This is a genomic window from Azospirillum sp. NS33, from assembly GCF_059703765.1.
In genome coordinates this window covers 1-55,573 of record NZ_BAAKJB010000018.1, presented here as the reverse complement: position 1 = coordinate 55,573, position 55,573 = coordinate 1, and the positions used below count along the sequence as shown (strand labels likewise).

Sequence of the window (55,573 nt, the reverse complement as noted above, 5' to 3'; positions counted from 1 at the left end):
CCGACGAAGTCGTTGTTGTAGCCGAACTGCTTGGTCTGGGCCTCGGCGGTCTGCTGCATCGGGTCGAAGTCCGGCGCGCCCGGCAGCACGGGGTCGCCCCAGCGGATCAGCACGTCGGCGTCGTAGCCCGGCGCGACGTGGTGGGTCTCGTCGACACCGTGCTCGATCTCGGTGAAGGCGAACAGCGGCTTGCCGGCGGCGGCCGAGGCCTCGCGGCTGACCGCCAGAAGGGTCGGGCCCATCAGGGCGCTTGCCGCCGCGGTCGCCAGCATGCCGCGCATCACGTCGCGGCGGCCGAAGCGCGCGTTGATCACGTCGCCCAGCGTGGGGTTGCTCGTCGGGTTGGTCCCGTTGTCCTCGGTGGCCTCGAAGGTGAGGTACTTCGTGCCCCTGGGGGCTGAATCCCGCGTGTCCATGATCTCGCCTCGCCGTGCAATCGCCAATGGGAAGGGGCCCCGCCCCGCAAGGGGGCCGGACGCGCCGGACATTAGCGGCCGCTTATGACGCTTCCGTTGCGGCGCGGTGACGGCGAGGTGAATTCGGGCGGCCAGGTTCACGCTGGCGCGCTGCGCCGCAGCGTACTAGATACAGGTCAGAATCGCTGACGGAGTGGACGATGGACGCCGGGACCGCCGTCGAGAAGCACCGCTTGTACGAGGACGTCGCCGCGGTGCTCGTCGGCACCCTGGTGGTGTCGCTGGGGCTCGCCCTCTACACCAAGACGGTGCTGGTCACCAACGGCGTCGCCGGGCTGTCGCTGCTGCTGCACCACGCCACGGGGACGGCCTTCGGCGTCCTCTTCTTCCTGCTCAACCTGCCCTTCTACTGGCTGGCGGTGCGCCGCATGGGGTGGACGATGGCGCTGCGCACCTTCGTCGCGGTGGCGCTGGTGTCCCTGTTCAGCCGCCTCACCCCGGACTGGGTCGGCTTCACCCACCTCCACCCGCTCTACGCCGCGGTGGTCGGAGGCGGGCTGATGGGGCTGGGGTTGCTGATCCTGTTCCGTCACCGCACGGGGCTGGGCGGCACCAACATCCTGGCGCTCTACCTGCAGGAGCGTTTCGGGATCCGCGCCGGCTGGTTCCAGCTCGCGGTCGACACGCTGATCGTCCTGGGCGCCTGCTTCGTCGTGCCATGGGACAAGGTGGCGCTGTCGCTGCTCGGCGCCACCGTCCTCAACCTCATCATCGCCGTCAACCACAAGCCCGGGCGCTACACCGCGGTGAGCTGAGCGGGCCTCGTCACAGCGCCGCCTGCAGGCCCTTGACGAACGGCGACAGCCCGACCTGGCGGCGCCGCTTCAGGCGCTCCGCGCGCAAGATCGCCTGCACCGACAGCACGCTCTCCTCCACGTCGGTGTTGACGATGACGTAGTCGTACTCGGCCCAGTGGCTCATCTCGTCCGAGGCCTTGGCCATGCGGTGGGCGATCACCTCGGCGGAATCCTGGGCGCGGCTGTGCAGGCGCCGCTCCAGCTCGGCGGCCGAGGGCGGCAGGACGAAGACGCTGACCAGGTCGTCGCGGGCGTTCTCGGCGAGCTGCTGGGTGCCCTGCCAGTCGATGTCGAACAGCACGTCGCGGCCGGCCCGCAGGGCGTCCTCCACGGCGCCGCGCGGGGTGCCGTAGCAGTTGCCGAACACCCGCGCGTGTTCGAGGAGCTGGCCGCCGGCCGCCATCTCCTCGAACGCGGGCGAGTCGATGAAGTGATAGTCGATGCCGTCGCGCTCGCCGGGCCGCATCGGCCGGGTGGTGACCGACACGGACATGGCGATGCCGGGGTCGCGCTCCAGCAGGCGGCGCGAGATCGTCGTCTTGCCCGCACCCGAGGGCGAGGACAGCACCAGCATCACGCCACGGCGGTGGATGTCCCTGGGGCTGGGTCCGGTGCCGGCGGCGGGGTCGATGGAGATGGGGGGCATGGTCGCGACGCGTCCCGTCATTCGATGTTCTGGACCTGCTCGCGGAGCTGCTCGATCGACGCCTTCAGCGACAGACCGATGCGGGTCAGCTCGACGTCGGCCGATTTGGAGCAGAGCGTGTTGGCTTCGCGGTTGAATTCCTGGCACAGGAAGTCGAAGCGCCGCCCGATCGCCGCACCCCCGGCCAGCAGGTCGCGGGCCGCCTGGATGTGGGCGCGCAGGCGGTCCAGCTCCTCGCGCACGTCGGCCTTGGCGATCAGCAGCGCCGCCTCCTGGGCCAGCCGTTCCTCGGGCAGGGCGGGGGCGGCGTCGAGCAGGGCGGCGACCTGCGCCTTCAGCTTGTCGCGCAGGGCCTGGGGCTGCAGCGACGCCGTCGCCGCCGCCGCCTCGACCAGGCGGGCGATCGCGTCGAGGTGGCCGGTCAGCACGCCGACCAGCCGTGTTCCCTCCTCGGCGCGCGCCGCGGCCAGGCGGCCGATCAGGGTCGCGAGGTCGGCCTGCAGGCCCGTCTCGATGCGCGCGCGGGTGTCCGTCTCGTCCTCCTCGACCGGTTCGAGGATGCCGCGCACCGCCAGCAGCGCGTCGAGGCGGGGCGGCGCCGCCCCCTCGCCCTCGATCTCGCGGGCCAGTGCCAGAACCTGGGTCAGCAGGTCCCGGTTGATGCGGACCTGCGACACCGCGGCGGTGCGGGTGAGCGTCAGGGTCAGGTTGACCGAGCCACGGGCGAGGCGCTTGGGGATCTCGGCCCGGGCCAGCGCCTCGATCTGGTCGAACCCGGACGGCAGGCGGCAGCGCAGGTCCAGGCCGCGGCCGTTGACGCTCTTGGCCTCGAAGGTCCAGGAGACCCCGTCGGCGTGGCCGTCGACCCGCGCGAAACCGGTCATGCTGGCGACGACGGGGGTTTTGGCGGTCAAGGGCGGCCTCGAGTGGTATGGATGGGCGGGTCGGGCCGAGTTATAGCCCGCCTGTCCCACACCAACAAGCGGCGAGGCCCCCCACCATGCGCGACCCCCGCACCATCGTCGTCACCGGGGCGTCCAGCGGCATCGGCGAGGCGCTGGCCCTGGCATACGCCGCACCCGGCGTCAGTCTCGGCCTCACCGGGCGCGACCCCGGGCGGGTCGCCGCGGTCGCCGACCGCTGCCGCGCCGCCGGCGCGGCGGTTGAGGCGGCGGTGCTGGACACCACCGACGCCCCGGCCATGGCGGCCTGGCTCACCGCCCTCGACGCGCGGCACCCGGTCGACCTGGTGGTCGCCAACGCCGGCGTCTCCGCCGGCACGGGGCGCGGCGGCGAGAGCGAGGAGCAGGCCCGGCGGATCTTCGCCGTCAACCTCGACGGGGTCCTGAACACGGTGTTCCCGCTGCTGCCGGCGATGCGGGCCCGGCGCCGGGGGCAGGTCGCGCTGATGGCCTCGCTGGCCGGCTTCCGCGGCTTTCCCGGCGCCCCCGCCTATTGCGCCAGCAAGGCCGCGGTGCGGGTGTGGGGCGAGGCGCTGCGCGGCGACCTCGCCGGCGACGGGGTCGGCGTCTCGGTGATCTGTCCCGGCTTCGTGCGCAGCCGGATGACGGCGCGCAACCCCTTCCCGATGCCGTTCCTGATGGACGCGGACCGGGCGGCGGCGGTGATCCGGCGCGGCCTCGCCCGCAACCGGCCGCGCATCGCCTTTCCCCTGCCGATGGCCGCCGGGGCGTGGCTGGTCGCCGCGCTGCCGGCGCGCTGGAGCGATCGGCTGCTGCGCGGGGCGCCGAGGAAACCCTGAGCCGGGCACCCCGGCTCAGACGTTCACGCAGGCGCCGACATGGGTGAAGGTGAAGCGCGCGTCGATGGCGACCTCGGGGAAGGGGACGCCATGGCCGGGATGGGCGCTGTCGTGGACCAGGCAGCGCCCGGCGATCAGCGGCCAGACCCGGCGGGCCAGGAAGCGCTGGTCACGCAGCCGCCCGCCCTCGGCCGCCGCCGCCTCCGCCGCGATCCAGGGGGCGAGCGGCGGCAGCACGCCGGCCCGCCCGCCCCACATGCCGGCGAGCATCAGCTCGGTGTGCAGCGGATGGTCGCGCATGACATGGAAGGGAAGGCCGGAGGCGATCCAGGCGTCGACCGCCGCGCGCTCGCGGCGGTTCACCCGGGCGTCGGCGTCGCGGCACAGGAAGCGCTCGACCGTCGGATCGTCGGCCGCCAGGAAGCGCCAGTAGAGCCCCTCCGCCGGCCCGCTGCCGGGTGCCATCGCCACCGTCTCGGCGCCGGCGGCGGCCAGTTCGGCCAGCACCGGGGCGGGCACGGAATCGTCATGGTAGATCCGGCAGGTCCAGCCGGGATAGACCGCCGCGGCGAGGTGCACGTTCTCTAGCGCGCCGCGGGTGTAGAGCGGCGCCGTGCCCCACAGGCTGAAGGCGATCACCCGGCGCGTGCGGGCCGCGCCGGCGTCGTCGTTGTAGTCGTCGTTGTAGTCGTCGTCGTCGTCGTCGGCGGCGGCGGCGGCGGCGGCGGCGGGCGGCGGTTCCGCACGGCCGGCCGCGTCCGCCTTGCGGGCCAGCAGGGCGCCGCCGGCGGCGCAGGCCTCGGCGGTCCGGCCGGCGTGGAACAGCGCCACGGCGTGGAACTCGGCGCTGTCGAGGTGACCGGGGGCCAGGGCGGCGGCGTGGCGGAAGCCGACGGCCGCCTGGGCCAGATGCCCGGCGTTGAAGGCGGCCACGGCGGCGCCGTAGACCATGCGGTGGGACTCCGGGGCGAGGACCAGGGCGGCGCGGTGCGCGGCGATGGCGGCGTCCCAGTCCCGCAGGTCGAAGAGGGCGTCGGCCAGGGCGCCGGCGAGCTGGGCGTCGGTCGGCCGCAGCCGCAGGGCCTCGCGCAGGGGCGCCGCGGCGCCGGCGGCGTCACCCTGTTCGAGGGCGTTGCGGGCGGTCGCCGCCAGCGTGTCGGCCAGGGCATCGGCGGCCGCCGCGGCCCCGAGGGCGAAGGCGCGGCGGTAGGCCGCCGCCGCCGCCTCGGCCCGGCCGGCGGCGCGCAGCAGGTTGCCCATGTTGGCGTGCATCTCCGCGGCGTCGGGGCGCAGCGCGACGGCGCGGGCGATCCGCGCCAGCCCGGCCTCGACCCGCCCGGTCTGGCCCAGCAGGATGCCGGACAGGTGCAGGGCGTCGGGCTGCGCGGGGTCGGCGTCGAGGACGCGCCGGTACAGCGTCTCCGCCTCCTCCACCCGGCCGGCGGAGTGCAGGTCGAACGCCAGCAGGGTCGCTTCGGCGATGGTGGCCATGTCCGGTGTCTGGTGGATGAGGGCCGACGGACCGCTTCCTGTCGGCCGGCCATGCTGGCCTTCGAAGGCGAGACCCGTCAAGTCACTCCCGCCGGGGCGCCCGCGCCCGGGCTCCCGGGGATCACCGCGCGCCGGCCGCCAGCGGGCTGGCCCGCACCTCGTGCACGTAGGCTTCCAGCTCGGCGGCGCGCCGGGACCCGGTGTGGGCCGCCAGCACGCGCCGCCGCGCCGCCTGTCCCATCGCCCGGGCCCGCGCCGGGGGGGTGTCGCGCAGCCAGCGCATCACCTGCTCGGTCCCCCGGTCGCCGTCGTCGGCGACGAGGATCTCCTCGTCCGGCGTGAACAGGGCGTCCAGGCCCTCCCAGCGGTCGCTGACGATGGGCGTGCCGCAGGCCGCCGCCTCGAACAGCCGCACGCTGGGCGACCACCCCGCGGCGATCATGTCGGTGCGGGTGACGTTCAGGGTGAAGCGCTGGGCGTTGTAGAAGCGGCGGTGCGCCGCCGGCGCCAGGTGGGCGATCCGCTCCACCGCGGCCGGCCAGGCGATGGCGTCGGGGTATTGCGGTCCGGCGACGACGAAGGCCCCCTCGCCCCAGCGCCGCGCCGGTTCCACCAGGAGGCGGTCGAGGGTGGGCTGGCGGTCGGGGCTGTAGGTGCCGAGATAGCCGAGGTCCCAGCGCGCCGGCCCCGGCTCCGGGTGGTACGCCTCGGGGTCGACCGAGCAGTGCAGCACGCGCGCCCGCGGCGCCCCGTGGACGCGCTCCAGCCGGTCGAGGGTCGGCCCGCCGGTGAACGAGAGGTAGAGGTCGAAGCCGGGGATCAGCTCCGGCGTCAGGTACTCGCACTCGCCGCGCTCCAGCCGGGCCATGGTGACCGGCGTGTCGATGTCGTAGAAGGCGCGCACCCCCTCGGCGGTCTCCTGCACCCAGGCCGCGACCGCCACGCCGTCGGGCACGTAGGAGCCGACCACCACCAGGTCGGCGCCGCGCACCGCCGCGGTGTGGCGCCCGGCCAGCTCGTCCAGGCTGTCGTAGAGGGCGACCCGGCAGTAGCCCGGCCGCGGCAGGTCGCGGTTGTCGGCGTACCACGGCTTGTCGCGCTCCAGGAACAGCACGTCGTGGCCGCGCGCCGCCAGGCCCTTGAGGAGGGCGCGGAAGGTGGTGGCGTGGCCGTTGCCCCACGAGGAGGTGATCGACAGGCCGAGAACGACGACGGAGAGCGCGCGCGCCGCCATCACATCCCCTCCGCCAGGCCGAGCGAGGCCACGGTGGCGCCCGACAGCAGCGCCTCCACCAGCACGGCGCGGTGGGCGTAGGTGTGATGGGCCAGCACCCGCCGGCGCGCCGCCGCGCCGATGCGCCGCGCCCGCTCCGGCGACAGGGCGGCCAGATGGGCGGCGACGGCGGCACCGTCCTCGGCCACCAGGATCTCGTCGCCCGGCTGCAGGAAGCGATCGATGCCGACCCAGGCGTCGGTGATCAGGCAGGCGCCGGCCGCGGCGGCCTCGAACACCCGGGTGGCCGGGCTGTAGCCCATGTCGGCCATGCTGGAGCGGCTGATGTTGAGGACCGCCTTGGCCGAGCAGTTCAGGGCGTTGTGGTCGGCCGTGTAGACGTGGCCCAGCGCGCCGACGTTGGCCGGCATCGGCTTGTCGTGCCAGCCGTTGCCGCCCAGCAGGAAGCGCTGGCCGGGCAGCCGGGTGGCGGCGTCGAGGAAGAACCGCTCGACCCGCTCCTCGCGGTCGGGCAGGCGGTTGCCGAGGAAGGTCAGGTCCGCGGCGAACCGGGGGTCGGCGGCCACGGGGTGGTGCGTCTCGGGGTCGTGGGCGTTGTAGACGGGGACGCAGACCTGGGCGCCCAGGGCGGTGAACGCGCGCACCACCGGGGGGCCGCCGCCGTAGGTGAACACCAGGTCGTACATGGGCAGCAGCGGGCGCAGCCGGTCCATCGGGTTGGCGTTGATGGCCGCCAGGGTGGCGGGGGCGTCGACGTCCCAGTAGACCGCCAGCCCGTCGGGCCGGCGGATGTCCAGCACGCCGGCGGCCAGCTCGTCGTCGAACACGCCGACGCCGCTGGCCTTGACCACCACGTCGGCGTCGCGCGCCGCCTCCAGCGCCCGCTGCACGCCGTCCTCGGTGGCGGGATAGACGACGACCCGGGCCCAGGGCGGGTCGGCCATGTCGCGGTGCTTCTGCCGCTCGTAGGCGTCGGGCTCGTAGAAGGTGATCCGGTGGCCGCGGCCGGCGAGCGCGCGGATGATGCCGCGGTAGTAGGTGGCGGCCCCGTTCCAGTAGGCGGAGACGAGGCTGGAGCCGAAGAAGGCGATGTCGAGACCGGCCATCAGGCGATGTCCTCACGTTCGGGTGTGGCGGCCGGCTCGGGGCGGCCGAGTGCGGCGCACACCGCCAGCAGCTCGTCGACCCGGTGGCCGCAGGTGTGGCGGGCCAGCACGGTGTCCAGCCCGTGGCGGGCCAGGGACGCCGCGAGCGCCGGGTCGTGCAGCACGCCGCCCAGGGTGTCGGCCATGGCCCGCCCTGTGCGGGCGACGAGGTAGTCGGTGCCCGGGCGGAACAACCCCTCGGCGTCCTCCCACGGCGCGCAGACCAGGGGGATGCCGCAGGCCAGCGCCTCGAACACGCGGATGGTGGGGATGCCGGGCAGGAGGGTGACGTACGGGCGCCGCGGCACGTGGACGGTCACGGCGTGGCGTGCGAACACCGCCGGCGCCCGGTGGTTGGGCAGCCAACCGGCGTAGGCGATGCCGGCCTCGCGCAGCGCCGCCAGGGCGGCGACGGGGTAGCGCACGCCGTGCACCCGCGCCGCCAGCCGCAGCGTCCGCACCGGCTCCAGCAGGAACTCGTGCAGTTCGGCGGTGCGCTCGTCGTCGCCCCAGTTGCCGATCCACACCAGATCGCCCGCCGCGGGCTGGTCGGGCAGGGGGTGGAACAGGGCGGTGTCCGCCGCCTCGTGCCAGGTCCAGACCCGGCGCCCCCAGCCGAGGGCACGGTAGCGTTCGCTCAGCACCTCGCCGAAGGCGAGCACCCCATCGTAGGCGGCGAGGTCGAGGCGGGCCATTGCCGCGGGCTGCGAGACCACGCGGTGGTGGGTGTCGTGGAACAGCAGGCGGAACCGCCCGCCCGCCGCGCGGCGCCGGCCGACGGCGGCGACCACCGCCGGGTCCGTCCATTCGTGCACCAGCACCACGTCGGCGTCCTCCAGCGCCGCTTCGACCGCGCCGGGCAGGGCGCCGGCGGCATCCGCCGCGGTGGCGTCGTAGAGCGTCGAGTCGAGGCCGGGGAAGGCGTGGTGGAAGGCGGTCAGCGCCGCCGGCCCGGCGTCGGCCAGCAGGTTGGCGCGGCTCCACCCGCCCGCCGGCTCGAACACCTGGACCGCATGGCCGCGGGACAGCAGCTCGCGCACCACCCCGCGCAGGAAGTGGGCGTTGCCGTGGTTCCAGTCCGAGACCAGGGAGTGGTAGAGGAGGACGAAGCGCATCGGCTCCCGCTGCTTTGGGTTGCCAAGGGGGTGTTCCCCACTGTGGGGATCGACAAGGGGCTTGCGAAGACTGGAAAGAGCGGTACGCCGCGCGTCCGATGGCACGCGGCTCGTCGACCTAGGACCCCGGCCGGGGGGCCTAGACGGTCGCCGTGACGGCGCTCCGCCCGGCGATCGCAAGGACCGGCGGCACGCCGCCCAGCAGCGCGCCGTATGCATCGAGATAGCCCCGGGTCATCCGGGCTGCGGTGTAGCCAAGGGCGCGGCGCCGGGCGAGGGCGCCCTGCGCCCGCCGCCGGCCGGGATCACCGGCCAGCGTCTCCAGCGCCCGGGCGAGGGCGCGGTGGTCGTCCGGCTCGACGAACAGCGCCGCCCCGTCCCACAGCTCGCGCAGGCTCGGGATGTCGCCCAGCACCAGCGCGCAGCCCGACAGCGCCGCTTCCAGCGCCGCCAGCCCGAACGGCTCGTAGCGTGCCGGAAGGGCGAACACGGCGGCCTCGCCGTAGCGCGCCGCCAGGGCGTCCGGCGCCAGCCGGCCGAGTGGGCGGACGTGGCGGGGACGGCGCGGCGCCCCGTCCGGCCCGCGCAGGTCGCCCGCCACCAGGACCGGCCAGGGCAGGCGCGGCGCCACGGCGTCGAGCGCGGCGATGTTCTTGGCGTCGTCCCACACCCGGCCGGCGCTGATCACCCACGGCCGCTTGCGGCGCGGCCGGAAGCGCGTGGGGTCGCGGCCGTTGTGGACGGCGCGCGCCCGCGCCAGCGGCCCGTAGTGCTGGCGCAGGGCGTCGAGCATCGCCGTGGTCGGGGCGACCACCAGGCCGGCGGCGCCCAGGCCCTCGGCGACACGGGCGGCGTAGGCCGCCCAGCCGCCGGCCGGCGCGTCGGCCCGGTGCACCGCCCGCCACCACGACAGGACGCAGGAGTGGCCGGCGCACAGCACCGGGGCCCGGAAGGGCAGCGCCGCCTGTGCGTAGCCGTTGACGTGGACGAGGTCGGGGCGCAGCCGGCGCTCCAGGGCGAGCAGCCAGTCGCCGGCCCGGCCGAGATCCTCCTCCGGGTCGGCCATCCATTCCAGGCGGAACGGCGCGTGCTCGATGGCGAGGCCCGGCACCTGGCGGGCCGCCGCCCGGCGCTCCCGGTCCGGCGCCGGACCCATCACCGCCAGGGTGGTCGCCACGCCGTGCCGTGCCATGCCGTGGGCCAGTTGCAGCGCGTAGTCCCAGACCCCGCCCACGGCGTCGGCGGTCATCAGCACCCGGGCGGGCGGGCGGGCCGGCGCGCCCACCCTAGCGCGCGCCGCCGCCGCTGGCGCCACCGCCGAGCGCGCCCTCAAGCTCCGGGATGGGCAGCGGCCGCTCCTCCTGCAGGTCGCAGAAGGCGGCGTGGTTGGTCAGGTAGTGGTCCACCGCGCGTTCCCACGCCGTGTCGTCGGGCAGTCCCCAGCGCTGCCGGTATTCCGGGGACCCGGGGTAGGGGAACAGCGGCACCGGGTCGTTCGACCACACCCCGTGGTCCCGCATGCGCGCCCGCCACGCGGTGATCTCCGCCGGGTCGTCGCTGGTCGAGCGGATCAGATTGGCCTGCACGAAGGGCACCACCGCCTTGGCGAGGATCAGGCGTTCGCTCAGCGCGTCGGTGTCCATGCGGCATTTCTTGGCCAGGGCGGCGCGGCCCTCCACCGTCAGACTCTCGACCCCGGCCTCGATGGACACGCACCCGGCGTGCCCCAACAGCGCGATCATCGGCGGCTGCCACAGGTCCAGCCGGGTCTGGATGCCGAACGACACCGGCCGCGCGGCCAGGGCCTCCAGCAGGGGTTGGTTGGGCAGGAAGATCTCGTCGATGAAGTAGACGTATGTCACGCCCTGGGCGATCAGCCCGTCCAGCTCGGCCAGGACGGTCTCCAGCGGCCGTTTGCGGTAGCCGTCGCGGAAATTCTCCTTGGCGCAGAAGGTGCACGCGTACGGGCAGCCGCGCGAGGTCTCCATCTCGGCGCCGGGGCCGCGCGGCGGCGCGTCGAAGCGGTGGTGGTGGTGGTGGTGCCGGGTCACCCAGGCGTCCGGCCAGCGCAGCGCCGGCAGGTCGGTGAAGCTGGCCGCGGCGGGCCCGCCGTTGACCCGGACGCCGGCGCCGTCGGGCACGCAGACATGCGGCACCATGCGCCAGTCCGACGCCTCGGCGAGACCGACCAGCACCTCCTCGCACTCCCCCATCACCACGGCGTCGGCGCCCAGCTTGGCCAGTGCGGCGCGCGGCGTGGTCGAGCCGTGCGGGCCGACGGCGACCAGGCGGCCGCCGACGCCGCGCAGCGCCTCCACCGTGCGCAGGGGAACGCGCAGCTCGGGCGGGGCGCAGCGCCAGAACAGGTAGCTCGGCGCCGTCGTGACCACGGTGACGTCGGGACGGAGCGCCGCGACGCGTGCGGCCACCCCCTCCAGGTCGAGGTCGAGGAGCTGGGCGTCGACGATCTCGGCGCTGTGGCCGGCGCGTTCCAGCAGCGCCTTGGCGTAGCCGTACTCCAGCGGCAGATGGGGCTCGCGGCAGCCGAAATAGATGCTGCCGTCGAAGCTCCAGGGCGGGTTGACGAGCGCGAAACGCAAGGGGTCCCTTCCTTCCTCAGGAGGCGATGCGGTGGGCCGGCGCGGCCGCGCCGGCCACCAGCCAGCGGGCCAGCCGGGTCAGCCCCTCGTCGACGGCGACGCGGGGCCGCCAGCCGGTGCGGGCCGCGAAGCGCTGGGTGTCGGAGACGTACCAGGGCTGGTCGCCGGGCCGCCAGGCGTCGTAGCGCAGCACCGGCTTGCGGCCGATCAGCCGCGGCATCCGCTCCAGCAGCTCGTGCAGGCTGATGGCGTTGGCCGGGCCGCCACCGATGTTGAAGGCCTCGCCCTGCAGGGCGGCGATCCGCTCCTCGGCCAGCAGGACGGCATCGACCAGGTCGTCGACGAACAGCACGTCGCGCACCTGGCGGCCGTCGCCGTAGAGGGTGATCGGCTCGCCGGCCAGCACGCGCTTGAGGAAATGGGCGACCCAGCCCTGGTCCTCCGTGCCGAACTGGTGCGGCCCGAAGATGCAGCTCATGCGGAAGACGGTGGCCGGCAGGCCGAAGGTGCGGGCGTAGTCCAGCACGTACTGGTCCGCCGCCCCCTTCGAGCAGCCATAGGGGCTGATGAAGTCGAGCGGCTGGCGCTCGTCGACGCCCCGCGCGGCCAGCAGGGCGTCGCGCGGGGCGTGGCGCTCGCCCTCGGTGACGAAGGCGACGTCGGCCAGCTTGCCGTACACCTTGTTGGTCGAGGTGAAGACCAGCGGCGGCCGCACGCTGCGGGCCCGGATCGCCTCCAGCAGGGTCAGGGTGCCCGCGGCGTTGACGGTGAAGTCCGCCACCGGGTCGTCCAGGCTGGTGGTCACCGCCACCTGGGCCGCCAGATGGAACACCGCGCCGGCGCGGGCCACGCACGCCGCCACCGCCGGGCGGTCGCGCAGGTCGGCGATCACCGCCTCGACGCGGTCGCCGTGGGTCGCCTGCAGCCACGCCAGGTTGCGCTCCACGCCCGGGCGCGCCAGGCTGTCGAGGATCACCACGTGGCGCCCCTGGGAGGCCAGCCGGTGGGCCAGGTTGGAGCCGATGAAGCCGGCCCCGCCGGTCACCAGGACGCTGTCGGGAAACGCACCGCCGTCCTTCATGCCGACAGGCCCCGGCTGGCGAGTTCGCTGTGCATCTCGTCGATGCGGTCCACCGCGATCTGCCGGCTCAGCCATTCGGCAAGCTCGGTCAGGCCGGCGTCCAGCGGCACCCGCGGTTCGTAGCCGAGCACGGTGCGGGCGCGGGTGATGTCGGGGTAGCAGTGGCGGATGTCGCCGACCCGGCAGCGTCCGGTGATCTCCGGCTGGATGTCCTCGCGGCCCACCGCCGTCGCGAGGGCGGACGCGGCCTCGCGCACCGTGCGGCAGACGCCGCTGCCGATGTTGAAGACGCCGCCACCGGCGCCGTCGACGGTGAGGGCGTGGCGGATCGCCTGCACCGCGTCGTCGACGTGGACGAAGTCGCGGCGCTGCAGGCCGTCCTCGAAGATCAGCGGCGGCTTGCCGTTGAGGAGGCGGGTCGCGAAGTTCGCCAGCACGCCCGTGTAGGGGTTGGCCAGGGCCTGGCGGGTGCCGTAGCAGTTCCAGAACCGCAGGGCCACGGCGGGGAAGCCGTAGGTCTCGCCGATCATCAGGCACAGCCGCTCCTGCACGAACTTCGACAGGGCGTACACCGACGCCAGGGTCGGACGCATGTCCTCGTGGGTTGCGGCCGGGCGCACCCCGTGGCGCCCGGCGACCTCGGGCTCCCAGCGCCCGGCGCGCATCTGTTCGACGCGGCGCGGCCCGACCTCGACCGGCCGGCCGGCGTCGTCGACGTAGAGCCCTTCGCCGTAGACGCTCATGCTGGAGGCCACGACCAGGCGTTGCACCGGGCGGTCCGCCAGCGCCTGCATCAGGACCGCCGTGCCGTGGTCGTTGGTGCCGACGTACTCACCGACCTGGAACATGCTCTGGCCGACCCCGACCTTCGCCGCGAGGTGCACCACCATGTCGGCACCGTCCAGCGCCGTGGCCACCGCGTCGGGGTCGCGCACGTCGCCCAGCTGCAGGTCGACGTCGGGCGCCAGGTAGTCGGGCCGCCGGCCGGCGTCGCCATGGACCTGCGGCTCCAGCGAGTCCAGCGCACGCACGCGGTAGCCGGCGGCCAGCAGGCCATCGGCCAGATGCGAGCCGATGAAGCCGGCGCCGCCGGTGATCAGAACGCGGGGCATCATGGGGGGGATCCTCCAGGGCGTCGGAAGGGGACGGGCGGCCGGGCCGCAGGCGGGGGTGCAGGCACTCTGAAGCCGTGAACGCCGCGGCCACGGCTCCGGTTCCCCATGTCTTTCGATGCCTCCGCACGGGCCCGTATGTCGTCCGACGTGGGGTCCGGCGGGCTGCTCGACCGGCGCGGAGGGGGGCGGTCGGCCCCCTGTGGGCGGCTTCGAACCCAGTGTGCCCGATGCAACCGCCATGACGGAAAGGCGAGGGTGGGCTAGACTGTCCGGGGAACGCCGAACCGGCTGGAATACCACGAAGGGAGTGGCGTGCGATGGCGGTCTGGACGGTTCCGGCGGTCGCGGCCTCGACCCTGCCGCGGGCGCGGGCACGGGCACGGGCACCGGCGCTGACGCTGGCCCTTGCCGTGGCGGCGGCCCCCGGCGCGGCGGCGGCCGGTGTCACGGTGACCCTCGCCTGCTTCTCGAGCCCCGGCTTTGCCGAGGCCTGCCGGACCGCGGCGGTGGCGTGGGAACGGCGCACCGGCAACACGGTGCGGCTCCACTACCAGCCCGAGGACACCACCGACGTCCTCGCCGAGGACCTGGCGCTGCTGGAGTCCGGCTCGGCGGAGGTCGACGTGTTCCAGGTGGACGTGATCTGGCCGGGGGTGCTGGGCCGGCACTTCGTCGACCTCGCGCCGTACGTTCCGGCGGAGGATCTGGCCGCCCATTTCCCGCAGATCGTCGCCAACAACACCGTCGACGGGCGCCTGGTCGCCATGCCCTGGTACACCGACGTCGGTGTGCTCTACTACCGCAAGGACCTGCTGGAGCGGTATGGCCGCCCGCCGCCGGCGAGCTGGGACGAGCTGGAGGCGACGGCGCGCGCCGTCGTCGCGGGGGAGCGCAGCCGTGGCGACGGCGATCTCGTCGGCTTCCTGTGGCAGGGGCGTGCCTACGAGGGGCTGACCTGCAACGCCCTGGAATGGATCGACAGCCATGGCGGCGGCACCATCGTCGAAGCCGACGGGCGGGTGTCGGTGGACAGCGCCGGTGCGGTCGCGGCGGTGGACCGCGCGGCCGCCTGGATGGGCACGATCACCCCGTGGGCGGTGCTGTTCTACGGCGAGACGGAATCCCGCGACGCCTTCCGCGACAGCGGGGCGGTGTTCCTGCGGAACTGGCCCTTCGCGTGGTCCCAGCTCAACGCCGCCGGCAGCCCGGTGGCCGGCCGGGTCGGCGTGGCGGCGCTGCCGCGCGGCGGTCCGGAGGGCAAGCCGACCGGCACGCTGGGGGGCTGGCAACTCGCGGTGTCGCGCCACTCCGCCCAGGTGGCGGCGGCCGTCGACCTCGTCCGCTTCATGACCGGCCGGGAGGAGCAGAAGCGCCGCGCCATCCTATGGTCCTACAGCCCGACCATCGCCGACCTCTACGGCGACCCGGAGGTGCTCGCCGCCAGCCCCTTCCTGGGGGTGCTGCGGCGGTCGCTGGAAACCGCGGTGGCGCGCCCGTCCCGCGTCACCGGGCCGGCCTACGCCGCGGTGTCGAGGGCGTTCTGGACGGCCGTCCACGCCACCCTGTCCGGCCGCGGGGGAGCGGCGCGCAGCCTGGGCGGGCTGGCCTCCACGTTGCGCCCGCCCGCGCGGCCGGGGCGGCCGGAGCGGCCGGACTGACCCGCGTCAGGTGCCGCTTCGCCCGCCCGCGTCACCGGGCGACAGCGCCTCGATGATCCGGCAATCGGCGATCCGGCCGCCGCGCAGGCACTGATGGGCGAGCCGGTCGAGCGCGTCGCGCAGGCGCAGCAGCGCACCGATCTTGTCGTCGACCGCGCGCAGCTGGCCGAGCACCAGCGCGTCCACCTCGCCGCAGGGGCGGTCCGGCTGGTCGGCCAGATCGAGCATGGCGCGCACCGTCTCCAGCGGAAAGCCGAGGTCGCGGGCGCGGCGCACGAAGGCCAGCCGCCGCACGTGGCCGGCGTCGTAGATCCGGTAGTTCCCGGCGGTGCGCGCCGGCTTCGGCAGGATGCCGATCTTCTCGTAGAAACGGATGGTCTCGGCCTTCGTCCCCGTGGCCGCCGCCAGCGCGCCGATGGCCAGTCCCGATTTGCTCGACATCGCCCCTTGACCCTGTAGTGGCTCCAAGGTCCACCTTAGGCGGCGAAGGGCCGGAGCGCAGCACCCGATGGCGCGCCCGGCCGTGTCCGCCGGAGAGACCGATGCAGGGGATGTCCGCACCCGCCGCCGCCGTGGCGCCCGGCCTGCGCTACAAGGTGGCGGGCATGGACTGCCCGGCCTGTGCGGCGACGATCGAAACCGCGGTGCGGCGCCTGGCCGGGGCCGACGCGGTCAGCCTCAGCTACCACACCCAGGTCCTCCGGCTGCGGCTGGACGAAGCGGCGACGCCGCGGGCGGTGCTGGAGGGCACGATCCGGGGCCTCGGCTTCGGCGTCGAGGACATGGACCGGGTCGGGATCGTCGGCCCCGGTCCGGGCGACGGCGCGGACGGGGCCGCCGCCCCGGCGGCGTCGCGCTGGTGGTCGGCGCCCAAGCTCCGGCTCACGGCGCTGATCGGCGCGCTGACGGCGCTGGGCGCAGCCCTGTCGTGGCTGGTCCCGGCGCTGGCCGGCCACGCGCTGGTTCCCGCCGCGGCGGTGGGGCTGGCGGTGTTCGGCCGGCGCGCCGTGGCGCGCGCCGGGGCCGGCGCCCCCTTCAGCATGGAGACGCTGATGTCGGTCGCCACCGCGGGCGCCCTGCTGATCGGCGAAACGGCGGAGGCGGCCGTCGTCATCCTGCTGTTCGCGGTGGGCGAATGGCTGGAGGGTCTGGCGGCGGGCGCCGCCCGGTCGGGGATCACCACGCTGGCCGGGCTGGTGCCGCGCACCGCGCTGGTCGTCGACGGCGCGACGGCGCGGGAGGTCCCCGCCTCCCGGCTGGAGATCGGCCAGGTCGTGCTGGTCCGCCCCGGCGACCGGGTCCCCGCCGACGGCACCGTCGTCGACGGCGAGTCCGAGGTCGACGAGTCGCCGGTGACCGGGGAGTCCGTGCCCGTGCCGAAGACGCCCGGCAGCCCGGTGATCGCCGGTGGGATCAACGCGACGGGGGCGCTCAGGGTGCGGGTGACCCGGGCGGCCGCCGACACCACGGTCGCCCGCATCATCCACCTGGTCGAGGAGGCGCAGGCCGCCAAGGCGCCGACCGCCCGCTTCATCGAGCGCTTCAGCGCGCGCTACACCCCGGCGGTCATCGGCGTGGCCGTCCTGACGGCCCTGGTGCCCCCCCTGGCCGCCGGCGGCGACTGGCACACGTGGCTCTACCGCGGGCTGGCGCTGCTGCTGATCGGCTGCCCCTGCGCGCTGGTCCTGTCGACCCCCGCCGCCATCACCGCGGGGATCGCCGCCGGGGCGCGGCGCGGTCTGCTGATCAAGGGCGGCGCCGCGTTGGAGGCGATCGGCCGCGTGCGCGCCATCGCCTTCGACAAGACCGGCACCCTCACCCGGGGGCGGCCGGAGGTCACCGACCTGGTCGCGCTGGCCGGCACCGAACGCTCCCTGCTCGGGCTGGCGGCGGCCGTCGAAGCCGGCGCCGGCCATCCGCTCGGCCGCGCCATCCTGGAGCGGGCGGCGGCCGACGCCGTGCCGCTCCGCCCGGCGCGCGACCACGTGGCGCTCCCCGGCCGGGGGGCGCGGGCGGCCGTCGCCGGCCGGCTGGTCGAGGTGGGTTCGCCCCGCCACGCGGCCGAGCGCTGCGGGCCGTCCACCCTGCCGGGCGATCGCGTCGCCGCCCTGGAGGCGGCGGGCAAGACGGTGGTGGTGGTGATCGCCGACGGCCAGCCCCAGGGGCTGATCGGTCTGCGCGACGAGCCCCGACCGGATGCGGCGGCGGGGCTGGCCGCGCTGCGCCGTCTGGGTCTGCGCACGGTGATGCTGACGGGCGACAACGGCCGCACCGGCGCGGCCATCGGCCGGACGCTTGGCATCGAGGTGCAGGCCGGGCTGCTGCCCGGGGACAAATTGCGGGCGGTCGCGGCGCTGCGGGCCGGGGGGCCGGTGGCGATGGTCGGCGACGGCATCAACGACGGGCCGGCCCTGGCCGCCGCCGACGTCGGCATCGCCATGGGCGGCGGCACCGGCGTGGCGCTGGAGACGGCGGACGCCGCCCTGCTGGGCGACCGGGTCGGCGGCGTCGCCGCGCTGGTCGCGCTGTCGCGGGCGACCATGTCCAACATCCGCCAGAACGTCGCCGTCGCGCTCGGCCTCAAGGCGCTGTTCCTGGTCACCACGGTGACCGGGGCGACGGACCTCTGGCTGGCCATCCTGGCCGACACCGGAGCGACCGTGATCGTGACCCTCAACGCCATGCGCCTGCTGCGCCATGGCCGGTGACCCAGGGAGAGCCGCGCGCACCATGACCAACGACCGAAACCACCGGAGGAGACCCCCGATGACCCGCGCGAGACGCCCCGTGGGGTGGCTGTGGGCGGTGGCCGGCGCGGCCGTCCTGCTGGCCCTGCTCCTGGCGCTGCCCTCGCTTCTGCCGTCCCGCGATGCGGGGCCGGCGGGGGACCGCGGCCAGCCCCTGGCCGACGCCGCGGACTGGACGCTCAGCGACCACCGCGGCCGGCCGTTCACCGCCGCCGACCTCAACGACGGGGGCGGGCCGACCCTGCTGGTGTTCGGCTTCACCCATTGCCCCGACATCTGCCCGACCTCGCTGTCCTACGTGGCCGGCGTGCTGGAGGCGGTCGGGCCGGCGGCGGACGCGGTGCGGCCCCGGTTCATGACCGTCGATCCCGAGCGCGACACGGTGGCCGTGATGGCCGACTACGTCGCCCTCTTCGACGACCGAATCGTCGGCCTGACCGGCAGCCCGGCCGAGCTGGCGAAGGCGGCGAAGGACCTCGGCGTCTACCACCGCAAGGTTCCCCTGGACGGCGGGGACTACAGCATGGACCACTCCGCCAGCATGCTGCTGCTGGACGGGAGCGGGCGCGTGCGCAGCACCCTGGACATCCACGAGGCGCCGGCGGTCGCCGTGGAGAAGGTGCGGCGCCTGCTAGACGGCGCCGGCGCGCCGGTGCGGCAATCCTGACCGGGCGGACCCGGCCTTCATGAGACCCCTTGCGGCGGACCACCATGACCAACGACCCACACCCCACCCATCACGGCCATTCCCATGCCGGCCACTCCCACGGCGGCCACTCCCACGGCGGTCACTCCCACGGCGGTCATGCCCATGGCGCGCATTCCCACGCGCCGACGGTGACCGCCGAGAGCGAGCGCAAGGTCTTCTGGGTGATGCTGCTGACCGGCGGCTTCATGCTGGCGGAGGTGGCCGGCGGGGTGATCTCCGGCTCGCTGGCGCTGCTTGCCGACGCCGGGCACATGCTGACGGATTTCGCCTCGCTGGCGCTGGCGTGGATGGCCTTCCGGCTCGCCCGGCGGCCGGCCGACCGGCTGCGCTCCTATGGCTGGCACCGCTTCGAGGTGCTGGCCGCGTTCGTGAACGGGCTGTCCCTGTTCGTCATCGCCGCCTGGATCGTGGTCGAGGCGGCGCAACGGCTGTTCGCGCCGGTGGAGGTGCTGGGCGGTCCGATGCTGGCGGTCGCCGTCGCCGGGCTTCTCGTGAACGTCGTTGCGTTCTGGGTGCTCAGCCGGGGCGGGGAGGGGAACCTGAACGTGCGCGGTGCGGCGATCCACGTGCTGGGCGATCTCCTGGGGTCGGTCGGGGCGATCGCCGCCGCGCTGATCGTGCTGTGGACGGGATGGACGCCGATCGACCCGATCCTGTCCGTGGTCGTCGCCCTGCTGGTGCTGCGCAGCGCGTGGGCGGTCACCAAGGCGTCCGGCCACATCCTGCTGGAGGGCTCGCCCGACGGGATCGACGCCGACAGCGTGGGGGTGGCTGTGCGCACCGTGGCCGGGGTGGTCGACGTCCACCACGTCCACGCCTGGTCCCTGACCGGCGAGCGCCGCATGGTGACCCTGCACGTGGTGGTGGACGAGGGGGTGGACCAGAACGCCGCGGTGGCCGCCGTCGACCGCGCCCTGAAGGAGCGGCTGGGGGTCGCGCATTCGACGATCCAGCTCGAGCGCGGGGGCTGCATCCACGGCGCGCAGCGGCCGTGAGGCGGTGGCGACCCCGCGTCAGGCCGAACCGGCCATGACGCGGTCGGCGGGCAGGTGGATGGTCACCGCGGTGCCGCGGCCCGGCGCGCTGTCGAGGGCGACGCTGCCACCGTGCAGCTCGGCGAACCGGCGCACGATGGGCAGGCCGAGGCCGATCCCCTCGTGCTGGCGGGCCAGCGTGCGCTCGCCCTGGGTGAACGGGTTGAACAGGCGCCCGACCAGCTCGGCCGGGATGCCCGGCCCGTTGTCGCTGACCCGGATCGCCACCCCGCCGGCATCGGCCGCGGCGCCGACCGCCACGTGCCCGCCGCCGCCGGTGAACTTGATGGCGTTGTCGAGCAGGCTGAGCAGCATCTCGCGCAGGCGGCGCTGGTCGGCGCGCAGCATCAGTGCCGGGCAGGCCTGCGCCGAGACGGTGATGGCCTTGGGCTGGGCCTTGGGCTGCATCAGGTTCACGCAGGTCGCGAGCAGCACCGGCAGGTTGACCTCGGATTCCGCCAGTTCGACCCCGCCGGTGGCGCCGCGGGTGTAGTCGAGGATGTTGTTGACCATGGTGAGCAGCACCTTGCCGCTCTCCTCGATCAGCGCGACGTAGTCCTTGTAGTCGGGGTGGCCCAGCGGACCCAGCGACTGGCTGGCCATCACCTCCGCGAAGCCGATGATGGAGTTGAGGGGCGTGCGCAGCTCGTGGCTCATCACCGACAGGAAGTCGAGCTTGGCGCGGTCGGCCTGGCGGGCCGCCTCCAGGGCCTGCGACAGCGCCGCGGTGCGGTCGACCACGCGGTGCTCCAGCTCCCGGTTCTGGAGGGCGACCCGGCGGTAGAGGGTGCGGATCTCCAGCATGTTGCGCACGCGGTGCAGCAGTTCCCAGGCGATGAACGGCTTGGTGAGGAAGTCGTTGGCGCCCAGCTCCAGCGACTTGCGCCGGGTCTCCTGGTCGGTCTGGGCGGTCAGCACCAGCACCGGCACGTAGTCCCCGGCGTGGATCGCCTTGAGGCGCTCCATCAGCTCGAAGCCGCTCATGTGCGGCATGCGGATGTCGAGCAGCAGCAGGTCGTAGCGCTCGGCCTCGCACAGCGCCGGGACCTCGCGCGGGTCGGTCTCGCCGCGCACCCGCCGGTAACCGTCGTGCTGCAGGATCTCGCGCAGGAGCTCGACGTTGCAGGTGTTGTCGTCGACGACCAGGATCGCGGCATCCTTGACGTCCTGGGTGAGGTTGCGGTCGATGTCGGTGCCCGTCATGGTGCCGCCCGCGGCGCCCCCCGCTGTGTTCCCGGCCAGGGCCAAGGGTCACCGCAAAGGCGGATCAAATGCAATGGCTTTGTCGGTCGGGTGGTGACGCTCAGGCCTTCTTCTCCCAGCCCCCGCGGTCGGTCTGCTGCCAGTAGGTCAGGGCGTGGCCGGCGTCCTTGCAGGCCCGCCAGCGGTCGCGCGCCGCCGCCACCGCCTCGGCGTCGTTGCCGTCGAACAGGTCGCAGACCAGCTCGAAGGCCGCCAGCGCCCCGCTCATCACCCCGTCGACCTGGATCAGCACCGTGGCCCCGTTGGGGTTCTCGTCCTCGGCGGTCAGCCAGATCGGCTGGTCCGGCGCGAACCCGTCGCGCCGGCCGCCATGGGGGAGGAACGAGGCCGGGTCGTACGCCCACAGAAGCTGGTTCAAGGCGTCGGCCCGCTCGGGCGAGCCGGCGAGCACGACCGCCCGCCAGCCCCGCTCGATCACCTTCTCCAGGATCTTCGGCAGCGCCTGGTCGAGCGTGCGCCGCTGCAGATGGTAGAAGCGGACCTCGGTCATTCCCCGTCCCCGCGGCAGCCGTGCGGCCCCGCTCAGCCCTCGTGCCGGTCGGCGACGAAGCGGTCGAGCAGGCGCACGCCGAACCCGGTGCCGCCCTTGGGCACGGTGGCGGCGTCCTTCTTCGACCAGGCGACGCCGGCGATGTCGAGATGGGCCCACGGCACGTCGTTGACGAACCGCTTCAGGAACTGGGCGGCGGTGATCGACCCGGCGCCGCGCCCGGCGCCCACGTTCTTCATGTCGGCGGCGTCGGAGTTGATCTCCTTGTCGTAGGCGTCGCCGAGCGGCAGCCGCCACACCGGCTCGCCGACGGCGCGGCCGGCGGCGGTGAGCGCCTCGGCCAGCCCGTCGTCGGTGGCGAACAGGCCGGCGTGCTCGTTGCCCAGCGCGACGATGACCGCCCCGGTCAGGGTGGCGAGGTCGATCATCAGGCGCGGCTTGAAGGTTTCCTGCGTGTACCACAGGCAGTCGGCCAGGACGAGCCGGCCCTCGGCGTCGGTGTTGATGACCTCGATGGTCTGGCCCGACAGGGAGGTGACGATGTCACCGGGGCGCTGCGCCGTGCCGGACGGCATGTTCTCCACCAGGCCGACCACGCCGACGGCGTTGACCTTCGCCTTGCGGCCGGCCAGCGCCCGCATGGTGCCGATCACCGTGGCGGCACCGCCCATGTCCCACTTCATGTCCTCCATGCCGGCGGCCGGCTTGATGGAGATGCCGCCGGTGTCGAAGGTCACGCCCTTGCCGACGAAGGCGATGGGCCGACGGTCCTCGCCGTCCGGCGCGCCGTCCCAGCGCATCACCACCACGCGCGGCTCGAAGGCGCTGCCCTGGGCCACGCCGATCAGCGCCCCCATGCCCAGCTTCTTCAGCTTCTTCAGGTCCATCACCTCGACCTGGACGCCCAGCTCGGTCAGGTCCTTGCAGCGCTCCGCCAGGCTTTCCGGGTGGAGGATGTTGGCCGGCTCCGACACCAGGTCGCGGGTGTGGCACACGGCGTCGGCGACGGCGTCCAACCGGGCGAACGCCTTCTTGGCGGCGTCCGCGCCCTCGGTGAGGAACGCCACCTTCTTCAGGGACGGCTTGGCGTCCTTCTTCTCGGTGGTGCGGTAGCGGTCGAAGCGGTAGGCGCGCAGGCGGCCGCCATAGGCCATCTCCGCGGCCATCTGGGCGACCGGCAGCTCACACCCCTCCGGCACCTCGACCAGCACCGCGGCGTCGCTCTCGCCCGACTTCTCAAGGGCGGCGACCAGGGCGCCGCCGGCCCGCTGGAAGGTCAGGTCGGTGGCCTCGGCCCCCTTTCCCAGCCCGAGCAGCAGCACCCGGGACGCCTCGATCCCGGTGGGCGCCAGCACGCCCAGCGTCTCCTCCGCCTTGCCGGTGAAGCGGCTGGCGGCCATGGCGCGGGTGAGCGTGCCGCCGGTGGCGCGGTCCACCTCCTGGCCCGCAGGCCCCAGGGTGCGGCCGGCGAGAACGGTCACGACGACGGCGCCGGACTTCGGCAGCCCCGGCTTGGCGAAGGAAAACTTCATCTCTCCCTCATTCTTGCTTGTCCCGACGCGCGGCGGCCATCGCCCGCGTGCGGCCCGATCCCTCGCATAAAGACCCTGCCGCCCGGCCTGTCAAGGCGCAGCCGGCGGCCCCGGCCCCGCCCGGCCATCCCGCCCGGCCATCCCGCCCGGCCATCCGATGCACGCCGCCCCCGGCCTGCGACCCTTTGTCGATCGGGGCGCCAGGACGGTCCGTCGGGGTGGTCCGTCCTGGGAACGCCACCGCCGTGTGTGGTAGCGTTCCGGCATTCCAAGGCGGCCTGGGCGGTTCCGTCATGGCGCGTGACTACTCCGCATTCCTTCCCGGTGCGACGGCCGGCCTGCCGCGCGGCACCCCGTCGGCCTTGGGCGCGCTCGGATGGCATCCCGTCTTCGCGCAGCAGATCGGGGTCGAGGCGCTGGCCGCGACGCCGCCGGTGCGCGTCGTCGCGGTGCATCGCGGCGGGTTGCAGGTCGCCGGCGACGGCATCGACACGCTGGTGCCGCCGCGCGCCGACGCGACGGTGGGCGACTGGCTGCTGCTCGACCGCGCCCAGCCCCGGGCGAGCCGGGTGCTGGCCCGCAAGAGCCTTATCAAGCGCCGCGCCCCGGGCACCGACCGGCAGGTGCAGCTGATCGCCGCCAACATCGACACGGTCTTCATCGTCACCTCGTGCAACCAGGACTTCAACGTCGCGCGGCTGGAGCGCTACGTGGCGCTCGCCTTCGAGGCGGCGATCGAGCCGGTGATCGTGCTCACCAAGACCGACCTCGCCGCCGGCGCGGACGCCGACCCCGGCGTTGGCGCCTACGTAGCGGCCGCCACCGCGGTGTCGGACCGGGTGGCGGTGGTCGCCCTGGATGCGCGCGGCACGGAGCCGGCGGCGAAGCTGGCGGACTGGTGCCGGCCGGGGCGGACGGTGGCCTTCCTCGGCTCGTCGGGGGTGGGGAAGTCGACCCTGGTCAACGCGCTGGCCGGCACCGAGGCCATCGCCACCCAGGGCGTCCGCGAGGACGACGCCAAGGGGCGGCACACCACGACGCGGCGCGAGCTGCACCGGGTGCCCGGCGGCTGCCTGGTGCTCGACACGCCGGGGATGCGCGAGCTTCAGCTCACCGACGCCGCCTCGGGCATCGCCGAGGTGTTCGAGGACATCGAGGCGCTGTCCGCCCAGTGCCGCTTCGCCGATTGCCGGCACGACGGCGAGCCCGGCTGCGCCGTGGCATCGGCCATCGGCGACGGCCGGCTCGACCCGGCGCGGCTGACGCGCTGGCGCAAGCTCCAGGCCGAGGACGCCTTCAACTCCGCCAGCCTCGCCGAACGCCGCAGCAAGGACCGGGCGTTCGGCAAGATGGTCCGCCGGGTGATCGCGGAGACGTCACGCCGGGACCCCTGACCGGTCGGGCCCCGGCGCCGGCGGCCCGGCCGATCAGAGTTCCGCGTCCAGCGCGTCGAACGCGGCCTCCAGCAGCTCCGGAAGGGAGCGTCGGCCGTTCTCCCGGCCGAAGGTCTCGGTGGCGAGGCGCATGGCGCCGACCGCGAGCATGGCGACGAGCCGGAGGCCGGTTTCCCGCGCCGGGTCCGGCCATCGCTCGCGCAGCGCGGCGAACAGGGCCTGCTCCTGCTGGACGTAGTGGGCCTGCTTGCGCGCCTGGACGGCCTCGCTGGCGCGCATCAGGCGGTCGACGACCAGCATGTCCTGGGTGGGCAGCAGCGTGCAGACGGTCAGGACGGCGTGCCGGATCGCGTCCACCGGCCGCAGGCCGGGCGGGGAGGCGCGCAGCGCGTCGACGAGCATGTCGCCCGCACCGCGTTGCAGGGACAGCAGGATCTCGTCCTTCGATTTGAAGTAGTAGAAGAACGTCCGCCGGGAAATGCCGGCGGCGGCGGCGATGTCGTCGAGCGTCGTCGCATCGTACCCCTTGGCAACGAACAGGCGGATGCCGGCGTCCGTGATGCGCTGGAGGGTGTCCCGGCGCTTGCGCGCGCGCAGACCCTCCCGCTGCTCCCCGCGGGGGCGGGGCGGATCGCCATCATGGGTCATGTCCACACCTCTTGAAACTTGCACTCGGTGCAATATTATTTTACACCGAATGCGAAATTTTGAGGAGTCCCGATCATGACGCGTTGGACGCACGCCGACATTCCGCGCCTGAACGGCCGCTCGGCCGTGGTGACGGGCACCGGCGGCCTCGGGTTTGAGACCGCCCTGGCCCTGGCGAAGGCCGGCTGCGACGTCATCATCGCGGGCCGCGCACCGGACAAGGGGGCGGCGGCCGTGGCGGAGATCCGCCGGGTCGCTCCGGGCGCGGCCGTCGGGTTCGAGCGGCTGGATCTTGCCAGTCTGGCGTCCGTCGCGACCTTCGCGGCGCGCCTGCGCGGCCAGCGGGAGCGACTCGATCTGCTGATCAACAACGCGGGCGTGATGATGCCGCCGACGCGGCGGCAGACGGCGGACGGCTTCGAGCTGCAGTTCGGCACCAACCATCTCGGGCATGTCGCGCTGACCGCGCAGCTGATGCCGCTTCTGCGCAAGGGGACCGACGCGCGCGTGGTCGCCGTGTCGAGCGTCGCGGCCCGCAACGGCGCCATCGACTTCGACGATCTGAACGCCGAGGCAGGCTACCGGCCGATGCCGGCCTACAGCCAGTCGAAGCTGGCCTGCCTGATGTTCGCGTTGGAGCTGGAGCGCCGCAGCGCGGCCGCCGGATGGGGCGTTGCCGGCATCGCCGCCCACCCGGGGATCGCCCGCACCGATCTTCTGCGCAACGCGCCGGGCCGCAGGAGCGCCACCGGCCTGACGCGATCCGCCCTCTGGTTCCTGTTCCAGCCGGCGTCCCAGGGGGCGCAGCCGACCCTGTTCGCGGCGACGTCCCCGGACGCCCGCGGCGGCGCCTATTACGGCCCGGACCGGATGGGGGAGGTGCGGGGCCACCCGACCCGGGCGCGGACGCCGCCGCAGGCCCTGGACCCGGTGATGGCCGCCCGTCTGTGGGACGTCTCGCTGCGCCTGACCGGCGTGTCGTTCTGACGGAGGCGCCGGCGCTCACGCAACGGCGGGGTTTGGCCGGCCGGCGGCGACCTGCAGGTGGTCGAGGAACGCGCGCACGGCGGGGTTGGCGCGGCGGCTTTCGGGCCACACGGCGGTGATGGTGTGCCGTTCGACCGCGTGGTCCGCCAGCACCGGGACGAGGGCGCCACGCGCCACGGGGGCGGCCACGGCGAAGCTCGCGGCGAGGCCGATGCCGCCGCCGGCGACCAGGGTGGCGATCAGCGCGTCGCTGGCGTCGACGACGATGCCGGAGGGCGGCGCCAGCTCGATCTCCCGGTCGCCGGCGCGGAAGGGCCAGGGCAGCGTCTGCCCGGTGCTCTGGTAGCGCAGGGTCACCGTCTCGTGACTGTCCAGCGCCTCCGGGCGCGACGGGACGCCCCGCGCCGCCAGATAGGCCGGCGACGCGTAGCAGCCGAGCCGGTACGGGGCCAGCTTGCGCGACAGCAGCCGGGAGTCCGCGAGGTCGCCGATGCGCACGGCGATGTCGATGCCCTCGTCGACGATGTCGACGAAGCGGTCGTTGAGGCGCAGGTCCACCGTCACCCCGGGATGGCGCCGGCGGAACGCCGGCAGGAGCGGGGCGATCAGGTGGATGCCGATCGGCAGCGACGCGGCGATCCGCAAGGGGCCGGACGGCTCGCCGCGCGCCATCGTCGCGATCTGCTCGATCTCCTCCGCCTCGCGCAGCAGCCGCAGGGCGCGCTCGTGCAGCGCGCGCCCCTCCGGCGTGAGCGCCAGCGCCCGGGTCGTGCGGGTGAAGAGGGGGACGCCCAGCCGGTGCTCCAGCCGCTGGATGCTCTTGCTGACCGCCGACGGGGAGATCGCCAGGGATCGCGCCGCCGCGGTGAAGCTGCCCATCGACCCGACCCGGGCGAAGGCGATCAGGCCGGTCAGCCGGTCCAGCGCCATTTGTTCCTTCATGGCATGAGTAAGCGGACATGGGACCGGATTGTCAATCACGGCCCGGTCCGCCACATCCCCACCATCACGGCGAGCGATGGAGAGGACGATGGAAACCATGATGGCCCCGATGATGAAGGCGGTTCGGCTGCACGCGTTCGGCGGGCCGGAGGTGCTGCGCCTGGAGGACGTGCCGCGCCCTGGTGTGGCGGCGGGGGAGGTGCTGGTCGGCGTGCGCGCCGTCGGCCTCAACCCGCCGGACTGGTATCTGCGCGACGGGTACCGGTCGCTGCCCCCCGAATGGCAGCCGCAGGGCGGGTTCCCGCGGGTGCTGGGATCGGACGTGTCGGGCGTGGTCGTGGCGGTGGGCGAGGGCGTCGCGGATCTCCGCGTGGGCGACGAGGTCTACGCGATGGTGCGCTTTCCCGAGACTGCCATGGAGGGCGGCGGGGCCTACGCGGAGTATGTGACCATCCCCGCGGCACAGGTGGCGCGCAAGCCCGCCGGCATCGGCCATGTGGCGGCGGCGGGCGCGCCGATGTCGCTGCTCACCGCCTGGCAGTTCCTGATCGAGCGCGGTCCCGACGCGCCCAACCCCTTCCAGCCGTTCCCGCACCAGCCGGTGCCCCTGGAGGGCCGGACGGTGGTCGTCAACGGTGCGGGCGGCGGGGTCGGCCATCTGGCGGTCCAACTCGCCCGGTGGAAGGGGGCACGGGTCATCGCCGTGGCGTCGGGCCGCCATGAGGAGATGCTGCGCGGCTTCGGCGTCGACCGCTTCATCGACCACACGGCCACCGCGGCGGAGGAGGTGGTGCGCGACGCCGACCTCGTCCTGGACACGGTGGGCGGCCCGCGGAGCGCCCGGTTCCTGCCCACGCTGAAGCGCGGCGGTGCCCTGTTCCCGGTCTTCCCCCTGGGCTTCGTGGCGCACGGGGAGGCGGCGCGGCGCGGTGTCACGGTGTCGTCGACCCAGGTCCGCTCCGACGGCGCCCAGCTGGCCCGGGCCGCCCGCCTGCTGGACGACGGCACCGTCCGCGTCGTCGTCGACAGCGTCTTCCCCCTGGCCGAGGCCGCCCGCGCCCACGAACGCGCCGCCCGCGGCAGCATCCAGGGCAAGATCGTGCTGGAGGTGGGGTGAGGGGGAGGGGGAGGGGGCGTGGCGGCTTGCGGACCGTCGCCTCCGGCCGGTCCGGAAGCCGCACCGCCGTCGACGAGAGCGTAGACCCGCGGGATATGAGTCGGCTCTCCCAACCTCTTGGCGCGAAAGGCGTCGCGTTCACCATCGCAGGCGCCCTAGCCCTCCGAAATCACGGCGAGGGCGAGTAGCCATGGGCGGATTGCGGGCCTTCACCGCTCAGAGCCTGAAGGTCTGCGATGCGGACAAAGCCGACAGCGGCGCTATGGCCCCCTCAGTATCGCGGCGACGATAGCTTCGGGTCTGTCCTCCTGGACGAGATGGCCGGCCCCGGGGATCGGCGTACACTCACTGTCGGATATAAGCGCCGCCAGCTTTCTACCTGTCTCGTATGGAACCCATTCGTCCTGCTGCCCCCAAAGCACGGAGACGGGGCAATCCAAGCGTTGGTAAAGGCCCTCCACCTCGTCGGTGAACGCCAAATCCATCTGAGCGATCTGCCGGTAGAATGCAGGCTGCCCAGCCGCGCCGATCCACGGGGCGCAGTAAATATCCAATACCTCGTCCGAGAGGGGGTTATAGGCAGCGGTCTGGAGGTAAGCGCGCAAAACTGCCTGGTGCATGTAGGCGGGCATCTGCGCGAAAGCGACCTCGTGCTCCCGCACGTGCTGCACCAGTGGCGAGCCCCAGGGACGCATGGCGACCGCATCGAAGATCGTCAGCGCCGAATAGCGTAGCCCGTTGAGATAATAGGCGCGAAGAGCCGTGGCGCCGCCGAAGTCGTGAGCCACGATCTCCGCTCTCTCTAGGCCCCACTCCTCGAACAGGGCCGCCAGAACCTTGTTTTGCACGCCCAGAGAGACATCCTGTCCCTCGCGCATTTCGGACTGACCGTAGCCGGCCAGATCGAAATAGTAGACGGTTCGCCGGTCGGTGAGCTGCGGCACAATCCTGCGCCAAACCTGTGAGGAGAAAGGCGTTCCATGCAGGGCGACGATGGGGGGCCCGGATCCAACTTTGCCCCACTTGATGGCATTGCCTTCGATCATCGACGTGTTGGGAAGCTCCAGCATCTTAATCTCATATTGTTGTTTATCTAAGAAACGATATAATTCGCGTATGGATAGATCAATCCAAATCAAGGCGTTGGCCAGGGAGACCCGTCTGAAGGCACTGAGCTTGTTGGCTGATCCAGGGAGACACTTCAGCCATCAGTGGTCAGCCGACCCCGCTGAGTTCGGGGTGTGTATGAGCTTGATTGCAGGGGCATTGGCAGTCGCGCAGCCAACAGCCAGTCGCCATCTGGAAATACTGAAGAAATCCGGCTTCAGCGTAGTACGTTGACACGACAAAATGGCCCCACCGCGTCCGGGATGATGTTGCCTTGAATGACTACTTGGCTTGGCTAAGAGATGATCTTGCGCTGTGAGCGTGGACAATTCGGGCTTCGAAACGGATTTTCGCTGCCGGAGATACCGAAGTCCGCTTCCGGCCGGACGCGATCATCTCCAGTCTTCAGGTTTACAGGGCTGTGGCGTGGGCGTTCGTCACACCAACTTGGTGGCGTGCGGTGATCGGCGGCAGATAGGCTATTGTACTCGCAATCAGCGGTGTGTGGCGGAGGGAGAGGACACTTCGACAAACTCGCTCGAAGTATGCCCCACATCGCGCCAGCACGCCTTCGTATTCGTAGGTGGATCTTCGCCTCCGCAGTACTTCGCTCTTCATAAGCAGATGCCACTTCGCCCGGTGTTTGGCGCTCCGGTCAGTATTGCCTTGATAGAATTTTCCCTGCACGCCTTCGTCGTGTCGCAGTCAAACTGGCCAGAGCGAAAGGAAGCGGAAATGAAGGAAACTCATTTGAACCAACTTGAACTGGCGGTGCGCTGGAGGATCAGCCATCGCACACTTGAGCGGTGGCGTTGGACCGGTGAGGGGCCGAAGTTCCTCAAGGTGGGCGGCCGGGTGGTCTATCGCCTGTCCGACGTCGAGGAATACGAGCAGTCGATTATCCGCTCCAGCACCTCCGACCCTCGCCAGGCTCAGCCGGGCGGCGCCTGACTCTCCGAGGTGATGATGGCTGGCTGGCTACGGCCGTCATCACCGCCCTCAGGCACCACCCCGACTTCTGGGGCACTAAAGGACTGTCCCGCGTCCGCCGCCCTTCCCTAGACTGGCCCCCGTTCCTTCCCCAAAGCCCGCGGCGAACTCGGCTTGTGAGTTCCTCAATTTTCCACTATTTTCTCGGAATCGCTCCGGGAGGGGGCTTTTGCGCCGATGAGCAATGACATCCTGACCATCCGAGAGGTCGCCGAGTATCTCAAGATCAATGAGAAAACGGCTTACCGTCTTGCGGCAGAGGGCAAGCTCCCCGGCTTCAAGGTCGGTGGCGCCTGGCGCTTCCGGAGGGACGAGATCGAGAAGTTCACCAAGGGCAGCACAATTCAGGACGAAGACGGGAAGAACGCCGAATGACAGCCATCCAGCAAGATCTCATCAATTTCATCTTTGGGATCGCGAACAAGCTGCGTGGCCCCTACCGGCCGCCCCAGTATCGGCGTGTCATGCTGCCGATGACCGTCCTGCGGCGCCTCGACTGCGTCCTGGAACCCACCAAGGACGCCGTGCTCAAGGAGTACGAGAAGCTGAAGGCGCAGGGCCTGCCGGACCGCGCCATCCATGGCAAGCTGGCCAAGATTGCGGCGAAAGACCGGAGCCAGCCTCTCTACAATGTGAGCCCCTTCACGTTCGCCAAGCTGCTCGGGGATCCCGACAATATCGGGCGCAACCTGGTTGCCTACATCAAGAGCTTTTCGCCCAAGGCGCAGGAGATCTTCGACAAGTTCGAGTTCGAGAAAGAGATCGAGAAACTCGACAACGCCAACCGGCTATTCCTGATCGTCAGGGAGTTCGCCGGCGTCGATCTGCACCCCAAGCGGGTCGACAATATGCAGATGGGCTACGTCTTCGAAGAGCTCGTCCGCAAGTTCAACGAGCAGGCCAACGAGGAGGCGGGTGACCACTTCACCCCGCGTGAGGTCATCCGTCTCATGGCTCATCTTCTCTACACGGAGGATGAGGACGTCTACACGCCGAATATCGTGCGGACAATCTACGACCCGACCTGCGGTACGGGCGGCATGCTCTCCGTCTCCGAAGAGTACATCACGCGGGAGGGGCACAATCCGGACGCCCACTTGGAGCTCTTCGGCCAGGAGTACAACGAAGAGTCCTGGGCGATCTGCTGCTCGGACATGCTGATCAAGGACGAGCCCGTCGACAACATCGCCTTCGGCGACACGCTGGGCGACGGCAAGACCTTCGACGGCCACCCGGACAAGAAATTCCACTACATGCTGGCGAACCCGCCCTTTGGCGTGGAGTGGAAGCCGGAGAAGGATGAGGTCGAGAAGGAGTACAACAGTCTCGGCTTCAAGGGCCGCTTCGGTCCGGGGCTGCCTCGCATCAGCGATGGCGCGCTGCTTTTCCTGCTCCACATGATTTCGAAGATGCATCCGTCGCCCGAGGACGGTGGCGAAGGGTCGAAGATTGCGATCGTGTTCAACGGCTCGCCCCTCTTCGCGGGGGAGCCGGGGCCGAGCGAAAGCAACATCCGCCGCTGGATCATCGAGAACGACTGGCTCGACGCCATCGTCGCCTTGCCAGATCAGCTTTTCTACAACACCGGCATCTACACCTACATCTGGCTTGTCTCGAACCGGAAGCCCGCGGCGCGCAAGGGGAAGGTTCATCTCATCGATGCGACCAGGCACTTCCGCAAGATGACCAAGAGCCTCGGCAACAAGCGCAACGAACTCAGCGACGACCACATCGCCGAGATTACGCGCCTCTACGCCAACTTCATGAATGGCGAGACGTCGAAGGTTCAGGTCAACGGCAAGGTGGAAGAGCGGGTCTGCAGCAAGGTCTTCGACAACCGCGAGTTCGGTTTCCTCAAGCTCACCGTCGAACGCCCACTGCGACTGAACTTCCAGGCATCGCCCGACCGCATCGAGCGCCTGAAAGACGAGAGCGCGTTCAGGCAGCTGGCCGAAAGCAAGAAGCGCAAGGACGAGAAGGCGCGCGCGGCGGAGATCGCTGCGGGCGAGGCCGAACAGGCGGCAATCCTCAAGGTCCTCGGCAAGCTGGATCCGGGGCCGCTCTACAAGGATCGGGAGGAGTTCACCGAGGTCGTCAACGGCGCCTTCAAGAAGGCCGGCGTCAAGATCAAGGCGCCCATCCGTAAGGCCATCCTGTCTGCCCTTTCCGAGCGGGATCCGACCGCCAATCCCTGCCTCGACAGCAACGGCGATCCCGAGCCCGATCCGCAGCTGCGGGACACCGAGATCGTACCGCTGCCAGCGGACGCCCCCATGCCGCTGCCCATCGGCTACGACAAGGACGCGGACAATCGCGCGCTCGTGGCGCTCTTCCATGACCATTGCGAAGACTACCTGGCGCGGGAGGTGCTGCCGCACTGGGGCGACGCCTGGATCGACTATTCGAAGACGAAAGTCGGCTACGAGATCCCGATCAACCGCCATTTCTACGTCTACGAGCCTCCGCGGCCGCTGGAGGACATCGAGAGGGACATCAAGACGCTGGAAGGCGAAATCCTTGAGCTTCTCAAGGAGGCCGTCGCGTGACCATGGCCTACGAGGACTACCGGGATGCCAATTCCCGATGGGTCGACCGTATCCCGGCCCACTGGCGCATCGAACGACTGAAATTTGTCGCTCGGCCTCAGGCGAGCAACGTGGACAAGCATAGCAAGGGCGACGAAATCCCGGTCCGTCTGTGCAACTACACTGACGTGTACAACAACGCACAGATCATCGCCGACATGGACTTCATGGAGGCAACGGCCACACAGGCCGAGATCGACAAGTTCGCATTGACAGACGACGAGGTGATTATCACCAAGGACTCAGAATCTTGGCAGGACATCGCCGTTCCCGCGCATGTGCCGAATGCCATCGAGGGCGTTCTCTGTGGATATCACCTCACTCAGATCCGGCCGGATCAGGAGCAGCTTGATGGCCGATATCTTTACTACCAGCTCTGTTCGGCGGCACTAAACAGACAGTTTCAGGTGAAGGCTAATGGCGTCACGCGCTTTGGCCTTCCTGCCTATCATATCGACAATGCGGAAACAGTGATCCCGCCTATTGATGAGCAGCGCAAGATTGCTCGTTTTCTCGATCACAAACTTGGCCAAATTGAAGCGCTGATTGAAAAGAAGACGAAGCTCCTTGAGCAGATGGAGGAGCAGCGCTCCTCTGTTATCACGCGGGCGGTCACTGAAGGGGTAGATCACCCGGACGCATATCAAGAAACAGGATTCGCCTGGCTCCCCAAGGTACCGGCGAGTTGGTCATTCAAGCGCTTGCGCTTCTTGTTGCGTGAACCTTTGATGTACGGAGCTAATGAAGCAGCCGAATTTGAGGAGCCAGATTGGCCGCGATTCATCCGTATTACCGATGTCCACGCAAATGGCACCCTGCGGCCAGAAACCTTTAAGTCATTGCCGCCTGAGGTCGCTACTCCGTACAAGCTTGTAGCAGGAGATATCCTTTTAGCCCGAAGCGGAGCAACTGTCGGAAAGAGCTTCAAGTATGATGACAGCTGGGGAGCTGCAGCTTTTGCAGGATACTTAATTAGAGCAAGATTTGATCCGGAATTTGCGGATTTCTTGACGTGGTATCTTCGATCCCAACCTTACTGGGAATGGGTGAAGGGGAATTTCATCCAAGCCACCATACAAAACATTAGCGCAGAGAAATATTCCAATCTTTGGGTACCGGTTCCACCAAAGGCGGAGCGGGAACATATCGTCGCCCACATTGAAACCGAAATGGAACAAATCGAACGAGTTCGCCAAAGCATAGATAAAGCAATTGTCTGCCTTGCCGAATACAAGGCATCGATCATAACAGCAGCCGTCACAGGCCAGACCAAGGTGGTCTGAAATGACCATCAACGCCCGGGGATATCTCGACCACCTGAAGGTCTACCTGAACACCGCCTGCTACGGGAAGACCTGCCTTGCCAATGAGTCCCGCGGGATCGGGGAGAAGCAGCTCGTTCTTTCGGAGAAGGTCGAAGGTACCCGCCGCCGACGCAAGGTGACGCTCGGCTTTGACGACGACGCCTTCGCCATCAAGCTGGATCAGGGCAACGATCCGCTGTTCCACTTCCTGACGAACGGTGATGGTCATCTCTGGTCTCGCCGGTGTGACTTCGTCGTCTTCGAGCGCCGGGGTGAGCGGCTCCATGCCCATTGCATCGAGTTCAAGGAAGCCTCGACCCGGATCCCGGTCGACAACATTTTTCTGCAGCTCAAGGCCGCCGAGGCCTGGTGCCGCAGCCTGCATAAGATCCTTGGCGCCTATGTCGACGAGGCAAAAAGGCTCAACTTGTCGTGTTACGTCTTCACCGGGTGCCAGAACCCGGCTCCGGATCTGGACGACACAGGGAAGTATTTGAGGAAGCACCCGTCGATCCGGCACTATCTTTTCGACGAGGCCGACGGGATGAATCTGAAGGACCTGGAGAATTCGACTGTAAAGGTCATTCAATAATGGGACGGGAGGGGCCGGTATGAGCGTTCACAAGGAGATCCGGTTCGAGGAGGCGATCGAGGTTGCGCTCACCACCGAAGGCGGCTTCGAGAAGGGCGCCCCCGGCTCGTTCGACGCGGAGCGCGCCCTTTTCCCGGAAGACGTGATCGAGTTCATCAAGGAGTCGCAGCCTGCGCGCTGGCAAACGCTGGTTGATTTCCACGGCGCAAGTGCGGCCGATGCTCTTCTGACGTCGCTTACAAAGGAGCTGGCCTCCAAGGGCGTGCTGAACGTCCTGCGACACGGGTTCAAGTGCTTCGGCAAGACCTTCCGCCTCGCCTATTTCGCACCCAACACGGGCATGAATCCCGAGGCGACCGCGGATTTTGGGAAGAACCGTCTGCGCGTCTATCGCCAGGTGCACTTCAGCGAGAAGCGGCCTGAGCTCTCCCTCGATGTGGTGCTTGCGGTGAATGGCCTGCCGGTCGTTACGATGGAGCTGAAAAACCCCATGACGGGGCAGACGGTGGAGCATGCCAAGCGGCAGTACCGCTTCGACCGAGACCCGAGGGAACCGATCTTCGCGTTCAAGCAACGGGCGCTGGTCCACTTCGCCGTGGATCCGGACCTCGTGTTCATGACGACGAAACTGGCTGGCAAGGAAACCGTGTTCCTGCCCTTCAACCGTGGGGACAACCACGCGGCCGGGAACCCGCCCGCCCGGCCGGGAAAGTACAAGACATCCTACCTGTGGGATGAAGTTCTGACGCGCGACAGCCTGATGGACATCCTGGCGCGCTTCCTTCACCTGCAGGTCGAAGAACGTCAGGTGGTGACGGACAAGGGGATCAAGCGCCACGTCAAAGAGACGATGATCTTCCCCCGCTACCACCAGATCGACGCGGTTAGGCGGCTTGTTCAGGATGCCAAGGCCAAGGGATCTGGCCACAACTACCTGATCCAGCATTCCGCCGGGTCGGGCAAGTCGAACTCCATCGCCTGGCTCGCGCACCGGCTGGCGAGCCTACACGACGACAAGGACCAGAAGGTTTTCGACACGGTGGTCGTCATCACCGACCGCCGCGTCCTCGATCAGCAGCTGCAGGACACGATCTATCAGTTCGAGCACAAGCAGGGCGTCGTACAGAAGATCGACGAGAACACGCAGCAGCTTGCGAAGGCGCTCTCCGGAGGCGTGCCTATCGTCATTTCGACGATCCAGAAATTCCCGTTCATCACGCAGGCGCTGGAGACGCTCGCCAAGAAGGGTGAGAGCGTTGAGGTCAGCACCGAGGGCAGGCGGTTCGCTGTGATCGTCGATGAAGCGCACAGCTCGCAGAGTGGCGAGACGGCGATGGAGCTCCGCAAGATCCTCAACAAAGAAGGCATCGAAGCGGCGGTCGCGGCCCAGCTTCTCGACCTCGAGGAGGACGATCTATCCGACGAGGCGAAGCAAGAACTCCTCCGGGAGATGCTGAAGCGACCGTCGCAGCCCAACATCAGCTTCTTCGCATTCACAGCGACGCCGAAGTTCAAGACGCTGGCGGTTTTCAACGAACCGGGGCCAGACGGAAGACCGCCCTTCCACCACTACAGCATGCGGCAGGCGATCGATGAGGGCTTCATCATGGACGTCCTCGCTCACTACACGACCTACAAGACCTACTATGGTCTCATCAAATCCGTCGAGGATGACCCGGACGTCCCCCAGCGGAAGGCTGCGAAGGCCCTCGCTCGCTTCATGAGCCTGCATCCGCATAACATCGCACAGAAGGTCGAGGTGATCGTTGAGCACTTCCGCCAGTTCACCAAACACAAGATCGGCGGACGAGCCAAGGCAATGGTGGTGACGGGCTCACGGTTGCACGCGGTGCGCTACAAGCTCGCCTTCGACAAGTACATTCGCGACAAGGGTTATACCGACATCCGATCCCTCGTCGCATTCTCGGGAACAGTGATCGATCCGGACATTCCGGATTCGCAGTACACCGAGGTCGGCATGAACCGCGGCACCAAGGAGAGCGAACTCCCCGACAAATTCGCGTCGGAGGAATTTCAGGTGCTTCTTGTGGCGGAAAAGTACCAGACCGGCTTCGATCAGCCCCTGCTTCACACGATGTATGTCGACAAGCGCCTTGCCGGTGTGCAGGCGGTCCAGACGCTATCCCGACTAAACCGGGTCACGACGGGCAAAGAGGATACCTTTGTGCTCGACTTCGTGAACGAGCGCGACGAGATATTTAACGCCTTCAAGCCCTACTACGAGGTCACGCCCACCGGTGAGGCCAACGATCCACACCAGCTTTACGATCTGAAAAATCGGCTGGAAGAATGGCGTATCTTTGAGGATCGCGAGATCAACGCCTTCTGCGACATCTGGTTCCGAAACCGCAAGGAACCGACCCCGGGAGATCATCAGAAACTGAACGTCATTCTGGACGAGGCTGTTCAGCGATACTTGGAACTGAGCGAAGACGATCAGGGTCAGTTCAAGGGGAAGCTGTCGAGCTTCCGAAAACTCTATGCGTTCCTGTCGCAAATCATCCCGTATCAGGACTCTGATCTGGAAAAGCTCTACACCTACAGCCGCTTTTTGCTGACCAAGTTGCCGCTGAATCCAGACGATCGTGACTACCAGGTCGAAGACGATGTGGCCCTCAAGTTCTACCGCCTACAAAAAATCAGCGAAGGAGCAATCGATCTTAAGGCAGGTGAGCCCGACCCGTTGAAGGGGCCGACTGAGGTCGGCACAGGAAAGGGCTACGACGAAGATGTCTCGCTGTCCTCACTCATCAACAAGCTGAATGAGCGGTTCGGGACCCAATTTACGCCAGCTGATCAGTTGTTTTTCGACCAAGTGACCGAAACTGCCGCCGCGAACGAGAAGCTTCAGGAGGCAGCACGCGTAAACACGCTTGAAAACTTCTCTTTTGTTTTCAACAAAATGCTTGAGGGTCTGTTCATTGAACGGATGGAGGGCAACGAGGAGATATTTACGCGGCTGATGAACGACGATTCCTTCCGAGGCATTGCGACCGAGCACCTCGTCCGAGAGGTTTATCAGAAGATCCGCGGAGGTGTCGAACAGGCTGGAGATCCAGCCAATGGCGCTGCCTCATCACCGGGCACGCGCGCGAAAGGGTGATACGATGGGACTTAATCTCGCCAAAACCGTCGTTGATTTCCTCGCCAGCCGCCCGGAACAGAAGTTCACGGCACGCCAGATAGCTCAATGGATTTTCGAGGAATATCCGAGCGAATGTGAACAGAAAAAGATCAACAGCACCTTCATCACGAGTGATGCGGATCTGATTCAGCAAATTGTTGCGGAAATAGATTCACAGCGACCTGCGCTGCAAAAGCGTAACCCACAAGTCAAAACGACTGAAGGTCGGCCCCGGCAGTACTATTGGACCACGAAGACGGACCAAGCGGAGGTGGATGAAGCCGAAACCGAGGGAAAAGAGTCCCCACTTATTTCGGGCGCCGCCTCACTCAAGGAGAGCGATCTTTATCCAGTCGTTTCGGAGTATCTATGGTCAGAACTCGGGATATATTCAAAACGTATAGACGAAAGGAAGTCTTCGAATAAGCAGGGACCGAGGGGAAATAAGTGGCTTTACCCGGACCTCGTCGGAATGGAAGATCTGACGGCTGATTGGCACCATGAAATCAAGGGTGCGGTCAAAGAATACGCGGATAAAAAGACGAAGCTGTGGTCTTTCGAGGTAAAGTTACTGCTGAACAGATCGAATTTGAGAGAAGCCTTCTTCCAGGCGGTTTCAAATTCCTCCTGGGCAAATTTTGGCTACCTCGTTGCCGCCGAGGTCGAGGGGGCGGACACTATGAAAGAGCTGAGAGTCCGTTTGACAACCCTATCTGTGGCAGACTCGCCGGAGTAGCAGGCTCGCCATAGCGAGTTGAATCATGCCGCCGGAGACGTCGATCCTGGCTTCGTAGTCGCGGACAAGACGTCGCCAGCGGGTCATCCATCCGAAGGTCCGCTCGACCACCCACCGCCGCGGCACGACCTTGAAGCCTGGTTCGGTATCGGTTCGCCGGACCACCTCGATGGTAAAGTCGAGAAAGGCGGCCTTGTCCAAGAGCTTTTTGCGGTCATAGGCGCTGTCGGCGAAGAGGTGCTTCATCCACGGCCAGCGCTGACGCATTGCGTCGAGGATCTTCTGGGCTCCGGCTGAGTCGGAGATGTCGGCGGTGGTCAGGTTCATCATCAACAGGCGGCCATCGGTGTCCACCGCGATGTGCCGCTTGCGCCCTTTGATCTTCTTGCCGGCATCGTAGCCGCGCTCCTTGCCTGCGGGTGCCTTCACCGACTGGCTGTCCACAACTCCCGCGGTTGGGCTCGCTTCACGGCCGGCAAGTTCACGGTCGATCATCAACACCACGTCGTGGATCGTCTGGAACAGCAAGCGCCGAAGGAGACGTCGAAACCACCAATACACCGTCTGCCACGGCGGGAAGTCCTTTTGTAACAGCCGCCAGCCACAGCCCGCCCGAGCCAAATAGCGCAGCGCATTCAAGATTTCCCGCAGGTCGACCACCCTCGGGCGCCCCGTGCGCGCCTGCTTCGGCATCAGCGGTTCTATCATTGACCATTCCTCATCGGTCAGGTCCGTCAGATACCGCGTCGTCTTCTTCTCGATCTTGGCCATCCGGCCGCGCGTCGCTTCCGTCCACATAGGAAGGTTGAATCATAGCACGCCGCCGGTGCCAATCGTTTTCAAACGGTCTCTTAGACCACTCACCCTATCCCATTCCAAGCAGTCACCGCACCATGGTGAAGGCGTCCTTTCGCCCTGCAACACGATTCATCGAGCGGGCTTGTGTGCGGATGCCAGCGCCAGCCGCGCCGGCGCCCAAGATAGGACACGGATGGCTTGTTGCTTCCTTGTTGCCTCCCCGACCCCAAAAATGTTGACGACACCGTGGCGTGGCCCTAGGGCCTGTCAACATTTTTGCCTTACATGTGAGGGAGTTGGCGGATGGGGTGGGATTCGAACCCACGGTGGGCTGTTAACCCACGGCGGTTTTCAAGACCGCTGCCTTAAACCGCTCGGCCACCCATCCTCACAAGCACGCCGCCGGTTGTAGGGGCCGCGCCGGGAACGGTCAAGGGGCGGGGCAGGGCCGGCCACGTTCGGGCAAACCCGTTCGGGCGAACGCGTCAGGGCCGGATCGGTCGGCCCAGGCTGCGCAGCCGCCGGGTCGGCTTGGGCATCGACGGGGTGTCGGAGAAATCGGGCAGGCTGGGGGCGCGGGCCAGGGTCTTGCGGATCAGCGCCACGGTGTCGTCCAGCTCGACCAGCACGCTGTCCGGGAAGCGGCCGGCGAGGTGCGGCCGGGTCAGCTTGGTGCGCAGCTCGTCCAGGTTCCGCAGCTCCGGCTCGAACAGCTCGCGGGCGCCGATGGGGAGCACCTGGTCGTCGCGCATGGCGGCGAAATAGGTGCGCATGGAGGTGACCAGCAGCGTCGTCAGCAGGACGTCCAGGCGCTCGAACTCGGCCTGCAGGTCCTCCAGGCGCTGGTCGGTGGCGGCGCGCATGCGCTCCTCGGTCAGGGCGAGCAGGGCGCGCACCTCCTCCACCTTCCGGCGGAAGTCGAGGAACGAGGCGAAGCGGTCCTCGGCCATGTCGCGCTGCGCCCGCCCGGCCAGGGCCATGGCGTCGCGCGCCTGGGCCTCCAGCGCGCGCAGCAGCTCACGGACCTCCTCGCGGCTGTAATCGCGCCTCCACACCATGGTCCCGTCCCGCTGCCGTGCCCCACCCTCCTAAGTGCGTGGCGACCGCTTAACAAATGTTTTATTCGAAAATCTCACGCAAATGTCACGCATCGGTCCCGTCGGCCGGCGCGCCGGCCAGCTCCAGCACCACCGGGGTGTGGTCCGACGCCTTTTCGGCGCTGCGCGGGCGGCGGTCGATGGTGCAGCCGGACAGGCGGTCGGCGGCCTGGGGCGACAGCAGGAAATGGTCGATGCGCAGGCCGCGGTTGCGCGGCCAGCCGCCGGCCTGATAGTCCCAGAAGGTGTAGGCCTCGTCGTCGTCGTGCAGCGCCCGGTAGGCCTCGGTCAGGCCCAGGTTGACCAGGGTGCGGAACTTCGCCCGGGTCTCCGGGCGGAACAGCGCGTCCTCCGTCCACTCCGCCGGGGCGTAGACATCGCGGGGCTCGGGGATGACGTTGTAGTCGCCGCCCAGGACGAAGGGCACCTCGCGCGCCAGCAGGCCGCGGACGTGGTCGGTCAGGCGGTCCATCCAGCGCAGCTTGTAGGCGTACTTGTCGCCCGGCGCGGGGTTGCCGTTGGGCAGGTAGAGCGAGGCGATGCGCAGCCCCCCGACCGTCGCCTCGACATAGCGGGCCTGGGCGTCCTCGGGCTCCCCCGGCAGGCGCTCCAGCACGTCCTCGGCCGGCTGGCGGGACAGCAGGGCGACGCCGTTGTAGGCCTTCTGCCCCACCGCGGCCACGTGGTAGCCGAGCGCCTCGAAGGCCGCCGCGGGAAAGGCGGCGGTCTCGCACTTGATCTCCTGCAGCAGCGCCACGTCGGGCGTCTCGGTGCGCAGCCAGTCGACGATCAGCGGCAGCCGCGCCTTCGCCGAGTTCACGTTCCAGGTGGCGATCCTCACGTCGGTCGGGTCCGGTCCGTCAGACGCCGAAGGAGGTGCCGCAGCCGCAGGACGACGTGGCGTTGGGGTTCTTGATCTGGAACGAGGCGCCCATCAGGTCCTCGACGTAGTCGAGGGTGGCGCCGTTCAGCAGGTCGAGCGAGCAGTCGTCGGTGACCACCCGGGTGCCGGCATGCTCGAACACGATGTCGTCGTCGTTGACCGCGCTGTCGAAGGAGAACCCGTACTGGAAGCCGGCGCAGCCGCCCCCCGACACGGTCAGCCGCAGCATGCTGCCGGCCGTGCTCTCCTGGACCGCCAGGGCGGCGACGCGCCGGGCCGCGCTGTCGGAGATGTGAAGCACCCGGTCGGTGGTCGCCGGCTGCGCCGTTGCCGTGTCGCTCATGATCGCCATCCCTTGCTGCATCGCGGTCGAAGATCTCAGGGAATGTATGCCGTCGGTGCCATTTCGCAAAGGGGTGCGCGCCGGGGCGGCGCCCGGCCGGCCGGCGGCCGGCGTTGCCCTGGGGCATGATGGTTGCCCGGCGATGCCGCGAACGCTAGTGTCCGCGCCATGAGCCAGACCGCGCACCCCTGGGGACCGCTGCCCCCGGCGCCCTTCGCCTGCCACCCCGCGGCCAGCCGCGGGCGGCTGGTGGCCGAGCCGGACAGTCCGACGCGCTCGTGCTTCCAGCGCGACCGCGACCGCATCGTCCATTCCGGTGCCTTCCGCAAGCTGAAGTATAAGACCCAGGTCTTCGTCTACCACGAGGGCGACTACTACCGCACCCGGCTGACCCACAGCCTGGAGGTGGCGCAGATCGCCCGCTCGATCAGCCGCGTGCTCGGCCTGAACGAGGACCTCGCGGAGGCGCTGGCGCTGGCCCACGACCTCGGCCACACGCCGTTCGGCCACGCCGGGGAGGTGGCGCTCGACGCCTGCATGGCGCCCTATGGCGGGTTCAGCCACAACGACCAGACCCTGCGCATCCTCACCCGGCTGGAGCGCCGCTACGCCGCCTTCGACGGGCTGAACCTGACCTGGGAGACGCTGGAGGGGGTGGTCAAGCACAACGGGCCGCTGCTGCCGCTGCGCCCCCACGCCCGCCTGCCGGTGACCATCGCCGCCTTCCAGGACGTCCGGGACCTGGAGCTGGCCACCCAGCCCGGGGCGGAGGCCCAGGTGGCCTCCCTGGCCGACGACATCGCCTACAACAACCACGACATCGACGACGGGCTGCGCGCCGGGCTGTTCACCCTCGACGAGGTGGCCGAGCTGCCGCTGCTCGGCCCGATCGTCCAGGAGGTGCGCACCCGCCACCCCGGCCTGGAGCGGGGGCGGGTGATCCACGAGACGGTGCGCCGCCTGATCGACGCCATGGTCGGCGACCTGCTGGCCGAGACCCGCCGCCGTCTCGCCGACCTGGGGCCCGACAGCGCCGCCGCCGTGCGCGCCGCGGCGGCGCCGGTCGCCGCCTTCTCGGAGCCGATGCTGGCGGCGCAGCGGCCCTTGCGCGCCTTCCTGAAACAGCGCATGTACCGGCACTACCGGGTGAACCGGGAGATGAGCAAGTGCAAGCGCGTCGTCACCGCCCTGTTCGACCTCTTCCTGGCCGAGCCGAACTGCCTGCCCACCCAGTGGCAGGCGGAGCTGGCGGCCTGCGGCGAGGAGGGCGATCTCGGCGTGCGGGCGCGTCTCGTCGCCGACTACATCGCCGGGATGACCGACCGCTTCGCCCTGGCCGAGTATGGCCGGTTGTTCGACATGGACGCCAAGACCTGACCGCAAGATCGGACCGATGAACATCTTCAAGGCCTTCGAACACGACATCCGCGCGATCCTCGGCGACCTGGCGGCCGAGGGCGTCCTTCCGGCCGGCCTCGACACCGCCCGCGTCACCGTCGAGCCGCCGCGCGAGGCGGCCCACGGCGACCTCTCCACCAACGCCGCCATGGTTCTGGCCAAGCCGGCGCGGATGGCGCCGCGCGGCCTGGCCCAGGCGTTGGCCGCGAAGCTGGAGGCGCGGGCCGATGTGGTGTCGGTGGAGATCGCCGGGCCGGGATTCGTGAACCTGCGCCTCGACCCCGCGGTCTGGCGCGCCCGCGTCGCCGACGTGCTGGCCGCCGGCACCGCCTACGGCGACAGCGACCTGGGCGGCGGTGCGCCGGTCAACGTGGAGTACGTCTCGGCCAACCCGACCGGCCCGCTGCACGCCGCCCACGGCCGCGGCGCGGTGTTCGGCGACGCCCTGGCGGCGCTGCTGGAGAAGGCCGGCCACGCGGTCACCCGCGAGTACTACATCAACGACGCCGGCGCCCAGGTCGACGTGCTGGCCCGCTCGACCTTCCTGCGCTACCGCGAGGCGCTGGGCGAGGACGTCGGCACCATCCCCGCCGGCCTCTACCCGGGCGAGTACCTGAAGGACGTGGGTGAGGCGCTGGCCGCCCGGGATGGCGCGCGCTGGCGCGACGCCCCGGAGGCGGAGTGGCTGCCGGCCTGCCGCGCCTTCGCCATCGCCCGGATCATGGAGTGGATCCGCGAGGACCTGGCGGCGCTGGGCGTCGCCATGGACGTCTACACCTCCGAGCGCGCCCTGGTCGAGGCGGGTGCCGTCGCCACCGCGCTGCGCACCCTGGAGGAGCGCGGCCTGATCTACGTCGGCGTGCTGGAGCCGCCCAAGGGCAAGACCCCCGAGGACTGGGAGCCGCGGCCGCAGACCCTGTTCCGCTCCACCGGCTTCGGCGACGACGTCGACCGGCCGCTGAAGAAGTCCGACGGCTCCTTCACCTACTTCTCCAACGACATCGCCTACCACCACGACAAGCACGCGCGCGGCTTCGCCACCCTGATCGACGTGTGGGGCGCCGACCACGGCGGCTACGTCAAGCGCATGCAGGCGGCGACCACGGCGATCACCGGCGGCGCCGCGGCGCTGGACGTCAAGCTGTGCCAGCTCGTCCACCTCATGCAGAACGGCGAGCCGGTGAAGATGTCGAAGCGCGCCGGCACCTTCGTCACCCTGCGCGACGTCATCGACGCCGTGGGCAAGGACATCGTGCGCTTCATCATGCTGACGCGGCGCAACGACCAGACCCTGGACTTCGACTACGACAAGGTCAAGGAGCAGTCGAAGGACAACCCGGTCTTCTACGTCCAGTACGCCCACGCCCGCTGCCGCTCGGTGCTGCGCCACGCCGCCGAGGCGCTGCCCGGGCGCGACCTGTCGCCGGCGGCGCTGGCGGCGGTCGACCTCGCCGGCCTGGCCGACGAGGCGGAGATGACGCTGATCAAGCGCATGGCCCTGTGGCCGCGCCTGGTCGAGGCGGCCGCCGAGGCCCACGAGCCGCACCGCGTCGCCTTCTACCTCTACGACCTCGCCTCCGACTTCCACGCCCTGTGGAACCGGGGCCGCGACGACTCCACCCTGCGCTTCCTGCTGGCCGACGACGAGCCGCTGACCCTGGCCCGCCTCGCCATGATCTCCGCCGTCGCCACGGTCATCGCCTCGGGGCTCGGCGTCATGGGGGTGGAGCCGGTCGAGGAGATGCGATGACACGCTACGACGCCGACCTCGGCCGCGAGGCGGGCGCCGGCTTCGGCGGCTACGCCGACGCCTACGGGGACCGCCGGCCGGCGGCCCGCCGCAACCGCACGGCGCTGGCCTTCGCCGCCTCGGCGGCGGCGGTGGCGCTGTTCACCGGGGTGATCGTCGTCGCCTTCGGCGGCGGCGGCGACGGCGTGGTCCACGGCGGCGGCGTGCCGCTGATCCAGGCGGACCGGACGCCCGTCAAGCTGCGCCCGGAGGACCCCGGCGGCATGGAGGTCCCCTACCAGGACAAGCTGGTCTACCAGCGCCTCAACCCCGGCCCCAACCGGCCGACGGTGGAGCGCCTGCTGCCGCCGCCCGAGCAGCCGCTGCCGCGCCCCGTTGTGGCGCCGGCCCTGCCGCCGGTGCCGGCCATCCCGACGCCACCGCCGATCGCCCAGATCGTGCCGCCGCCGGGCGCCACCGCCACGGTGCCGCGCGACACGGCGGGGGAGGAGATTCCGCCCGCCGCCACCTTGCCGATCACCGCCATTCCGCTGGCCCCGGCGGCGCCCCCGGAATCGCTGGACGCGGGGGACGGAGCCGGCATCGCCGGCCTGGTCGCCAGCCTGTCCGACGGCGACGCGCCGGCCGTGGAGGCGCCGCCGCCGCCGGCCCCGGCCCGGACCGCCGCGCTGCCGGCCAAGCCGCCACCAGCCGCGGCCGCCGCGGCGGGCGGCTGGCGGGTGCAGCTCGCCTCGGTGCGCAGCCAGGCCGAGGCCGAGGCCGAGTGGAAGCGGCTGGCCGGGCGCTACGCCGATGCCCTGGCCGGGCTGGCCCCGGAGATCTCCCGGGCCGACCTGGGCGAGCGGGGCATCTACTACCGGGTGCGCGGCGGCACGGTCGACGAGGCGCGGGCGCGGGCGATCTGCGCCGCGCTGAAGAGCCAGAGCGTGGGGTGCGTGGTTGTCCGCCCCTGACGCGCCCCGCGCCGTCGTCCTGGGATGCGCCGGCCCGGCGCTGAGCGACGCGGAGCGCGCCTTCCTCGGGGCCGCCGATCCCTTCGGCTTCATCCTGTTCCGCCGCAACTGCGAGACGCCGGGGCAGGTGCGCGCCCTGGTGGCGGCGCTGCGCGCGGCCGTCGGTCGGCCCGACGCGCCGGTGCTGATCGACCAGGAGGGCGGCCGGGTGGCGCGCCTGCGCCCGCCGGGCTGGCCGGCCCACCCGCCGGCCCGCGCCTTCGGCGCCCTGGCCGAGCGCGACCCGGCGGCGGGGCGGGAGGCGGCGCGGCTCAACGGCCGGCTGCTGGCGCACATGCTGGCCGACGTCGGGGTGAGCGTCGACTGCGCGCCGGTGTGCGACGTGCCGGTGGACGGCGCCCACGACATCATCGGCGACCGTGCCTTCGCCCGCGATCCGGCCCTGGTCGCCGACCTCGCCCGGGCCACCGCGGACGGGCTTCTGGACGGCGGAGTGCTGCCGGTGATCAAGCACGTGCCCGGCCACGGCCGGGCGGTCGCCGACAGCCACGCCGAACTGCCGGTGGTGGATGCCCCGCTGGCGGCGCTGGAGGCCACCGACTTCGCCCCGTTCCGCGCCCTCGCCGACCTGCCGCTGGCGATGGTCGCCCACGTCGTGCTGACGGCGCTGGACCCGGACCGCCCGGCCAGCACGTCGCCCGCCGTCATCGGCGGCTGGGTGCGCGGGCCGGCGATCGGCTTCGACGGGCTGCTGTTCAGCGACGATCTGTCGATGGGGGCGCTCAGCGGCGACGCCGGGGAGCGCGCCCGCGCGGTGCTGGCCGCGGGCTGCGACGTGGCGCTTCACTGCAACGGCGACATCGACGAAATGACGGCGGTGGTGGAGGCGGTGCCCGCGCTCGGCGACGCCGCGCTCCGCCGTTGGAACCGGGCGCGGGCGTTGTGCCGCACCCCCGCGGCGGTGGACGCCGCCGCCCTGCGGGCGCGCATGGACGCGCTGCTCGCCGGCGCATCGGCCTGAAGGAGGGCCCGATCTTGGAGGAAATGATCTTCCGCATCACCGCCGTCGCCATCCCGGCGATCCTGGCGATCACGATGCACGAGGCCGCCCACGGCTTCGTCGCCGCCCATTACGGCGACGACACCGCCAAGCGGCTGGGACGGGTCACCCTGAACCCGTTCCGCCACATCGACCCCCTGGGCACGGTGCTGCTGCCGGCGCTGATGTACTTCACCACCGGCTTCGTGTTCGGCTGGGCCAAGCCGGTGCCGGTCAATTTCCACCGCCTGCACAACCCCCGCACCGATATGGTGTGGGTGGCGCTGGCCGGCCCCGGCACCAACATCGTGCTGGCGATCCTCTCCTCCTTCCTCGCCGGATTCGTCGACGCCGACGCCGGCCTGTTCCAGCTCTGGCTGAAATTCATGCTGCAGGTGTCGGTTCTGGTGAACGTCATCCTCGCGGTCTTCAACATGATCCCGATGCCGCCCCTGGACGGCGGGCGGGTGGCGGTCGGGCTGCTGCCGGATGCCCTGGCCTTCCCGCTGGCCCGCATGGAGCGCTATGGCATTCTGGTGCTGCTCGGGGTGCTGTTCCTGCTGCCGCTGATCGGCGGCGAGCTGGGGATCGACCTCAACGTCTTCTCCTGGATCGTCTGGCCGCCGGTCGAATGGCTGATCGGCCTGATCGAAGGCCTGACCGGCAACTCGTGAGGGTCGCCATGGCGGGGGGCGTGGTCCGGGACGAGGGGGGGGAGCGGCCGCGGGCGGCCGAGCAGCTCGTCCTCGACCTCGACGGGTACGAGGGGCCCATCGACATGCTGCTGGCCCTGGCGCGCGACCAGAAGGTGGACCTCACCACCATCTCCATCCTGCAACTGGCCGACCAGTACCTGGCCTTCGTCGCCGAGGCCGGGCGGGTGCGGCTGGAGCTGGCCGCCGACTATCTGGTGATGGCGGCGTGGCTGGCCTACCTGAAGTCGCGGCTGCTGCTGCCGGAGCCCGACCAGGAGGAGCCGCCGGCCGAGGAGATGGCCGCCGCGCTCGCCTTCCAGCTCCAGCGCCTGGAGGCGATGAAGGCGGCGGCGGCGCGGCTGATGGAACGGCCGAGGCTGGGCCAGGATGTGTTCGCCCGGGGGGCGCCGGAGGATGTGGACGTGGCCCGGACGTCGGTCTACCAGGTCACCCTCTACGACCTCCTGCGGGCCTATGGCCAGCACAAGCGGCGCAAGGATTCCGCGGTGCTGCACGTCGAGCCGATGCGGCTCTATTCGATCGAGGACGCGGTGCAGCGCCTGTCGGGGCTGCTCGGCCGCATGCCCGAGTGGGCGACGCTGCAAAGCTTCCTTCCCGCCGGGGGCGGGCGCGGCAGCTTGCTCGACCGCTCCGCCCTGGCCGCCCATTTCGCGGCGGCGCTGGAACTGGTGAAGGCCGGGCAGGCCGACCTGCGCCAGGACACGCCCTTCGGTCCGATCTGGATGCGCCAGCGCGAGCCGGGCACGGCGGGCGGGGAGGGAGAAGGCGGGGAGGGAGAGGACGGGGAAGGGGAGGACGGGAAATGACGCCGATGGGGCCGCCATGATTCGCGAAGTGACCGACGCCAGCGCCGTCGAGGAGCGCATCTTCCGCCTGCGCCTGCTGGAGGCGCTGCTGTTCGCCTCCGCCGACCCGGTGGCCGAGGAGTCCCTGGTGGCCCGCCTGGGCGAGCAGGCCGACGTGCCGGCCCTCCTGGAGGAACTGCGCCAGCACTACGCGCCGCGCGGCGTCAACCTGGTGCGCAGCGGCGCCGGCTGGGCCTTCCGCACCGCGCTCGACCTGGCGCCCCACATGCGCCTGGAGGAGGAGGTGGCGCGCCGCCTGTCGCGCGCCGCCATCGAAACGCTGGCCATCATCGCCTACCACCAGCCGGTGACCCGGGGCGAGATCGAATCGATCCGCGGCGTCGCCACCGGCAAGGGCACCCTGGACCTGCTGATGGAGCAGGGCTGGGTGCGGCCGGGCAAGCGGCGCGAGACGCCGGGGCGGCCGCTGACCTGGCTCACCACCGATCATTTCCTCGACCATTTCGGGCTGGAGAGCCTGCGCGACCTGCCCGGCGTCGAGGATCTGCGCGCCGCCGGCCTGCTCGATTCCCGCCCGGTCCTGTACGGGGTCGGGGCGCTGGACCGCGACGGCGACGGCCCGGCCCGCACCGGCGACGAGTCGGACGACTGACCCCGTGCCGCCGCAGCGGCGGCGGCGGCGGCGCCGTCGCGGACCGCCGGTTCGATTCGACCGGCGGGGCGTCGCGGGTCTTGCGAAATGCCGCGGTTTGATCTGCGTCATTGAGGCGGGGGTTCCTTGGCGGGGACGATTGCCCTATTGTCACTGAGAACCATTCTCATACGTTCCGCCGCCGCAGGGATGAGCCGATCTCATGGACAGCAGCGCCTTCGCCGACCGCCCCGAGGCTCCGCGCGACGGGGACGAGCGCCCCGCGGGCCTGCGCAGCGCCGTGCGCACGCGCGCCGCGGCATGGTTCGGCCGCGGCGGCGCGGCGCCCTGCCAGGCCGCCCCGGTCACGGTGCGGGACGATGGGCGCAGCGATGCCTCCGGGCCGCGCGCCGCGCCGACCGCGCTGCCGCGCGAGGCGCTGGGGCTGGAGGGGGTGGTGCACCGCTACGGCGCCAAGCTGGCGGTCGACGGGGTGGATCTGTCCATCGCCGCCGGCGAGATCGTCTGCCTGTGCGGCCCGTCCGGCTGCGGCAAGTCGACGATGCTGCGCATCGCCGCCGGGCTGGAGGCGCTGCAGGCCGGGGTGGTGCGGATCGGTGGCCGCCAGGTCGCGGCCCCCGGGGCCGAGGTCCCGCCCGAGCGGCGCGGCATCGGCCTGGTGTTCCAGGACTACGCCCTGTTCCCCCATCTCTCGGTCCTCGACAACGTGCGATTCGGCCTGTCGGGGCGGGCGGCGGCGGCGCAGCGGGAGCGCGCGCTGGCGGCGCTGCGGCAGGTGGGCATGGCCGACTACGCCCAGGCCATGCCCCACCACCTCTCCGGCGGCCAGCAGCAGCGCGTCGCCCTGGCCCGGGCGCTGGCCCCCGACCCCGCGGTCCTGCTGCTGGACGAGCCGTTCTCCGGCCTCGACGCCCGCCTGCGCGAGCAGGTTCGCGACGAGACGCTGCACGTGCTGAAGCAGAACGGCGCGGCGACCATGCTGGTCACCCACGATCCCGAGGAGGCGATGTTCCTGGCCGACCGCATCGCCCTGATGCGCGATGGACGGATCGTCCAGGTCGGCTGCCCGGTCGACCTCTACACCCGGCCGGCAGACCCGTACGCCGCCGCCTTCTTCGGCGAGGTGAACCGCCTGCCGGGCGTGGCGCGGGCGCGCCACGTCGACACGGTGGTCGGCCGGCTGGACGCGCCGGAGGGGGCGTCGGACGGTGCGGCGGTCGAGGTCCTGGTGCGGCCGGAGGCCCTGCGGCTGGCGCCGGTCGCGGCCGACCTGCCGCCGGGCGGGTCGCTGCCGGTGCTGGCCCGGGTGATGGCGGCGCGCCTGCTCGGCCGGACCAGCCTGGTGCACCTGTCGATCCCCGACGGCGCCGGGCGGGCCGTCCACCTTCACGCCCGGATGCCCGGCCAGTTCCTGCCGGCGGAGGACAGCCACGTCGCGGTCACATTGGATCGCGCCCAGGCCTTCGTCTTTGCGGCCTATGACCCCACATAGGACGGGAAGCCGCACCACGCGGGTTCCCACGTTGCGGCGGCAGGGGCTTTCTGCCATAGTGCCGCACCGATCCGGGGCCGCATCGTTCAGGAACACAGCACCATGGGATTTACGAGTATCTGGCACTGGCTCATCGTTCTGGTGATCGTTCTTCTGCTGTTCGGCGCTGGCAAGCTGCCGAAGGTGATGGGCGACATGGCGAAGGGCATCAAGAACTTCAAGGCGGGCCTGAAGGACGAGGATGAGGGCGACAGCGCCGACGCCGGTGCCAAGGTCCTGCCGAACCAGCCGGCGCCGCCGGCCGCCGATCAGGGCGTGAAGAAGGACGAGGCCGCGCGCACCTGATCGGCGCGTCACGTCGACCTCACATGTTGGGCGCGGCGCCTGCGGGCGCCCGCGTGTAAGCCCGAGGAACCATGTTCGACATCGGCTGGCCGGAATTGATGGTCATCGCCGTCGTGGCCCTGCTCATCGTCGGACCCAAGGACCTGCCCAAGGCCATCTACGGCGTGGGCAAATGGGTCCGCAAGGCCCGCATGGTCGCGCGCGAGTTCCAGACCCACCTCGACGACATGATGCGCGAGGCGGAGCTGGACGACTTGAAGACGCAGGCGCTCAAGGCGCGCGACTTCAGCGTGACCCGCGAGCTCGAGAAGGCGATCGACCCCGACGGGAAGATGAAGACGGCCTTCGACATGCCGTCGGCCGGGACGGTCACCGGCACCGCCCCCGCGGATGCGGCGGCGGCCCAGCCGGTGCCGGCGACCGAGCCGCCGGTGACGGCGCCGCCGGAGACGCCGGCGGTTCCGCCGCCGGACACGCCGCCCCCGGACACGCCGCCCCCGGACACGCCACCACCGCGCATGCCGGTTCCGGCGCAGGCCGCGCCGGCGCCGGAGTCGGAGCCGCTCCACCCTTCGTCGCCCCCGGCGGCCTCCGCGCCGCCCGCCACACCGGATAAGCCAGCGTGACAACCCCCGTGGCCACGGACGAAAACGACGAGCTGGAAGACAGCAAGATGCCGCTGATCGATCATCTGATCGAGCTGCGGAACCGTCTGATGTATGCGATGCTGGCGCTGATCGTCGCCTTCGTGCTGTGCTACGCCTTCGCCGACCGCATCTATGCGTTCCTGGTGCAGCCGTTGGCCGACATCCTCGCCGGCCAGAACCGGCGGATGATCTACACCGGCCTGACCGAGGCGTTCTTCACCTACATCAAGGTGGCCTTCTGGGCCGGCGCCTTCCTGTCCTTCCCGATCATCGCCAGCCAGGTCTGGATGTTCGTGGCGCCCGGACTCTACAAGCACGAGCGCAAGGCCTTCCTGCCGTTCCTGGCGGCGACGCCGATCCTGTTCTTTCTCGGCGGGGCGATGGTCTACTACTTCGTGTTCCCGTTGGCCTGGCGCTTCTTCCTCGGTTTCGAGACCGGGGCCCTGCCCGAGCCCGGCGCCCTGCCCATCGAGTTCGAGGCCCGCGTCGGCGAGTACCTGTCGCTGGTGATGTCGCTGATCTTCGCCTTCGGCGTGGCCTTCCAGTTGCCGGTTCTGCTGACCCTGCTGATCCGCGCCGGGCTGCTGAGCACCGAAGCGCTGCGCGCCAAGCGCCGCTACGCCATCGTCTTCGTCTTCGTGGTCGCCGCGGTCCTGACGCCGCCCGACGTCATCTCGCAGGTCGGTCTGGCCGTGCCGATGATGGCGCTCTACGAGATCTCCATCTGGATCGGCGTGGTCATCGAGAAGAAGCGCGCCGAGCGCGAGGCGGCGGGCGAGGCGGCCTGACCGACGCTCTCCCTCGCGCGGCCGTGGGGGAGGGCGGACGGGGCCGGGCCGCCCCCGCGACCCCGCGGGCGGGGGTCTGGATTTGTCCGGCCATGGGGACTATAACCGGCGTCCCGATCCTTTTTTCCTATGCCGGTTCCATGCACGACCTCCGCGCCATCCGCGACAACCCCGACGTCTTCGACCGTGGCCTCGGCCGGCGGGGCCTGCAGCCCATGTCCGCCGTGGTGCTGGACCTGGACACCCGGCGCCGCGCGGCGCAGACCCGCATGCAGGAGATGCAGGCGCGGCGCAACGAGGCGGCCAAGGAGATCGGTCTGGCCAAGCGCGAGGGCCGTGACGCCCAGCCGATCCTCGACGAGATGGCCGAGCTGAAGGTGCGCCTGCCCGAGGCCGAGGAGCAGGAGCGCGCCATCGGCGCCGAACTGGAGGCGCTGCTGGCCTCGCTGCCCAACCTGCCGGCCGGGGACGTGCCGGACGGGCCGGACGAATCGGCCAATGTCGAGGTCCGGCGCTGGGGGGAACCGCGCCCGGCGGCCGGCGCCAAGGAGCATTTCGACCTGGGCGAGGCCTTGGGGCTGATGGACTTTCAGGGCGCGGCGGCCATGTCCGGGGCGCGTTTCACCGTGCTCAAGGGCGGCCTGGCGCGGCTCGAGCGGGCGCTCGGCCAGTTCATGCTCGATCTGCACACGGCCGAGCATGGCTACACCGAGGTGGCGCCGCCGCTGATGGTCCGCGACGCCGCCCTGTTCGGCACCGGGCAACTGCCGAAGTTCGCCGACGACCTGTTCCGCACCACCACGGACCACTGGCTGATCCCGACCTCCGAGGTGCCGCTGACCAATCTGGTGGCCGACCAGATCGTGGCGCTGGAGGATCTCCCCGTCCGCTTCACCGCGCTGACCCCGTGCTTCCGGGCCGAGGCCGGGTCGGCCGGGCGGGACACCCGCGGCATGATCCGCCAGCACCAGTTCTGGAAGGTGGAGATGGTCTCGGTCGCCCCGCCCGAGGGGTCGGAGGCCGAGCACGAGCGGATGACGCGCTGCGCCGAGACGGTGCTCCAGCGCCTGGGGCTGCCCTACCGGGTGATGGCCCTGTCCACCGGCGACATGGGGTTCTCGGCCCGCAAGACCTACGACATCGAGGTGTGGCTGCCGGGGCAGGGCGCCTATCGCGAGATCTCCAGCTGCTCCAACTGCGGCGACTTCCAGGCCCGGCGGATGAAGGCGCGCTGCCGCTCCAAGGGCGACAAGAGCACCCAGTTCGTGCACACCCTCAACGGCTCCGGCGTCGCCACCGGGCGGTGCCTGATCGCCGTGCTGGAGAACTACCAGCAGGAGGACGGGTCGATCGTCGTGCCCGAGGCGCTGCGGCCCTACATGGGCGGGCTGGAGAGGATCACCGGCTGATGTTCGACCTGCCGCTCGACCTCGCCGGGGCGCGCATCCTCGTCACCAACGACGACGGCATCAACGCCAACGGCATCGCCGTGCTGGAGGCGATCGCCCGCACCCTCAGCGACGACGTGTGGGTGGTGGCGCCGGAGGCGGAGCAGTCCGCGGCCAGCCATTCCCTGACCATCCACCGGCCGTTGCGCCTGCGCAGCCTGGCCGAGCGGCGCTACACGGTGGACGGCACGCCGACCGACTGCGTGCTGCTGGCGATCAACCACATCCTCAAGGAGCGGCCACCGACGCTGGTGCTGTCCGGCATCAACCAGGGCTCCAACATCGGCGAGGACGTCACCTATTCCGGCACCATCGCCGCGGCGATGGAGGCGACGCTGCTGGGCGTGCCCGCCATCGCGCTCTCCCAGCACATGGAGAACCGCATGGCCCCGGACTGGGCCACGGCCGAGCGCTGGGGGCCCGCGGTGATCCGCAAGGCGGTGACCGTGGCCTGGCCGAAGAACGTGCTGCTCAACGTCAACTTCCCGGCCGTGGGCCCCGACGCGGTGACCGGCGTCCAGGTGGTGCGCCACGGCAAGCGCAAGATCGGCGACGAACTGATGGAGCGCACCGACCCGCGCGGCCGCCCCTACATCTGGATCGGCACCCAGCGCGGCGAGGCCGACATCGGCGCGGACACCGACATCCACACCGTGTTCAACGGCGGCATCTCGGTGACGCCGCTCTACCTGGACCTGACCCACACCCAGACCCTTGCGACCCTGAAGCAGGCCTTCGCGTGACCATCGACGCCCGCAAGATCCGTCTGATCATGGCGCTGCGGCGGTCCGGGGTGACCGACACGCGGGTGCTGGGCGTGATCGAGCGGGTGCCGCGCGACCTGTTCGTGCCGGCCTCCTTCCACGATCAGGCGTGGGAGGACACCGCGCTGCCCATCGACCTTGGCCAGACCATCAGCCAGCCGCTGATCGTCGCCCTGATGACCCAGGCGCTCGACGTGGACGACCGCCACAAGGTGCTGGAGATCGGCACCGGCTCCGGCTACCAGGCGGCGGTGCTGTCGCGGCTGTGCCGGCGGGTCTACACCATCGAGCGGCACCGGCCGCTGCTGCACGAGGCGGAGCGGCGGTTCCAGGCCCTGCATCTGCACAACATCACCACCCGGCACGGCGACGGCACCCGCGGCTGGGCCCAGCAGGCGCCCTTCGCGCGCATCATGGTCACGGCCGCCGGCGGCCCGGAGCCGCCGAAGGACTTGACGGATCAGCTCGCGGTTGGTGGTGTCATGGTGATTCCGCTGGGCGGCGGCTACGGCGAGCAGCGTGTCGTCCGCATCCGGCGCACCGAAGCCGGTTTCGATCGGGAGGATCTGTGGCCCGTCCGTTTCGTTCCGCTGTTGTCCGATCAGCCCCGCGAGCCGGCCGCCGAAACGGACGCGGACCAGGCCCGGCGGGCCTGATGCCGGGCCGGCGCTCCATCGCCGCCCTGCTGCTGGGCGTCTGCGCGCTCGGCGCGTGCCAGCGCACCGGGGGGCCTGCGCCGGTCACCGTGGTCAGCCAGGCCGCCGATTCGGTGGCGGGGACGGTGATCGTGCAGAAGGGCGACACGCTCTACGGCATCGCCCGGCGCTACGGCGTGCCGCTGCGCGACCTCATCGAGGCCAACAACGCCGCGCCGCCCTACCTGCTGGAGGTCGGCGACCGGCTGATGCTGCCGCGCCTGCGCCTCTACACCGTGCAGCCCGGCGACACGGTTTATGGAATCTCCCGCATGGTCGGCGCCGGCATGGACGAGCTGTCGCAGATCAACGGCCTGCAGGCGCCCTACGCGGTGCAGGCGGGCCAGCAGCTGCGCCTGCCCGCCGACCGCGGCGGGGTCGAGGTGGCGCAGGACTGGTCGCCCGGGGCGCCGCCGGCCGGTCCGGTCCGGGTGGCCGCCGCGCCGCCGCCGCCGGCCGCCCCGGCGCGGCCGGCCACCGCCGGCGGGCCGATCGCGCTGACACCGGCGCCCGCGGC

Annotated in this window: 53 protein-coding genes and 1 tRNA gene (1 of these 54 cut by a window edge); 31 read left to right on the top strand and 23 right to left on the bottom strand. The window is 70.6% G+C overall.

Translation table 11 applies throughout. The annotated features are described in order from the left end of the window. Positions 1-416: the 5' end (the start) of a PhoX family protein gene (locus AC6H2I_RS16820; RefSeq protein ID WP_497501827.1), read on the bottom strand. The gene continues 1,588 nt to the left of window position 1, outside the view; the window shows 416 of its 2,004 coding nt (coding positions 1-416); its start codon is at positions 414-416; its stop codon lies beyond the left edge, outside the window. Positions 417-616: 200 nt separating this feature from the next. On the opposite strand from AC6H2I_RS16820, the gene AC6H2I_RS16815 reads away from it, so the two are divergent. Beyond that, positions 617-1,231 (top strand): YitT family protein, encoded by a 615-nt coding sequence (locus tag AC6H2I_RS16815; RefSeq protein WP_497501826.1) that lies wholly within the window; start codon positions 617-619, stop codon positions 1,229-1,231. Positions 1,232-1,241: 10 nt separating this feature from the next. Here AC6H2I_RS16815 and gmk read toward each other — a convergent pair whose 3' ends face one another. After that, positions 1,242-1,919, bottom strand: a complete 678-nt coding sequence (gene gmk / locus AC6H2I_RS16810) for a guanylate kinase (protein ID WP_497501907.1) — start codon at positions 1,917-1,919, stop codon at positions 1,242-1,244. Positions 1,920-1,936: 17 nt separating this feature from the next. Continuing rightward, the gene (locus AC6H2I_RS16805; RefSeq protein WP_497501906.1) at positions 1,937-2,803 is read right to left on the bottom strand and encodes a YicC/YloC family endoribonuclease; all 867 of its coding nucleotides are present in this window, start codon (positions 2,801-2,803) and stop codon (positions 1,937-1,939) included. A 116-nt stretch (positions 2,804-2,919) separates the two neighbouring features. Between AC6H2I_RS16805 and AC6H2I_RS16800 the strand changes: the two genes are divergently transcribed. Further along, positions 2,920-3,681 (top strand): SDR family NAD(P)-dependent oxidoreductase, encoded by a 762-nt coding sequence (locus AC6H2I_RS16800; protein ID WP_497501825.1) that lies wholly within the window; start codon positions 2,920-2,922, stop codon positions 3,679-3,681. Between the two features lie 15 nt (positions 3,682-3,696). Here the strand turns inward: AC6H2I_RS16800 and AC6H2I_RS16795 are convergent, their stop codons facing one another. From AC6H2I_RS16795 to AC6H2I_RS16760, 8 genes are all read right to left on the bottom strand, one after another. Beyond that, on the bottom strand, positions 3,697-5,172 hold the full coding sequence (locus tag AC6H2I_RS16795; protein ID WP_497501824.1) for a tetratricopeptide repeat protein: 1,476 nt from the start codon (positions 5,170-5,172) through the stop codon (positions 3,697-3,699). 121 nt (positions 5,173-5,293) lie between these two features. Beyond that, positions 5,294-6,406, bottom strand: a complete 1,113-nt coding sequence (locus AC6H2I_RS16790; protein WP_497501823.1) for a CgeB family protein — start codon at positions 6,404-6,406, stop codon at positions 5,294-5,296. Beyond that, positions 6,406-7,512 (bottom strand): CgeB family protein, encoded by a 1,107-nt coding sequence (locus AC6H2I_RS16785; RefSeq protein WP_497501822.1) that lies wholly within the window; start codon positions 7,510-7,512, stop codon positions 6,406-6,408. Before AC6H2I_RS16785 ends, AC6H2I_RS16790 begins: the two co-directional genes overlap by 1 nt. Then, the gene (locus tag AC6H2I_RS16780) at positions 7,512-8,666 is read right to left on the bottom strand and encodes a CgeB family protein (protein ID WP_497501821.1); all 1,155 of its coding nucleotides are present in this window, start codon (positions 8,664-8,666) and stop codon (positions 7,512-7,514) included. Before AC6H2I_RS16780 ends, AC6H2I_RS16785 begins: the two co-directional genes overlap by 1 nt. A gap of 139 nt (positions 8,667-8,805) precedes the next feature. Then, the gene (locus tag AC6H2I_RS16775) at positions 8,806-9,915 is read right to left on the bottom strand and encodes a glycosyltransferase family 4 protein (RefSeq protein WP_497501820.1); all 1,110 of its coding nucleotides are present in this window, start codon (positions 9,913-9,915) and stop codon (positions 8,806-8,808) included. Positions 9,916-9,952: 37 nt separating this feature from the next. Then, complete coding sequence (locus AC6H2I_RS16770; RefSeq protein WP_497501819.1) at positions 9,953-11,266, bottom strand: TIGR04295 family B12-binding domain-containing radical SAM protein; 1,314 nt, start codon at positions 11,264-11,266, stop codon at positions 9,953-9,955. Between the two features lie 16 nt (positions 11,267-11,282). Then, complete coding sequence (locus AC6H2I_RS16765; RefSeq protein WP_497501818.1) at positions 11,283-12,347, bottom strand: SDR family NAD(P)-dependent oxidoreductase; 1,065 nt, start codon at positions 12,345-12,347, stop codon at positions 11,283-11,285. Further along, positions 12,344-13,462, bottom strand: a complete 1,119-nt coding sequence (locus AC6H2I_RS16760) for an NAD-dependent epimerase/dehydratase family protein (RefSeq protein WP_497501817.1) — start codon at positions 13,460-13,462, stop codon at positions 12,344-12,346. The genes AC6H2I_RS16765 and AC6H2I_RS16760 overlap by 4 nt, the downstream gene beginning before the upstream one ends. Before the next feature lie 317 nt (positions 13,463-13,779). Between AC6H2I_RS16760 and AC6H2I_RS16755 the strand changes: the two genes are divergently transcribed. After that, positions 13,780-15,120: an ABC transporter substrate-binding protein gene (locus AC6H2I_RS16755; RefSeq protein ID WP_497501816.1), complete on the top strand. Its 1,341-nt coding sequence runs from the start codon at positions 13,780-13,782 to the stop codon at positions 15,118-15,120. Between the two features lie 6 nt (positions 15,121-15,126). Here AC6H2I_RS16755 and AC6H2I_RS16750 read toward each other — a convergent pair whose 3' ends face one another. Beyond that, the gene (locus tag AC6H2I_RS16750; protein ID WP_497501815.1) at positions 15,127-15,561 is read right to left on the bottom strand and encodes a MerR family transcriptional regulator; all 435 of its coding nucleotides are present in this window, start codon (positions 15,559-15,561) and stop codon (positions 15,127-15,129) included. Between the two features lie 101 nt (positions 15,562-15,662). On the opposite strand from AC6H2I_RS16750, the gene AC6H2I_RS16745 reads away from it, so the two are divergent. From AC6H2I_RS16745 to AC6H2I_RS16735, 3 genes are read left to right on the top strand one after another with little or no spacing between them, the layout of a single operon-like run. Continuing rightward, positions 15,663-17,828: a heavy metal translocating P-type ATPase gene (locus AC6H2I_RS16745; RefSeq protein ID WP_497501814.1), complete on the top strand. Its 2,166-nt coding sequence runs from the start codon at positions 15,663-15,665 to the stop codon at positions 17,826-17,828. A 58-nt stretch (positions 17,829-17,886) separates the two neighbouring features. Then, positions 17,887-18,534, top strand: coding sequence for an SCO family protein (locus tag AC6H2I_RS16740; RefSeq protein WP_497501813.1), 648 nt, complete (start codon positions 17,887-17,889; stop codon positions 18,532-18,534). A 44-nt stretch (positions 18,535-18,578) separates the two neighbouring features. Then, positions 18,579-19,571: a cation diffusion facilitator family transporter gene (locus AC6H2I_RS16735; protein ID WP_497501812.1), complete on the top strand. Its 993-nt coding sequence runs from the start codon at positions 18,579-18,581 to the stop codon at positions 19,569-19,571. Positions 19,572-19,589: 18 nt separating this feature from the next. Here the strand turns inward: AC6H2I_RS16735 and AC6H2I_RS16730 are convergent, their stop codons facing one another. The 3 genes from AC6H2I_RS16730 to AC6H2I_RS16720 all read right to left on the bottom strand — a co-directional run bounded on the left by AC6H2I_RS16730 (position 19,590) and on the right by AC6H2I_RS16720 (position 22,895). After that, a complete protein-coding gene (locus AC6H2I_RS16730) occupies positions 19,590-20,813 on the bottom strand; it encodes an ATP-binding response regulator (protein WP_497501811.1) in 1,224 nt (407 codons plus the stop codon). 100 nt (positions 20,814-20,913) lie between these two features. Next, on the bottom strand, positions 20,914-21,363 hold the full coding sequence (locus tag AC6H2I_RS16725; RefSeq protein WP_497501809.1) for a DNA polymerase III subunit chi: 450 nt from the start codon (positions 21,361-21,363) through the stop codon (positions 20,914-20,916). Positions 21,364-21,395: 32 nt separating this feature from the next. Then, positions 21,396-22,895, bottom strand: a complete 1,500-nt coding sequence (locus AC6H2I_RS16720) for a leucyl aminopeptidase (protein ID WP_497501808.1) — start codon at positions 22,893-22,895, stop codon at positions 21,396-21,398. 293 nt (positions 22,896-23,188) lie between these two features. Here AC6H2I_RS16720 and rsgA point away from each other — a divergent pair, with 293 nt between their 5' ends. Further along, positions 23,189-24,289 (top strand): ribosome small subunit-dependent GTPase A, encoded by a 1,101-nt coding sequence (rsgA, locus tag AC6H2I_RS16715; protein ID WP_497501807.1) that lies wholly within the window; start codon positions 23,189-23,191, stop codon positions 24,287-24,289. A 33-nt stretch (positions 24,290-24,322) separates the two neighbouring features. Here rsgA and AC6H2I_RS16710 read toward each other — a convergent pair whose 3' ends face one another. Next, complete coding sequence (locus AC6H2I_RS16710; RefSeq protein WP_497501806.1) at positions 24,323-24,937, bottom strand: TetR/AcrR family transcriptional regulator; 615 nt, start codon at positions 24,935-24,937, stop codon at positions 24,323-24,325. A 75-nt stretch (positions 24,938-25,012) separates the two neighbouring features. Here AC6H2I_RS16710 and AC6H2I_RS16705 point away from each other — a divergent pair, with 75 nt between their 5' ends. Next, entirely contained in the window at positions 25,013-25,924 is a 912-nt protein-coding gene (locus AC6H2I_RS16705; protein WP_497501805.1) for an SDR family oxidoreductase, read from the top strand. 15 nt (positions 25,925-25,939) lie between these two features. Here the strand turns inward: AC6H2I_RS16705 and AC6H2I_RS16700 are convergent, their stop codons facing one another. Next, positions 25,940-26,854 (bottom strand): LysR family transcriptional regulator, encoded by a 915-nt coding sequence (locus AC6H2I_RS16700; protein ID WP_497501804.1) that lies wholly within the window; start codon positions 26,852-26,854, stop codon positions 25,940-25,942. 100 nt (positions 26,855-26,954) lie between these two features. On the opposite strand from AC6H2I_RS16700, the gene AC6H2I_RS16695 reads away from it, so the two are divergent. Further along, entirely contained in the window at positions 26,955-27,983 is a 1,029-nt protein-coding gene (locus AC6H2I_RS16695) for an NADP-dependent oxidoreductase (RefSeq protein WP_497501803.1), read from the top strand. A 260-nt stretch (positions 27,984-28,243) separates the two neighbouring features. On the opposite strand, the gene AC6H2I_RS16690 is transcribed toward AC6H2I_RS16695, so the two are convergent. Further along, the gene (locus AC6H2I_RS16690) at positions 28,244-29,053 is read right to left on the bottom strand and encodes an alpha/beta fold hydrolase (protein ID WP_497501802.1); all 810 of its coding nucleotides are present in this window, start codon (positions 29,051-29,053) and stop codon (positions 28,244-28,246) included. 772 nt (positions 29,054-29,825) lie between these two features. On the opposite strand from AC6H2I_RS16690, the gene AC6H2I_RS16685 reads away from it, so the two are divergent. The 7 genes from AC6H2I_RS16685 (at position 29,826) to AC6H2I_RS16655 (ending at position 38,442) form a co-directional block, all read left to right on the top strand. After that, a complete protein-coding gene (locus tag AC6H2I_RS16685; RefSeq protein ID WP_497501801.1) occupies positions 29,826-30,041 on the top strand; it encodes a helix-turn-helix transcriptional regulator in 216 nt (71 codons plus the stop codon). 216 nt (positions 30,042-30,257) lie between these two features. Beyond that, positions 30,258-30,455, top strand: coding sequence for a helix-turn-helix domain-containing protein (locus tag AC6H2I_RS16680; protein WP_497501800.1), 198 nt, complete (start codon positions 30,258-30,260; stop codon positions 30,453-30,455). Next, complete coding sequence (locus AC6H2I_RS16675; protein WP_497501799.1) at positions 30,452-32,626, top strand: type I restriction-modification system subunit M; 2,175 nt, start codon at positions 30,452-30,454, stop codon at positions 32,624-32,626. Before AC6H2I_RS16680 ends, AC6H2I_RS16675 begins: the two co-directional genes overlap by 4 nt. Before the next feature lie 2 nt (positions 32,627-32,628). Beyond that, a complete protein-coding gene (locus AC6H2I_RS16670; protein ID WP_497501905.1) occupies positions 32,629-33,948 on the top strand; it encodes a restriction endonuclease subunit S in 1,320 nt (439 codons plus the stop codon). Between the two features lies 1 nt (position 33,949). Next, positions 33,950-34,561: a hypothetical protein gene (locus AC6H2I_RS16665; protein ID WP_497501798.1), complete on the top strand. Its 612-nt coding sequence runs from the start codon at positions 33,950-33,952 to the stop codon at positions 34,559-34,561. A 19-nt stretch (positions 34,562-34,580) separates the two neighbouring features. After that, the gene (locus AC6H2I_RS16660) at positions 34,581-37,685 is read left to right on the top strand and encodes a type I restriction endonuclease subunit R (RefSeq protein WP_497501797.1); all 3,105 of its coding nucleotides are present in this window, start codon (positions 34,581-34,583) and stop codon (positions 37,683-37,685) included. Beyond that, positions 37,645-38,442 (top strand): hypothetical protein, encoded by a 798-nt coding sequence (locus AC6H2I_RS16655; RefSeq protein WP_497501796.1) that lies wholly within the window; start codon positions 37,645-37,647, stop codon positions 38,440-38,442. The genes AC6H2I_RS16660 and AC6H2I_RS16655 overlap by 41 nt, the downstream gene beginning before the upstream one ends. Here the strand turns inward: AC6H2I_RS16655 and AC6H2I_RS16650 are convergent. From AC6H2I_RS16650 to erpA, 5 genes are all read right to left on the bottom strand, one after another. Next, the gene (locus AC6H2I_RS16650) at positions 38,416-39,240 is read right to left on the bottom strand and encodes an IS5 family transposase (RefSeq protein ID WP_497501795.1); all 825 of its coding nucleotides are present in this window, start codon (positions 39,238-39,240) and stop codon (positions 38,416-38,418) included. The two genes, AC6H2I_RS16655 and AC6H2I_RS16650, sit on opposite strands and share 27 nt — an antisense overlap. 297 nt (positions 39,241-39,537) lie before the next feature. Continuing rightward, positions 39,538-39,628: transfer RNA gene (locus tag AC6H2I_RS16645), tRNA-Ser, on the bottom strand. Positions 39,629-39,725: 97 nt separating this feature from the next. After that, entirely contained in the window at positions 39,726-40,298 is a 573-nt protein-coding gene (locus AC6H2I_RS16640; protein WP_497501794.1) for a hypothetical protein, read from the bottom strand. 85 nt (positions 40,299-40,383) lie between these two features. Further along, positions 40,384-41,178: an exodeoxyribonuclease III gene (locus AC6H2I_RS16635; RefSeq protein ID WP_497501793.1), complete on the bottom strand. Its 795-nt coding sequence runs from the start codon at positions 41,176-41,178 to the stop codon at positions 40,384-40,386. A 19-nt stretch (positions 41,179-41,197) separates the two neighbouring features. Further along, positions 41,198-41,563: an iron-sulfur cluster insertion protein ErpA gene (gene erpA / locus AC6H2I_RS16630; protein ID WP_497501792.1), complete on the bottom strand. Its 366-nt coding sequence runs from the start codon at positions 41,561-41,563 to the stop codon at positions 41,198-41,200. A 168-nt stretch (positions 41,564-41,731) separates the two neighbouring features. Here erpA and AC6H2I_RS16625 point away from each other — a divergent pair, with 168 nt between their 5' ends. From AC6H2I_RS16625 to AC6H2I_RS16555, 15 genes are all read left to right on the top strand, one after another. Next, on the top strand, positions 41,732-42,940 hold the full coding sequence (locus tag AC6H2I_RS16625) for a deoxyguanosinetriphosphate triphosphohydrolase (RefSeq protein WP_497501791.1): 1,209 nt from the start codon (positions 41,732-41,734) through the stop codon (positions 42,938-42,940). Between the two features lie 16 nt (positions 42,941-42,956). Next, positions 42,957-44,711, top strand: a complete 1,755-nt coding sequence (gene argS, locus AC6H2I_RS16620; RefSeq protein WP_497501790.1) for an arginine--tRNA ligase — start codon at positions 42,957-42,959, stop codon at positions 44,709-44,711. Next, entirely contained in the window at positions 44,708-45,664 is a 957-nt protein-coding gene (locus tag AC6H2I_RS16615) for an SPOR domain-containing protein (protein ID WP_497501789.1), read from the top strand. Before argS ends, AC6H2I_RS16615 begins: the two co-directional genes overlap by 4 nt. Next, positions 45,651-46,685, top strand: coding sequence for a beta-N-acetylhexosaminidase (gene nagZ, locus AC6H2I_RS16610; RefSeq protein WP_497501788.1), 1,035 nt, complete (start codon positions 45,651-45,653; stop codon positions 46,683-46,685). The genes AC6H2I_RS16615 and nagZ overlap by 14 nt, the downstream gene beginning before the upstream one ends. A 14-nt stretch (positions 46,686-46,699) precedes the next feature. Beyond that, positions 46,700-47,377 carry a site-2 protease family protein gene (locus AC6H2I_RS16605; protein WP_497501787.1) on the top strand — a complete coding sequence of 226 codons (678 nt, stop codon included), beginning with the start codon at positions 46,700-46,702 and terminating at the stop codon, positions 47,375-47,377. Between the two features lie 8 nt (positions 47,378-47,385). Continuing rightward, the gene (locus AC6H2I_RS16600; protein WP_497501786.1) at positions 47,386-48,225 is read left to right on the top strand and encodes a segregation and condensation protein A; all 840 of its coding nucleotides are present in this window, start codon (positions 47,386-47,388) and stop codon (positions 48,223-48,225) included. A 16-nt stretch (positions 48,226-48,241) separates the two neighbouring features. Continuing rightward, positions 48,242-48,877, top strand: coding sequence for an SMC-Scp complex subunit ScpB (scpB, locus tag AC6H2I_RS16595; protein ID WP_497501785.1), 636 nt, complete (start codon positions 48,242-48,244; stop codon positions 48,875-48,877). A 202-nt stretch (positions 48,878-49,079) separates the two neighbouring features. Continuing rightward, positions 49,080-50,369, top strand: coding sequence for an ABC transporter ATP-binding protein (locus AC6H2I_RS16590; RefSeq protein ID WP_497501784.1), 1,290 nt, complete (start codon positions 49,080-49,082; stop codon positions 50,367-50,369). Positions 50,370-50,471: 102 nt separating this feature from the next. Continuing rightward, positions 50,472-50,714, top strand: coding sequence for a twin-arginine translocase TatA/TatE family subunit (locus AC6H2I_RS16585; RefSeq protein ID WP_497501783.1), 243 nt, complete (start codon positions 50,472-50,474; stop codon positions 50,712-50,714). A 71-nt stretch (positions 50,715-50,785) separates the two neighbouring features. After that, a complete protein-coding gene (tatB, locus tag AC6H2I_RS16580) occupies positions 50,786-51,340 on the top strand; it encodes a Sec-independent protein translocase protein TatB (RefSeq protein ID WP_497501782.1) in 555 nt (184 codons plus the stop codon). Next, positions 51,337-52,149: a twin-arginine translocase subunit TatC gene (tatC, locus tag AC6H2I_RS16575; protein WP_497501781.1), complete on the top strand. Its 813-nt coding sequence runs from the start codon at positions 51,337-51,339 to the stop codon at positions 52,147-52,149. The genes tatB and tatC overlap by 4 nt, the downstream gene beginning before the upstream one ends. 140 nt (positions 52,150-52,289) lie before the next feature. Then, a complete protein-coding gene (gene serS, locus AC6H2I_RS16570) occupies positions 52,290-53,558 on the top strand; it encodes a serine--tRNA ligase (protein WP_497501780.1) in 1,269 nt (422 codons plus the stop codon). Then, positions 53,558-54,340, top strand: a complete 783-nt coding sequence (gene surE / locus AC6H2I_RS16565) for a 5'/3'-nucleotidase SurE (protein ID WP_497501779.1) — start codon at positions 53,558-53,560, stop codon at positions 54,338-54,340. Before serS ends, surE begins: the two co-directional genes overlap by 1 nt. After that, on the top strand, positions 54,337-55,017 hold the full coding sequence (locus tag AC6H2I_RS16560) for a protein-L-isoaspartate(D-aspartate) O-methyltransferase (RefSeq protein ID WP_497501778.1): 681 nt from the start codon (positions 54,337-54,339) through the stop codon (positions 55,015-55,017). The genes surE and AC6H2I_RS16560 overlap by 4 nt, the downstream gene beginning before the upstream one ends. Further along, the coding region (locus AC6H2I_RS16555) for a LysM peptidoglycan-binding domain-containing protein (RefSeq protein ID WP_497501777.1) at positions 55,017-55,573 on the top strand (557 nt) is incomplete at its 3' end. The genes AC6H2I_RS16560 and AC6H2I_RS16555, both read left to right, overlap by 1 nt.

What these genes read in the sequence shown, in the direction of transcription:
- AC6H2I_RS16655 (WP_497501796.1), top strand. Translation starts at nt 37,645, where the DNA reads ATGGCGCTGCCTCATCACCGGGCACGCGCGCGAAAGGGTGATACGATG.
- AC6H2I_RS16800 (WP_497501825.1), top strand. Translation starts at nt 2,920, where the DNA reads ATGCGCGACCCCCGCACCATCGTCGTCACCGGGGCGTCCAGCGGCATC.
- AC6H2I_RS16685 (WP_497501801.1), top strand. Translation starts at nt 29,826, where the DNA reads ATGAAGGAAACTCATTTGAACCAACTTGAACTGGCGGTGCGCTGGAGG.
- erpA (WP_497501792.1), bottom strand. Translation starts at nt 41,563, where the DNA reads ATGAGCGACACGGCAACGGCGCAGCCGGCGACCACCGACCGGGTGCTT.
- AC6H2I_RS16765 (WP_497501818.1), bottom strand. Translation starts at nt 12,347, where the DNA reads ATGAAGGACGGCGGTGCGTTTCCCGACAGCGTCCTGGTGACCGGCGGG.
- AC6H2I_RS16590 (WP_497501784.1), top strand. Translation starts at nt 49,080, where the DNA reads ATGGACAGCAGCGCCTTCGCCGACCGCCCCGAGGCTCCGCGCGACGGG.
- tatB (WP_497501782.1), top strand. Translation starts at nt 50,786, where the DNA reads ATGTTCGACATCGGCTGGCCGGAATTGATGGTCATCGCCGTCGTGGCC.
- argS (WP_497501790.1), top strand. Translation starts at nt 42,957, where the DNA reads ATGAACATCTTCAAGGCCTTCGAACACGACATCCGCGCGATCCTCGGC.
- AC6H2I_RS16700 (WP_497501804.1), bottom strand. Translation starts at nt 26,854, where the DNA reads ATGGCGCTGGACCGGCTGACCGGCCTGATCGCCTTCGCCCGGGTCGGG.
- AC6H2I_RS16730 (WP_497501811.1), bottom strand. Translation starts at nt 20,813, where the DNA reads ATGACGGGCACCGACATCGACCGCAACCTCACCCAGGACGTCAAGGAT.
- AC6H2I_RS16670 (WP_497501905.1), top strand. Translation starts at nt 32,629, where the DNA reads ATGGCCTACGAGGACTACCGGGATGCCAATTCCCGATGGGTCGACCGT.
- AC6H2I_RS16740 (WP_497501813.1), top strand. Translation starts at nt 17,887, where the DNA reads ATGACCCGCGCGAGACGCCCCGTGGGGTGGCTGTGGGCGGTGGCCGGC.
- AC6H2I_RS16660 (WP_497501797.1), top strand. Translation starts at nt 34,581, where the DNA reads ATGAGCGTTCACAAGGAGATCCGGTTCGAGGAGGCGATCGAGGTTGCG.
- AC6H2I_RS16640 (WP_497501794.1), bottom strand. Translation starts at nt 40,298, where the DNA reads ATGGTGTGGAGGCGCGATTACAGCCGCGAGGAGGTCCGTGAGCTGCTG.
- AC6H2I_RS16695 (WP_497501803.1), top strand. Translation starts at nt 26,955, where the DNA reads ATGGAAACCATGATGGCCCCGATGATGAAGGCGGTTCGGCTGCACGCG.
- AC6H2I_RS16650 (WP_497501795.1), bottom strand. Translation starts at nt 39,240, where the DNA reads ATGTGGACGGAAGCGACGCGCGGCCGGATGGCCAAGATCGAGAAGAAG.
- AC6H2I_RS16760 (WP_497501817.1), bottom strand. Translation starts at nt 13,462, where the DNA reads ATGATGCCCCGCGTTCTGATCACCGGCGGCGCCGGCTTCATCGGCTCG.
- AC6H2I_RS16775 (WP_497501820.1), bottom strand. Translation starts at nt 9,915, where the DNA reads ATGACCGCCGACGCCGTGGGCGGGGTCTGGGACTACGCGCTGCAACTG.
- AC6H2I_RS16805 (WP_497501906.1), bottom strand. Translation starts at nt 2,803, where the DNA reads ATGACCGGTTTCGCGCGGGTCGACGGCCACGCCGACGGGGTCTCCTGG.
- AC6H2I_RS16725 (WP_497501809.1), bottom strand. Translation starts at nt 21,363, where the DNA reads ATGACCGAGGTCCGCTTCTACCATCTGCAGCGGCGCACGCTCGACCAG.
- AC6H2I_RS16690 (WP_497501802.1), bottom strand. Translation starts at nt 29,053, where the DNA reads ATGCTGGAGCTTCCCAACACGTCGATGATCGAAGGCAATGCCATCAAG.
- surE (WP_497501779.1), top strand. Translation starts at nt 53,558, where the DNA reads ATGTTCGACCTGCCGCTCGACCTCGCCGGGGCGCGCATCCTCGTCACC.
- AC6H2I_RS16665 (WP_497501798.1), top strand. Translation starts at nt 33,950, where the DNA reads ATGACCATCAACGCCCGGGGATATCTCGACCACCTGAAGGTCTACCTG.
- serS (WP_497501780.1), top strand. Translation starts at nt 52,290, where the DNA reads ATGCACGACCTCCGCGCCATCCGCGACAACCCCGACGTCTTCGACCGT.
- AC6H2I_RS16790 (WP_497501823.1), bottom strand. Translation starts at nt 6,406, where the DNA reads ATGGCGGCGCGCGCGCTCTCCGTCGTCGTTCTCGGCCTGTCGATCACC.
- AC6H2I_RS16680 (WP_497501800.1), top strand. Translation starts at nt 30,258, where the DNA reads ATGAGCAATGACATCCTGACCATCCGAGAGGTCGCCGAGTATCTCAAG.
- AC6H2I_RS16585 (WP_497501783.1), top strand. Translation starts at nt 50,472, where the DNA reads ATGGGATTTACGAGTATCTGGCACTGGCTCATCGTTCTGGTGATCGTT.
- AC6H2I_RS16745 (WP_497501814.1), top strand. Translation starts at nt 15,663, where the DNA reads ATGCAGGGGATGTCCGCACCCGCCGCCGCCGTGGCGCCCGGCCTGCGC.
- AC6H2I_RS16785 (WP_497501822.1), bottom strand. Translation starts at nt 7,512, where the DNA reads ATGGCCGGTCTCGACATCGCCTTCTTCGGCTCCAGCCTCGTCTCCGCC.
- AC6H2I_RS16720 (WP_497501808.1), bottom strand. Translation starts at nt 22,895, where the DNA reads ATGAAGTTTTCCTTCGCCAAGCCGGGGCTGCCGAAGTCCGGCGCCGTC.
- rsgA (WP_497501807.1), top strand. Translation starts at nt 23,189, where the DNA reads ATGGCGCGTGACTACTCCGCATTCCTTCCCGGTGCGACGGCCGGCCTG.
- AC6H2I_RS16615 (WP_497501789.1), top strand. Translation starts at nt 44,708, where the DNA reads ATGACACGCTACGACGCCGACCTCGGCCGCGAGGCGGGCGCCGGCTTC.
- AC6H2I_RS16600 (WP_497501786.1), top strand. Translation starts at nt 47,386, where the DNA reads ATGGCGGGGGGCGTGGTCCGGGACGAGGGGGGGGAGCGGCCGCGGGCG.
- AC6H2I_RS16780 (WP_497501821.1), bottom strand. Translation starts at nt 8,666, where the DNA reads ATGCGCTTCGTCCTCCTCTACCACTCCCTGGTCTCGGACTGGAACCAC.
- AC6H2I_RS16710 (WP_497501806.1), bottom strand. Translation starts at nt 24,937, where the DNA reads ATGACCCATGATGGCGATCCGCCCCGCCCCCGCGGGGAGCAGCGGGAG.
- AC6H2I_RS16625 (WP_497501791.1), top strand. Translation starts at nt 41,732, where the DNA reads ATGAGCCAGACCGCGCACCCCTGGGGACCGCTGCCCCCGGCGCCCTTC.
- gmk (WP_497501907.1), bottom strand. Translation starts at nt 1,919, where the DNA reads ATGCCCCCCATCTCCATCGACCCCGCCGCCGGCACCGGACCCAGCCCC.
- AC6H2I_RS16755 (WP_497501816.1), top strand. Translation starts at nt 13,780, where the DNA reads ATGGCGGTCTGGACGGTTCCGGCGGTCGCGGCCTCGACCCTGCCGCGG.
- AC6H2I_RS16750 (WP_497501815.1), bottom strand. Translation starts at nt 15,561, where the DNA reads ATGTCGAGCAAATCGGGACTGGCCATCGGCGCGCTGGCGGCGGCCACG.
- AC6H2I_RS16795 (WP_497501824.1), bottom strand. Translation starts at nt 5,172, where the DNA reads ATGGCCACCATCGCCGAAGCGACCCTGCTGGCGTTCGACCTGCACTCC.
- AC6H2I_RS16735 (WP_497501812.1), top strand. Translation starts at nt 18,579, where the DNA reads ATGACCAACGACCCACACCCCACCCATCACGGCCATTCCCATGCCGGC.
- AC6H2I_RS16815 (WP_497501826.1), top strand. Translation starts at nt 617, where the DNA reads ATGGACGCCGGGACCGCCGTCGAGAAGCACCGCTTGTACGAGGACGTC.
- scpB (WP_497501785.1), top strand. Translation starts at nt 48,242, where the DNA reads ATGATTCGCGAAGTGACCGACGCCAGCGCCGTCGAGGAGCGCATCTTC.
- AC6H2I_RS16705 (WP_497501805.1), top strand. Translation starts at nt 25,013, where the DNA reads ATGACGCGTTGGACGCACGCCGACATTCCGCGCCTGAACGGCCGCTCG.
- AC6H2I_RS16675 (WP_497501799.1), top strand. Translation starts at nt 30,452, where the DNA reads ATGACAGCCATCCAGCAAGATCTCATCAATTTCATCTTTGGGATCGCG.